The sequence below is a fragment of the Ideonella livida genome (assembly GCF_010499455.1).
GTDB classification, from domain to species: Bacteria; Pseudomonadota; Gammaproteobacteria; order Burkholderiales; family Burkholderiaceae_C; genus Ideonella; species Ideonella livida.
In genome coordinates this window covers 112592-170039 of sequence record NZ_JAAGOH010000002.1, presented here as the reverse complement: position 1 = coordinate 170039, position 57448 = coordinate 112592, and the positions used below count along the sequence as shown (strand labels likewise).

Genomic DNA, 57448 nt, shown 5'->3' with positions numbered 1-57448 from the left:
GTGAATCTGGCTGTGGCAAAACCACGACAGGGAAAGCCCTGGTCCAGTTGCTGCGCCATGTCGCCACCGTGTCAGGGCAAGCCCTGATGGAGGGCCAAAATCTCAATGCGCTGCAAGGCGGAGATTTGCTCGGTTTGCGCCGGAAAATCCAGATTATTTTCCAGGATCCATTTGCCTCTCTGAATCCGAGGATGCGGGTCCGGCAGGTGCTCGAGGAAGGTTTGATCACCCTGCGGCCGGATTTTGATGCCGCCCAGCGGCGGCAGCGGATTGAATCCCTGGTGGATCAGGTGGGCCTGCGCAAGGATGCGCTGGACCGGTATCCGCACGAGTTTTCGGGCGGGCAGCGCCAGCGCATCGCGATCGCTCGGGCCCTGGCGGTGGAGCCCCAGCTCATCGTCTGCGACGAGCCCACCTCGGCGCTGGATGTGTCGGTGCAGGCCCAGATCCTCAATCTGCTCAAGGACTTGCAGCGCTCATTGGGGATGTCGTACCTGTTCATCACGCACAACATCGGCGTGGTGGAGTACATCGCCGACACCGTGGCGGTGATGCAGCGTGGGCGGATCGTGGAATATGGTCCGGTACAGCAGGTGCTGACCCATCCGCAGCAGGACTACACCCGGGAATTGATCGCTTCAGTACCCCGGCTGGTCACAGGGTAATACCCGCTTCAAATTGGTTCACGGTGCACGCTGACGGGGTTTTTGCCCGTCGGCGTGTACGCGTTTGCAGGTTTGAAAATGGTATTGCCCAGGGTTTTGCACCGTGTTTGGGCGGCTGCGGCGTCTTTGCAACACTTCCCCTTCTCGGGTGACTTGCGAGGGTTTGCGCACGGGACATTTCCGGCACGAATCCTTCACAATCTGCAAACAACTTGGCCATTCGGCCGCGGCTTCAAGAGGGCCCGGGCGGAGCCGGCTGGATGTTGAGGTCAACCCATGGTCATTCCGAGAGGAGTCTGAATGTTTCAAAGAACCAAGATCAGCGTGTGCGCATTGATGGCACTGGGTGCCATCGCCAGCGCACCGGCCGCCGCACAGGAGGTGCAGCGCGTTGAAGTGACCGGCTCCGCCATCAAGCGGATCGCCGCCGAGACCGCGCTGCCGGTGCAGATCATCACCCGTGAACAGATCGACCGCACCGGCGCCACCTCCACAGTGGATTTGGTGCAGCGCCTAGGCGCGGTGCAAGGTGGCACGGCCGAGAGCGACTCGGTGGGCGGCTCCACGCTGGGCTTCTCCGGCGTGTCCATCCACGGCGTGGGTGAGACCCGGACCTTGGTTCTGCTCAACGGCCACCGCCTGAGCCAGTTTGGCGGCCAGACCCTGACCGGCTTTGCCTCCGCTGTCGACCTCAACGCCATTCCCCTGGCCGCCATCGAGCGCGTCGAGGTGCTGACCGACGGTGCCTCCGCCCTCTACGGCTCCGACGCCATCGCCGGCGTGGTGAACTTCATCACCAAGCGCGATTCCACCGTGGGCGACATCTCCGTGGGCGTGTCCAACCCCAAGGGCGGCGCCAAGGAAAAGCGCTTCAGCATCTCCAAGGGCTTCGGCAGCCTGAGCCAAGACGGCTTCAACGTGCTGCTGGCCTACTCGCATGACGAGCGCACCGCGCTCAAGGCCACCCAGCGCGACTTCGCCAAGACGGGCAACCTGCTGTTCAGCAAGGACGGCAAGTCCTACCGCTTGCAGAACTACTCCGCCTCCAGCATCCCGGCCAACGTGGTCAACGACCGTGGCGAACTGGTCAACCCGTACCTGATGACCACCGGAAGCTGCCCGGACAGCAGCTTCCGGGTGACCAGCACCTATGAGGACGGCGGCGAGAGCTACACGGACGATTTCTGCGGCTTCGACTTTGTCAGCACGCTGGAGATCTATCCGGAGCGCAAGCGCGACGCCTTCATGGGTTCGGGCACCTTCGCCGTGGGTGAGCACACCATCATGGCGGACCTGCTGTTCTCCAAGACCAACCAGGTCTCGAAGATCGCGCCGGTCCCGGGTGGCATCTCCATCAAGGCCGGCACCGACCTGCACAACACCTACCTGCTGCCGCTGGGCATCACGGGTGACACCACCGCCTATTACCGTATCGCCGACCTGGGCAGCCGCACCAACGACGACACGGCCAAGTTCTACGACCTGAGCCTGTCGGCCCGTGGCCCGCTGATGGGGTGGGACTACGAGGCAGGGATCTCCACCTCCAAGAGCAAGGCCGAAGGCACCATCTCGGGCTACCCGGGTGCCCTGGCCGTCACCGCGCTGCGCAAGAGCGGCAAGCTCAACCCCTTCGTCCTGCCGGGCCAGCAGACCGCCGACGGCCTGGCGGCCCTGTCCGCGGCCAACTACCAGGGCTACTTTGACGGGGGCAGCGCAGAGCTGACCACGCTGAACGCCCGGGCCAGCCGCGAGCTGTTCCCGATGGGGGGCGGCAAGGCCGGCCTGGCGGTGGGCTTCAGCGCCTCCAAGGAGAAGTTCCAGAGCAAGCCCAGCCTGTTCGCGCAGGGCCTGTTGTCTGACCCGGTGGCCGGCACGCTGTGCGATCCGGTCAACGATCCGGGCGCCTGCGATCAGCGCTTCGGCGACGCGGCCGCGGCGGTGCCCTACAGCGCCAACCGCACCTCGCAAGGCCTGTTCACCGAGCTGGAGTTCCCCTTCTCCAAGAGCTTCTCGGTGACCACCGCCGCCCGTCTGGACAAGTACAGCGATTTCGGCAGCGCCGCCACCGGCAAGACCTCGTTCCGCTTCCAGCCCAGCCGTGAGGTGCTGCTGCGCGGCTCCATCGGCACCGGCTTCCACGCGCCCAGCGTGCCGCAGGTCAAGGCGTCGCCGCAAAGCTACGGCGTCACCGAGGACAAGTACGACTGCACGCCCGAGCTGGCGGCCATCGCAGCCTCCCTGGGCGCCGAGTGCCGTCCGGGCCTGCAGCAGTACGACGTGATCGCCGGCGGCAACGCCAAGCTCAAGGCCGAGAAGTCCCTGCAGGGCACCCTGGGTCTGCGCCTGGAGCCGGCGGCCAGCCTGTCGATGGGCGCCGACATCTGGTGGGTCCGCATCCGCGACGCCTTCGGCCAGCTGGATGAGAAGACCCTGTTCGGCTCGCCGGCCAAGTACTCCTCGGCCTGGTCCAAGCAGTACGACCTGTCCGCCAGCAAGACCTACCTGGCCCTCAACCAGGGCAACCTGAACCTGGGCAAGGAGTACTACACCGGCATCGACTTTGATGTGGAGGGCCGGTTTGACACCGGGCTGGGCAAGCTGCGTTCGCGCGTGCTGGCCACCTACATGCTCAAGGCCTCGACCCAGGACCCGGTGGACCTGACCTACACCGACACGGTGCACTACTACCGTGACGGCGAGGTCACCTTCCGCTGGCGCGGCAACTGGTCCAATGCCATCCGCATGGGCGACTGGGAGCACACCCTCACCATGAACTTCCGCTCGGGCTACCACGACGAGACCAACACGGTTGAAGTCCTGGACAGCACTGGCGCGGTGACCGGCACCGAGGACATCTCCTTGAAGATCAAGCCGTACTACAGCTTTGACTGGCAAACCCGCTGGGACGCCACCAAGGCCATCAGCCTGACGGCCGGCATCCTGAACGTGTTCGACAAGGCGCCGCCGCTGGTGCTGTCGGCTGGCGGTGGCCAGCCGGCCGGCTACGATGACCGCTACTACGATCCGCGTGGCCGTACCTGGTACGTGAACTTCGGCTACAAGTTCTGACCGACCGGCGCCTGCCGGCCTGACCCCTCAGGGGGCGGGATCCGGCGGCCCAGCCAGGGGAGCCCGCGGGCTCCCCTTTTTTTTCCTGCACAGGAGCGGGGTGCGTGGCCTGGCGCGCCCATGGAGGACGACACGATGGCCTTGGAGCTGAGCACGGAACGGAGCGCCACTTGGGCTGGCCTGCAGCGCCGGTATTGGGCGGGCGGCACACCGCAGGAGGTGGGGCGTCTGCGCCATGAACTCCAGGACTGGGTGCAAGCCCTGCCGGAACACGCCGAGGCCTGGCTGTACCTGGGCACGTTGCAGGAGCACCAAGGGCAAGCGCCTGCAGCGGCTTGGGCCTACCTGGAGGCCATCAGCCGGGCGCAGATGGCTGGCCAGTGGCGCGATAACGCCACCACCCCGGTGCCGCTGCGCGCCACTGTGGCCCATGCCGTGGGGCGGCTGCGGGGCAGTCGGCGTCTGGCCTTGCAGGGGGCCCTGCAGGCGATGTGCCATCGCCATGGCAAGGACGAGATGGCTCGCGTCAGCCTGGCCGTGGCGGGCTACCTCAAGGAACAGCCGGTGCCGACCCACTCGCCGCACCAGGTCCCCAAGTTTTTCCACTTTCCTGGCCTGCGGCCCGGGCCGTTCTTCAGTGCCGACGATGTGCCTTTTGCGCCGGCGCTGCGGCAGGCCTTTCCTGAGGTGCGCGCGGAAGCTGCACGCCTGTACGCCCAGGGGGCGTTCTCCGAGAGCTTCATCCCGGAGGCGGCCCGCCCCGGCATGGCCGGCTATGTGGCCGGTCCCGATGGTCCGGGCCGGTGGGACGCCTACTTCTTCTTTCGGCGTGGCCGGCGCTTTGACGCCCACCACGATGCCTGCCCGGCCACCAGCCGGCTCCTGGCCTCCATCGACCTGTGCCGTATCCCCTCGCAAACGCCGGAGATCTGCTTCTCGCTACTGGCTGCCGGCTCCACCATCCTGCCGCACCATGGCACCAGCAACATCCGTTTGGTGGTGCACCTGCCGCTGATCGTGCCCCCGGATTGCGCCCTGCATGTGTTTGGCGGAGGCGAGGCCGCGTGGGGCGAGGGGGAGGTGGGCTGCTTTGACGACACCTTCCTGCACGAGGCCTGGAACCGCAGCGGCCAGGACCGCATCATCCTGCTGATGGACAGCTGGCACCCCGACCTCACCCGCGCCGAACGCGAGGCGGTGTGCCTGTTCGTGGACCTGGTGGACCGCTGGTCCTGGCTCACCCGGGGCTGAGGCGGGAGGCGTCCGGCGCTCAGCCGGCGGCTTCCACCACCATCTGCAGACGGGCCTGGCCCTGGAATTCGTCCTGCGCCAGGCGATAGGCCAGCCGGGTGCGCGGCGGCAGGGGCTCGGTGCGGCCGAACCAAATGCCCTCGCGGGCCTGTCCGTGCAGGCCGACCTTGAGCTTGAGGTGCTTGCCGCCCACCAGGCGTTGCTGCAGCACGTCCACCTCGTCGCAAAACAGCGGGGCCTCGAAGCCCTGGCCCCACACCTGGGCCTCCAGCAGCCGCGCGGTCTCCAGGCTGAACTCCTCCGGCGCCAAGGGGCCGTCGGTCAGCACCCGGCGGGCCAAGGTGGCCGGCGCCAGCAGCGCCTGGGCGACGTCCAGCAGCGTGTCGCGAAAGCGCTCCACCCCATCTGCCGGCAGCGTACAGCCGGCGGCCATGGCATGACCGCCAAAGCGCAGCAGCAGGCCAGGCTGGCGCTTGGCCACCAGATCCAGCGCATCGCGCAGATGGAAGCCGGCGATGGAGCGTCCTGAACCCTTGAGCAGGCCGTCCTGTCCCTTGGCAAAGACGAAGGTGGGCCGGTGCAGGCGGTCCTTCAGGCGGCCCGCCACGATGCCGACCACGCCCTCGTGGAAGTCCTCGTCGTACAGCACCAGGGCGGCAGGGATGTCGCCGCGCGGCATCAAGTCGTCCAGCAGGTTCTCGGCGTGTTCGCGCATCCCGGCCTCCACCTCGCGGCGTTCCCGGTTGATGGCGTCGAGTTGCCGGGCCAGGTCCTGGGCCTGGCCCGGGTCGTCGGTCAGCAGGCAGGCGATGCCCAGGCCCATGTCGGCCAGGCGGCCGGCGGCGTTGATCCGCGGGCCCAGGGAGAAGCCGAAGTCCTGCGCGCTGGCACGGGCGGGGTCGCGGCCTGCAGCATGGAACAGCGCGCGCACGCCGGGCTGCATGCGGCCTTCGCGGATGCGGCGCAGGCCCTGGGCCACCAGGCGCCGGTTGTTCTCGTCCAGGCGCACCACGTCGGCCACCGTGCCCAGCGCCACCAGGTCCAGCAGGCTGTCCAGCCGCGGCTGGGCCACCTGGTCGTAGGCGCCGCGCTGGCGCCGCTCGGCCCGCAGGGCCAGCAGCACATAGAACATGACGCCGACGCCCGCCAGCGCCTTGCTCGGGAAGCCGCAGCCCGGCTGGTTGGGGTTGACGATGACGTCGGCCGGCGGCAGGTGGGCCTGCCCGTCAGCCTGCACGGCCGGCAGATGGTGGTCGGTGATGAGCACCTGCAGGCCGCAAGCTTGCGCGTGGGCCACGCCCGCATGGCTGGCGATGCCGTTGTCCACCGTCACCAGCAGGCGGGCCCCCTGGGCGCGCACCAGGTCGACGATGGTCGGGGTGAGGCCGTAGCCGTGCACCTGCCGATCCGGCACCACATGGTGCAGACGGGCAGGGTCGGCGCCCAGCAGGGCCAGGCCCCTCAGGGCCACAGCGCAGGCGGTGGCGCCATCGCAGTCGTAGTCGGCCACCACGCACACCGGGGTGCCCTGCTCGATGGCGTCGGCCAACAGTCGGGCCGCCGCGGTGGCGCCGGTCAGTGCGCCGGGCGGCAGCAGGTGCTGCAGGCCGTCGTCCAGCTCCTGCGCCTGGCGGATGCCGCGTGCGGCGAAGAGCCGGGCCAGCAGGGGCGGCAGGCCCGCCTGTTCCAGCTGCCAGGCGGCGCGTGGCCAGGCCTCGCGCGGGGTCAGCACTGGCTGGCCGTCGGGGGGGAGGGCGGCGGGTTCCGGCGGGCGGGTCGTGGGGGTGGTGTTCATGCGGCCAGGGCGTGTCCGGGCGTGGTGGGGAAGGGGCTCAGAGCTCGGCCAGCCAGGGCAGCAGCGGCGTGCGGGCACCCGCCCGCCAGGGCGCCAGCGGTCCGCGCTGCCACCAGGCACGCGGCCGCGGCCCCAGGGTGATGGAGCCGGCCTCGCCACACAGGCTCAGACGCAGGGCCGAAGCCTGGGGGGCGCCGTGGGCCGGGGCCTCCAGGGCCAGCTCAAGGGCTTGCGTCCAGGTGTCGGCAAGCGAGCGGTCCAGCGCGTCCCAGGCGTCCAGCCAGGCGGCGCCGTCCTCGGCCAGCGCGGGCGGGCGCAGCGTCTCCAGCAGGATGGGCAAGCTGGCGGGATCGCTGGGCAGGGGCAGCGCCGGGTCGCCGGTGCCACTGAGCCAGAAGGAGTTGAGGGCCGGCTGGCCGCGAGCCTCCCGTGCCTGGTTGACCGGATGGGCATGCAGCAGCATCTGCACCTCGGCCTGCAGGCGGCGCAGGGCACGCAGGGCCGGGCGGGCGCTGGCCGGGGCGTCGAGCCAGAGGTCCACATTGCGGCCGGCCACCCGGTCGGGGGAGGCGGTGGGCAGTGCGGCCAGCAGGGGGTGCCCCAGGTACCAGCGGTCCCGGGGGCCGTCCCCGGCGCGCCGCAGGCGCCAGCCCCCTTCATCCAGCAGCGGCAGCAGGGCATCGTGCAGGGCGCGGGATTCGTCTGGGGTGATGCTGAGGGCCTGTGGGTCGGTGTGCGAGACCTGCTCGGTGCCCAGGTGCCAGTGGGTGAGCTGCAGCAGGCCCCAGGCGGCGTCCGGGGCCTGGGCGGACAGGTCCAGACCGTCCTGCCAGGCCCACAGGCGCGCCAGGGGGATCAGGCCGTCGTCCGGCGGCCAGCCCAGGCTCCGCGCCAGCAGACGTTCATGGGGCGCGCTCAGTGAGAAAGGGTCGCCCGGATCCCGGGCGATGGGGGTCAGGGCACCCAGCAACCGTCGCAGGTGCGGCAGGGGCCGTGAATCGAGTAGCCGCAGTGCGGCCTGTGCGGCCTCGGAGCGGCCGCTGGCAAAGGTGAGCACGAGGTGCATGGGGCGCCGATTATCGGTCGGACGCCCCTGGGCAGGCGCCTCAGGCAGGCACCAGGGAGAGGTGCACCATGGTCTGGTTGAGCAGCTGGTAGCCGATTTCGCCAAAGGTCATGGGACCTACCATGGCGCCGGTTCTGCGGCCCTGCAGGTTGCCGTAGGCGTAGTTCAGGATGCAGTTACAGCAGAACACCAGTTCGCCGGGGACCTGGCTGTGCAGGGACGCCACTTCAAAGGCGCGGGCGTAGTCGCCCACCGGTTCGGCCACGCGGTAGGGCACGTCGGCGAAGACCGGGGCGTAGAACTCCACCTTGCGCTGGGCCGGGTCCAGGGCCTTGATGCTGACGTTGACCATGGCCCCGTGGTAGTCGGCCACCAGGGGCAGGCGGGTGTCCACCCGCTGGGCCACCAGCCAGTCATGCAGATTGCCCGGCTGCCCGCCGATCAGGCAATCGCCGCCGCTGAAGCCGCCCTGCGGAAAGCGCAGCTCAGGGCCGCTGCCGGGCACGAACAGGTTGATGATGTCGACATGGGCGGCCCACTGCGGGGGCAGGGGGATGTGCATGACCACGGCGGCGTCACGCAGCAGTTCGCCGGAGCTGCCGTCGATCACCTGGGGGGTGGCGCGGCCGATGTCGTCCAGGTGCACCCCGGCGATCCAGCCCACCAGGGGCTTCATGTACATGTCCGGGTAGTCGGGGGCCTCTTGGGCAAAGGCCTCATGCACCGCGCTGAAGGCCGGCAGCACCATGACCGAGAAGCCGTGGTCGGGTGAGTCCAGGCAGACGTTGCGCAGGCTGTGGCGGTCGTAGCAGCGCACGGTGGGGCGGCCGCCGCCTTCGGTGGCCAGCTCCGCGACGAAGAGCTGGTCGCGGCTGCACGTGCCGCCCTGGTGGGCCATGAAGTACGGGATGGTGCCGCCGATCCAGTTGCCGCGTGGCAGCCGCCGCAGCAGTGCCTCGTCGGCGGCGATGCAGCAGGCTTTGCCAGCCTGGATGAGCGCCGTGGTGTCGGCCAGGGTCAGGAGTTCGTGGGTGAGGGCTTGCATGGGGGGCCTCGCGGACATCAGTGGAGGGACCAGCGCGAGATCTGGCTGATCTCGTGCCGCAGCGTGGCCTGGTTCTTCTCGAAGAATCGGTGCAGCTCGACCAGTTTGAGCATGCGCAGTTCGTCGTCTTGCAAGGCGCGGGCTTGGCCGCGCAGCTTGGACAGCAGCAGGCGCAGGCTCAGGGCGCGCACGTCCAGGTCGCGCTCGCCCATGAGCAGGTCCTGCCACAGCGGGTCGCTGACATCAGGCAGCGTGGCCGGGGCCGCTGCGCCACCACCACCGCCGCCGGCGGCCCGCCAGTGGCTTTGCAGCTGGCGGATCTCGTGGCCCAGGATAGGCACGTTGCGCTCGAAGTAGCGGTGCAGGGCCTGCGCGGCCTGCCGGTGCAGGTCGTCGTCCTCATGCAGCCGGGCCTCCCGGCTGGCCTTGCTCAGCAGGAGCTTCAGGCTCAGGGCCTGCACGTCGAGGGTGAGCTCGCCTTTGAGCAGGCGCAGCCACAGCGGTGCATCGGCCGGCGGCAGCCCGGCCGGTCCGGTGGCCATGGGGGTGGCCCCCGCCGCCGGCGTGCTGGTGGGGGCGGCCTCCTGGGGGCTGGCGGGGCCGGTGGCCGCCGCCGGCGGGGCCGGGACGGTGCCGGCCGCGGGGGGCGTGGTGGCGGCCGCGGTGGCGGGCACCTGGGCGCTGCCCTGGTCCAGGCGGAACTTGTACTTCCAGAGTTCGGAGAAGGGCAGCTCCAGCATGCGGCAGAGCTGCGACATCGTGGCGCCCTCCAGCATCAGGTCCAGCACCAGGCGGGAGAGGTGCCGGGTGAAAGGCAGGTCGGCCGAGCCGGTCCACGGGGCCTCGGGCACCGACTGGCCCTCGCGCAGCAGCAGCACGATCTCGCAGCGGTAGCCCGCCATGCCGATGTGGTCCCAGCGCAGGCGGCGCTGCGGGGTGGGCCGACGGCCCATCCAGAAGCGGTGCTGGGCTTCCTCCTTCTCAATCTGGATGGAGACCAGTCCCGTCTTGGCCAGCAGCTTGACGTCGGTCACCTTCCAAGGCGGGCTGACGCCCAGGACCTGGGCCAGCCAGGGGTGTTGATCGTTGCTCATCGTCGTCTCGTCCTTTCCCTCTTCTGCGCGGCGCGCGGGGTCATGGCCTGCTGCATCGCAAGGGCCGGGCCAGGCGGCGGTGGCAGGCGGTACGGGGGGCTGTACCGGGGTCAGCCCGGCGTCAGCTGCCTTTTTCTAATGGTTATCCTGGGGGGCGCCCCCGGGGGCGATCCCGGCAGGGGGGCAGGGTCGCCGTCGGCCGTCCGTCGGGCCGTGATACAGGCTGACACAGGGGCGCCCGGGGTGTCCCGGCCCGCCTCAGGGTCAACCCGATGGGGTGGAGCGGGTAGCATCCGCGCCCATGTCTTCACGTTTCTCCCTGCCCTTTGAGTGGCAGGTGGGTTGGCGCTACACCCGCGCCGGCCGTGCCGGGCGCCGCAACGGCTTCATCTCTTTCATCTCCCTGGTGTCGGTCATCGGCATCGGCCTGGGGGTGGCAGCGCTCATCATCGTGCTGAGCGTGATGAACGGCTTCCAGAAGGAGGTGCGCGACCGCATGCTCTCGGCCATTGCCCATCTGGAGCTGCGTGACGCTGCCGCAGGCGCGCTGGAAGACTGGTCGGCCCTGGCCGCGCAGGTGCGCCGCCTGGCCCCGGGGGTGCAGGCCGCCGCGCCCTTTGTGGCCCAGCAGTCGTTGCTGGCCCGCGGCGAGGTCATGCGTGGGGTGATCGTCAAGGGCGTGGAGCCTGGCGCCGAGGTGGGTTTGACCGATCTGGCCCGCAGCCTGCAGGCCGACGGCAGCCTGGAACGCCTGCAGCCGGGCGAGTGGAAGATCATCCTGGGCAGCGAGCTGGCCCGGGCCCTGGGTGCCCGGGTGGGGGATCCGGTCACCGTCATCGCGCCGGGTGGCCAGGTCACGCCGGCCGGGGTGGTGCCCCGGCTCAAGCAGTTCACCGTCACCGGCGTGTTCAACGTCGGCCACTATGAGTACGACAGCAGCCTGGCGCTGATCCATCTCGACGATGCAGCGCGGCTGTTCCGCACCGGTGGGCCCACGGGCGTGCAGCTGCGCCTGGCCGACCTGCACCAGGCGCGCGCCCTGGGGGATCAGCTGGCTGGCCAGCTGCCGCCCCAGGTGCTGGTGCGCGACTGGACCCGCACCAATGCGGCTTGGTATGACGCGGTGCAGATCGAGAAGCGCATGATGTTCATCATCCTCACCCTCATCGTGGCGGTGGCCGCCTTCAACCTGGTGTCCACCCTGGTGATGACGGTGACCGACAAGCGCGCGGACATCGCCATCCTGCGCACCCTGGGCGCCAGCCCGCGCTCCATCATGGCCATCTTCGTGGTGCAGGGCGCGGCCAGCGGTCTGATCGGCACCCTGGCCGGGGTGCTGGGCGGCATGGCCATCGCCTTCCACATCGACGTCATCGTGCCGGCCATTGAGCAGGCGCTGGGTGTGGCCTTTCTGCCGGGCAGCATCTACCTGATCACCCGCATGCCCAGCGATCCGCAGGCGGCCGACATCGTGCCCATTGCCTGCATCTCGGTGGCCCTGGCCTTTGCTGCCACCCTTTATCCCAGCTGGCGTGCCAGCCGCGTGAACCCGGCCGAGGCCCTGCGCTATGAGTGACGCCCGCCATCCCGATCCCGCACGCGTCGCGGTGCTGCGCGCCACCGGCCTGCACAAGCGCTACCAGGAAGGTCCGCTGGACGTCACTGTCCTGCACGAGGTCAACCTCACCGTTCATGCTGGCGAGACCCTGGCCATCGTGGGGGCCTCCGGCTCCGGCAAGAGCACCTTGCTGCACTTGCTGGGGGGATTGGATGCGCCCACCCGCGGCACTGTGGAGCTGCAAGGCCGGCGCTTTGCCGACTTGAGTGCGGCCGAGCAGGGGGCCTGGCGCAACCGCCACCTCGGCTTCGTTTACCAGTTCCACCACCTGCTGCCGGAATTCACCGCCCTGGACAACGTCGCCATGCCGCTGCGCATCCGCCGCGAGCCCGAGGCGCAGGCCCGGGCCGCAGCCCAGGCCGCCCTGGCGGAGGTGGGCCTGGCCGCGCGTGTGCTCCACCGGCCCTCGGAGCTGTCCGGTGGTGAGCGACAGCGCGTGGCCCTGGCCCGGGCGCTGGTCAGCCAGCCCGCCTGTGTGCTGGCCGATGAGCCCACCGGCAACCTGGACCGCGACACCGCCGACCGGGTGTTCCAGCTCATGCTGGAGCGTGCCCGCGAACGCGGCGTGGCGTTCGTGCTGGTGACCCATGACGCCGACCTGGCCGCCCGCTGCCAGCGCCAGGTGCGCATGGTGGCCGGGCGGCTGGTGGACTGAAGGAGGCGCCCGGCGTCCCGGGTGGCCGTCGGCGGACGCGCATGTGGATCGACACCCATTGCCACTTGGATGCGCCCGAATTCGCGCCGGACGTGGACGACGTGGTGGCCCGGGCGCGTGCCGCCGGCGTGCACGCGATGGTGCTGCCAGCGGTGGCCGCCGCCCATTTCGGCACGGTGCGTGCGCTGGCCCACCGCCATGGCCTGGCCTATGCCCTGGGCTTGCATCCCTTGTTTGTGGACCAGGCCGAGGAGGAGGACCTGGACCGGCTGGACCAGGCCCTGGCGCAGGCCCGCGACGACCCGCGCCTGGTGGCCGTGGGCGAGATCGGGCTGGACCACTTCGTGCCGGGCCTGGACCGCGCCCGGCAGCAGCGCTTCTACGAGGCGCAGCTGCGGCTGGCGCGCCGCCATGGGTTGCCGGTGCTGCTGCATGTGCGCCGCTCGGCCGATGCCTTGCTGGCCGGCCTGGGCCGGCATCCGGTGTGCGGTGGCATCGCCCATGCCTGGAACGGCAGCGATGCCCAGGCCGGGCGGTTCGTGGCGCGTGGTCTGGCCCTGGGCTTTGGCGGGGCCATGACCTTTGAGCGTGCCCTCAACATCCGTCGTCAGGCTGCACAGCTGCCCGCAGAGTCCCTGGTGCTGGAGACCGATGCCCCCGACATTCCCCCGTGGTGGCTCTACCGTACCGCCGCCCAGCGGGCCGCGGCCGCCACCGACCAGGGGCCGTCCACTGCCGGGCCGGCCCTGGCCTCCAGCGGCCATGGCCGCAACGAGCCCGCGCAGCTGCCGCGCATTGCCGCCAGCCTGGCCGCGTTGCGCGGCTGGACGCTGGAGGAGACGGCGCGGCAGACCGGCGCCAATGCCTGCCGGGTGCTGCCGCGGCTGGGGGCGCTGGTGTGAGCCGCCTGCTTCGCACCCCGGCGGTACCAGGCGGGGCCGCCGCGGGGCCTGAGCCCGTGCCCGTGCGCCACGGCCTGCCGCCGCAGTGGGCACCGCATTGCCGGCTCCTGGTGCTGGGCAGCTTTCCGGGGCAAAGCTCCCTGGCGCAACAAGCCTATTACGGCCATCCCCGCAACCAGTTCTGGCCGCTGCTTTCCGCCTTGTGGGGGGAGGACCTGACCGGGCTGCCGCCCCTGCAGCGCCAGGACCGGGCGGTGGCCCGCGGCCTGGCGATTTGGGACGTCTATGCGCACTGCCGTCGGCCGGGCAGCCTGGACGCCGACATCCGGGAGGCCGTGCCCAACGACCTGGCCGGCCTGGTGGCGCGTCTGCCCGGCCTGCGGGGCATCGCCCACAATGGCGGGGAATCGGCGCGCCTGCGCCGCCTGACCGAAACCCTGGGCCCGCCGGTCTACCGGCTGCCTTCCACCAGCCCCGCCAACGCCAGCTGGTCCTTCGAGCGCAAACGCCTCGCCTGGGCCGAGGTGCTGCAGGCCTGCGGGCTGCTGGACCCGTCCTGATCCCTTGAACCGCGCCGTGAAACCTGCCCGCAAGAACCGTCCTCCCCGCGCCACCCGCCCCGATCCCCATAGCCTGCCCAGCGCCGAGCCGACGGTGGGTGCCACCATGTCCGAGGCGGCTGGCGTGCGCTACCTGCACCTGGATTCGGTCTGGGTGCAGGGGGCCATGCGCATTGCCGAGCCCTGGGCGCTGGAGCTGGAGTACATCCAGCGCATGATGGCCGGTCTGCTCTGGCGCGACAGCGAGGCCCTCACCGAGGGCCGGGCGGTGCAGCTGGGGCTGGGGGCTGCCGCGCTCACCAAGTTCTGCCACAAGGTGCTGCGCATGCCCACCACGGCGGTCGAGCTCAACCCCAGCGTCATCCAGGCCTGTCGCTTGTGGTTCCGGCTGCCCGATGACGATGCCCGCCTGGCGGTGCTGCAGCAGGACGCCGCCCGTTGGGTCGCCGATCCGGCCAACCGCCATGTGGCCCAGCTGCTGCACGTGGACCTCTATGACCATGAGGCCGCCGCGCCGGTGCTGGACGACGAGGACTTCTACGCCGCCTGCCGCGACGTGCTGGACGAGGACGGGGTGATGACCGTCAACCTCTTCGGCCGCAGCAGCAGCTTTGCCCGCTCCGCCGGCCGGGTGGCCCGGGTCTTTGGTCTGGAGCAGGTGCGCTGCCTGCGGCCCACCCGGGAAGGCAACACCGTGCTGGTGGCCGCACGCCACACGGCACTGCCCGAACGTGAGGTGCTGGCGCTGCGCGCCGCTAAGATCGAAGAACGCTTCGGTCTGCCAGCCCGCAAGTGGCTGCGCATGATCCGACCGCTGGACCCCGCCCTTGTGGCGACTTCCCCTGCCGGGCCATGACCCTCACCCACGCCGTTCCTCCTGCCGCCGCTTCTGTCACCCTCAGCGCGGCCACCACGCCGCCGGCGGCTGCTGCGCCCGCTTCCGCCACGGCCCCTGGCGGGCGGCCGCGCTACCAGGGCCGGCTGGAGATGCGGCGCCTGCTGAAGTGGCTGCGCGACGACGGCCTGCTCAGCGTGGAGGAGGCGGACCGCCTGGCCAAGCGCTTTGGCCATAGCGACTCGGCCCTGCATCCCCTGAGCCGCCTGGCGGGCGCCGGACTGCGCGACCAGCGCAGCCACGACCCGCTCAACATGGAGCGGCTGGTGCTGTGGCTGGCCGGCCGCTGTGGCCTGGGCAGCATGAAGATCGACCCGCTGCGCGTCGAGTCCAGCAAGGTCCAGGAGGTGATGTCGCAGGCCTACGCCGAGAACCGGCGCTCGCTGCCGGTTTATGTGGGGGTGCAGGAAATCACCATCGCCACCTGCGAGCCCTTCGACGTGGCCTGGGTGCCGGAGATCGAGGCCCACACCAAGCGCCACATCCGCCTGGTCCTGGCCTCACCCGACGAGATCCACCGCTTCACCGGCGACTTCTACGCCCTGGCGCACAACGTGCGCCACGCCCGCAAGACCAACGAGTCGGCCGCTGCCCACACCTTCGAGCAGCTGGTGGAGCTCAAGGGCCGCGACAACCTGGATGCCAACGACCAGGGCGTCATCCAGATCGTCGACTGGCTCTGGCAGTACGCCTTTGACCAGCGCGCCAGCGACATCCACCTGGAACCCCGGCGCGACATGGGCGTCATCCGCCTGCGCATCGACGGGGTGCTTCACCTGGTGCACCAGGTGCCCACCCCGGTGATGGCCGCCATGACCGCCCGCATCAAGCTGCTGGGCCGCATGGACGTGATCGAGAAGCGCCGCCCGCAGGATGGCCGCATCAAGACCCGCCGCGCCCAGGTGGCGCCGGGCGAGAACGCCGAGGTGGAGATGCGGCTGTCGACCCTGCCCACCGCTTTCGGCGAGAAGGTGGTGATGCGCATCTTCGACCCCGAGTCGGTGAACAAGCCCTTCGACGCACTGGGCTTCTCGGTGGAGGAGGCCGTGCGCTGGGGCGAGCTCATCGGCCGCAGCCACGGCATCGTCCTGGTGACCGGGCCTACCGGCTCGGGCAAGACGACCACGCTCTATTCCACACTCAAGAAGCTCGCCACCGAAGAGGTCAACGTCTGCACCGTCGAGGACCCCATCGAGATGGTGGAGCCCAGCTTCAACCAGACGCAGGTGCAGCCCGCGGTCGAGCTGGGTTTTGCCGAGGGTCTGCGCGCCCTGATGCGCCAGGACCCCGACATCATCATGGTCGGCGAGATCCGCGATCTGGAGACCGCGGAGATGGCCATCCAAGCCGCGCTCACCGGCCACCTGGTGTTCAGCACCCTGCACACCAATGACGCACCGTCTTCCATCACCCGGCTGATCGACCTGGGCGTGCCGCCCTACCTGATCACCGCCACCGTGGTGGGCGTGCTGGCTCAGCGCCTGACCCGTACCCTGTGCCCCACCTGCAAGACACTGGACGACAGTGACACGGTGCGCCAGGAGCTGGAGCGCCAGGCTCAGCCCTGGCGCCTGTCTCCCCACATGCGGCCGCACCGCGCCGTGGGTTGCCCCGATTGCCGTCAGACGGGTTTTCGCGGCCGTACCGCGCTCTACGAGCTCATGACCCTGAGCGAGGCGCTGCAGAACGACATCCATCCCACCTTCGACCTGGCCCGTCTGCGCCGCCATGCCGTCAAGGAAGGCATGCGGCCGCTGCGCATGGCCGGCCTGGCCAAGGTGGCCGAGGGCCAGACCACGCTGGAGGAGGTGCTGCGCGCCACCCCGCGCTGGGAGCGCAGTGCCCCGGCCACCGGCACGGCCTCAGGGCCGGCCGCCCCAGGCGGCATCACCTGAAGCCGGCGGTCCGCGGGCTGGATTCTGCTTACGTGTAATCCACAGCGAAGTCCCGGGGGGCGGTTCCTAGAATGCGCCGCAACCCTGGAATCGAGGAGACACACGTGAGAATCAAGAGTCAGCGGGACTTCTGGTCCGGCCTGATGTTCATCGCCATCGGCGTGGCATTCGCCTGGGGCGCGACCGAGTACAGCTTCGGTTCGTCCGCCCGGCCGGGTCCCGGCTACTTCCCTTTTGGCCTGGGCATCCTGATGGCCGTGCTCGGCGCCATCGTGACCTTCAAGGCCCTGACCGTCGAGACGGTGGATGGCGATCCCATCGGTGCCTTCGCCTGGCGTCCGCTGGTCATCATCATCGGTTCGGTCATCGCCTTCGGCTTCCTGCTGCCGCGCGCCGGCATGCTTGTGTCGCTGCCGCTGCTGGTGCTGGTCTCCAGCTTGGCCAGCGACGAGCACACCTGGAAGGGCTCGATCATCAACGCCGTCGTGCTGACCGCCATGTCCTATGGGGTGTTTGTCGTCGGCCTCAAGCTCACCATCCCCGTGCTGCCGGCCTTCATGACCGCGACCGGCGCCTGAGGAGACGAATTCCATGGAACTGCTGTCCAACCTGGGTCTGGGCTTCCAGACCGCCTTCACCCTCACCAACCTGCTGTACGCGCTGGGCGGTGCCATTCTGGGTACGCTGATCGGCGTGCTGCCCGGCCTGGGGCCGGTGGCCACCATCGCCATGCTGCTGCCCAGCATCTACTCGCTGGATGCCACCCCGGCCCTGATCATGCTGGCTGGCATCTACTACGGCGCGCAGTACGGTGGCTCCACCACCGCCATCCTGATCAACGTGCCGGGTGAGTCCAGCTCGGTGGTGACCGCCATCGACGGCTACTCGATGGCCCGCAAGGGTCGCGCTGGTGCGGCGCTGGCCGCCGCCGGCCTGGGCTCGTTCTTCGCGGGCTGCGTGGGCACGATCATCATCGCCGCCTTCGCGCCGCCCCTGACCGAGCTGGCCTTCAAGTTCGGCCCGGCCGAGTACTTCAGCCTGATGACCCTGGGCCTGATCGGCGCGGTGGTGCTGGCCTCGGGCTCGCTGGTCAAGGCCATCGCCATGATCCTGCTGGGTCTGCTGCTGGGTCAGATCAACACCGACGTGATCTCCGGCACGCCGCGCTACAGCTTCGACATTGCTGAGCTGACCGACGGCATCGGCTTCGTCACCATCGCCATGGGCGTGTTCGGCTTTGGCGAGATCATCTCCAACCTGGGCCGCCCGGCCGAGCACCGTGAGGTGTTCACCAAGGACGTCAAGGGCCTGTGGCCGACCAAGCAGGACGTGAAGGACGCCTTCCCGGCCGTGCTGCGCGGCACCGCACTGGGTTCCATCCTGGGTGTGCTGCCCGGTGGTGGCGCGCTGCTGGCCTCGTTTGCCGCCTACACGGTCGAGAAGAAGACCAAGGGTCGCGAAGGTGAAGTGCCGTTCGGCCAGGGCAATATCCGCGGCGTGGCCGGTCCGGAGTCGGCCAACAACGCCGGCGCGCAGACCAGCTTCATCCCCATGCTGACGCTGGGCATCCCGCCCAACGCGGTGATGGCGCTGATGGTGGGCGCGATGACCATCAAGGGCATCCAGCCGGGCCCGCAGGTGATGACCAGCAACCCGGAACTGTTCTGGGGCCTGATCGCCTCCATGTGGATTGGCAATGCGCTCCTGGTGATCCTGAACCTGCCGCTGATCGGCATCTGGATCAAGTTGCTGACCGTGCCCTACAAGCACCTGTTCCCGGCGATCCTGAGCTTCTGCTGCATTGGCCTGTACACGCTGAACAACAACAACTTCGACGTCTACATGGCCGCGGCCTTCGGCGTGGTGGGCTACTTGTTCTACAAGCTGGCCTGTGAACCCGCGCCGCTGCTGCTGGGTTTCATCCTGGGCCCGATGATGGAAGAGAACCTGCGCCGCGCCCTGCTGCTGTCCCGCGGTGACTGGACCACGTTCCTGACCCGTCCGCTGTCCATGGGTCTGCTCATTGCCGCCGCCCTGATGATCGTGGTGGTGATGCTGCCGTCCATCAGCAGCAAGCGCCAAGAGGCCTTCCAGGACGCCGATTGAACCTGCGTCCCCCGCTCCCCCGATCTGCCGCCACGGCTTGTGCGCGGCGGGCGGGGACCTACGCAAAGCCCCGCCCCGTGCGGGGCTTTTGCATGGCGGGTCCATTCTCGCGTCCACCCCGGTGACGGGGTCCCTCCGATGAACACCCCAGAGCCTCCCCCCCAGGCACCGGCCACGTCCGGGCCCCAGACCTCCGCCGGCGCCTCCGCCCTGGCGCCACTGACCGAGCCGGTCTTCCGCATGCTCTGGCTGGCCTGGCTGGCCGCCAACATCTGCATGTGGATGAATGACGTGGCCGCCGCCTGGCTGATGACCACGCTCACCACCAGCACCACCATGGTGGCCCTGGTGCAGGCAGCCTCCACGCTGCCGGTGTTTCTGCTGGGTTTGCCCAGTGGTGCGCTGGCGGACATCCTGGACCGGCGCCGCTACTTTGCCGCCACGCAGTTGTGGGTGGGGCTCAACGCCGTGGTGCTGGCGGCCGTCAGCCTGGCCGGGGTCATGACGGCGCCGCTCCTGCTGCTGCTGACCTTCACCAACGGGGTGGGGCTGGCCCTGCGCTGGCCGGTGTTCGCGGCGATCGTGCCCGACGTGGTCAGCAAGCCCAACTTGGGTCAGGCGCTGGCGCTCAATGGCGTGGCCATGAACCTCTCGCGCATCATCGGCCCCATCGTGGCCGGTGCGCTGCTTTCGGCAGCGGGAGAGAGCTGGGTGTTCGGCCTCAATGCCCTGCTGTCGGCGGTGGCCTTCGTGATGATCCTGCGCTGGCGCTCGCAGCAGCGGCGCCAAAGCGCGCTGCCCGGCGAGCGCTTCATTGGCGCCATGCGGGTGGGTCTGCAGCACGTCTGGCAGTCCCCGCCCATGCGACTGATCTGGCAGCGGGTGTTCCTGTTCTTCATGCAGACGGCGGCGCTCATGGCCCTGCTGCCGCTGATCGCCCGGCAGCTCGGCGGCGGGGCACACCTGTTCACCGGTTTCCTGGCCTGCCAGGGGGCCGGCGCGGTCTTTGCGGTGATGATGTTTCCTCGCTGGCGGGCGCGCTTCACCGGGCCGCAGTTTGTGTTGTGGGGCTCGCTGGCCCACGGCCTGGCCACGCTCACCGTGGCGCTCGCCCCGCATCCCGCAGTCGCCCTGGTGGCCATGGCGGTGGCCGGCATGGCCTGGATCTCCACCGCCAACACCTTGACCGTGGCCGCGCAGATGGCGTTGCCGGGCTGGGTGAGGGCGCGCGGCATGGCCATCTACCAGATGGGCCTGATGGGCGGCACCGCGGTGGGTGCCGCGGTGTGGGGGCAGGTGGCGGGCCACAGCAGCCTGCGGGTGGCGCTGGCCAGCTCGGTGGCCTTCGGCTTGCTGCTGCTGGCGGTCTACCGGCGCCGCCCCATCGGCGCCTCCACCCCGGAGGACCTGGCGCCTGCGCGTCCCCTGGTGCCCGAGACCCCGGTGGTGGGCGTGCAGCCGGAGGACGGCCCCGTCATGGTCACGGTGGAGTACCGCATCGACCCCAGCCGGCTGGAGGCGTTCACGGCCCTCATGCAGGAGTCGCGCCGTGCCCGCCTGCGCCAAGGGGCGCTGAGCTGGGGCCTGTTCCGCGATGCCACCGATCCCAGCCGGGTTCTGGAATACTTCGTCGATGAGAACTGGGTGGAGCACCAGCGGCGGCATGAACGCTTCACCGCGGCCGATGCCGGTCTGCGTGACCGGCGGCTGGCCTTCCACATCGGTGCCGAGCCGCCCGCGGTGCACCGCTATGTGGCCCAGGATGGCCACCACTGAGGTCGCCACCGCCTCCAGTGCCCCCGCCGGTTGCCGCCGCGGGGCCGATCCCTCTTGACCGTGCTTCGATGACCCGCACCTCCGCCCTGGCTACGCCAGGCGCCGGCCCGGCTTGGCCGGGCATCACCTTGGCTGCCCTGGGCGCCATCGGCTTCTCCGGCAAGGCCATCCTGGCCAAGCTCATGTACCGCCACGGGGTGGATGCCGTCACCGTGGTGGCCTGGCGCATGCTGATGGCGCTGCCCCTGTTCCTGCTGCTGGCCTGGTGGGCTGGACGTGGCCGCCCTCCGCTGACGCGGCGCGATGCGCTGGCGGTGGGCGGCCTGGGCTTCACCGGTTACTACGCGGCCAGCATGCTGGACTTCTACGGCCTGATGTACATCTCGGCCAGCCTGGAACGCCTCATCCTCTACCTCGGCCCGACCATCGTCATGGTGCTGTCGGTGCTGTGGTTCAAGCGCCATGTCAGCCCGCGCCAGTGGGCGGCCGCCGCGGTGAGCTACGCCGGGGTGATGCTGGTCTTCGGCCATGAGTGGCAGCTGGCCGGCGGACATGTGGCCTGGGGCGCCGCCCTGGTGTTCGGCAGCGCGGTCAGCTACTCCATCTACCTGCTGGGCAGCGGTGAGGTGGTGCAGCGGCTGGGCTCCATGCGCCTGACCGGCCTGGCCAGCACGGCGGCCTGCGTGTTCTGCCTGCTGCACTTTGTGGCGGTGCGCCCGCTGACCGCCCTGGCGGTACCCGAGCCGGTGCTCTGGCTTTCCGCGCTCAATGCGATCACCTGCACCGTGTTGCCGGTGCTGGCGGTGATGATGGCCATCGAGCGCATCGGCTCGGCGCTGACTGCACAGATCGGGATGATCGGGCCGCTCTCGACCATCCTGCTGGGGGTGTGGCTGCTGGGCGAGCCCTTCTTTGCGCTGCTGCTGGTGGGCACCGCCCTGGTGATGACCGGCGTGTGGCTGCTGGCGCGCTGGCGCTGAGCGGCGCGCCGTCACTTTCCACTTCTCAAGGAGTCTGCGTCATGGACATGGGCATCGCCGGCCGCTGGGCCCTGGTGTGCGCCGCCAGCAAGGGCCTGGGCCTGGGTTGCGCCCAGGCGCTGGCGCGCGAAGGCGTTCATCTCGTCATCACCGCGCGGGGCGAGCCGGCCCTGCAGGCCGCCGCCCAGGCGCTGCGGGGCCAGCATCCCGGCATCGAGGTGCGCACCGTCTGCGGAGACATCACCACCGAGGCCGGCCGTGCCGCCGCCCTGGCCGCCTGCCCGCAGGTGGACATCCTGGTCAACAACGCCGGGGGGCCGCCGCCGGGTGACTTCCGGCAGTGGGAGCGCGCGGCCTGGTTGGCCGCACTGGAGGCCAACATGCTCACACCCATCGAGCTGATCAAGGCCACGGTGGACGGCATGGCTGCGCGGGGTTTTGGCCGCGTGGTCAACATCACTTCCGGTGCGGTCAAGGCCCCCATCGACATCCTGGGCCTGTCCAACGGGGCGCGCAGCGGGCTCACCGGCTTCATCGCGGGGCTGGCGCGCCAGCCGCAGCTGGCCGGCCGCAACGTCACCCTCAACAACCTGTTGCCCGGCGCCTTTGACACCGAGCGCCTGGCCAAGACCTTTGAGGGGTCGGCCGCCAAGACGGGCCAGCCGCTGCCCGCCTTGCGCGCGCAGCGCATGGGGGCCATTCCGGCGGGCCGGTTCGGGCAGCCCGAAGAGTTCGGTGCTTTCTGCGCCTTCCTGTGCAGCGCGCAGGCCGGCTACATCACCGGGCAGAACCTGCTCATCGACGGCGGCGCCTATCCCGGCACCTTCTGAGCCCCGGGCGGGGGCGTCGCGGGGTCAGAGACGGCCCACGCAGCCCGGCGCCCCGCATTGGCAGGTCAGCCGGCCTTCGTGGTGGGTCTCGCCGTAGTTGACGGTGATTTCCTCGCCCACGGCGATGTCGCGCAGCGCATAAAACTCGATGCGGCCGTCGCGGATGCACAGCCGGCCATTGGGCTGGCAGCTGTGGTTGGTGAAGCGCATCGGGTCGGTGGACTGCGCCAGGTCGATGGCGGTCTTGTAGCTGACCTCCACGATCATGATGCGCTCCAGCGTCTCGGCCCGGCGCCGGGCCTCGGCCACGCTGATCGTCTCTCCCCGCACTTCACCGATCTTGCGCTTGGCGGGCACCGGCTCCAGGGCGAACACACCAAAGCCGTCGATGGGGCTGCGGCGCACAGCCACGTCGTACTTCTGGTACGGCGGACGGATGGCGAGCACCCCCATCAGCCGTGCTCCCGCATCCGGCGCCGGAGGGCCGCAGAAGGCGGGCACCGCCTCGGGTGCCGCGGCGGCAACAGGAGCAGGGGCCAGGCGCGGCATGTGACGCAGGGGCGCGCGACGGTCACAGGCCGGTGGCGTGGGGCAGGTGGGGGGCGGGCACCACGGCGTCGCCCTTCCAGCCCTTCTGGCGGTGCTCGGCGATCACGTTGGTGTAGATGCCGCCGCGTACATACCAACGGGCGGTGATGCGGGCATAGCGCGGTTGGGTCACCGCCACGATCTTGCTCAGGATGTCATTGGTCACCTTCTCATGGAAGGCGCCCTCGTGACGGAAGCTCCACATGTACATCTTGAGGCTCTTGAGTTCCACGCACAGCTCATTTGCCACCATGTCGATGGTGAAGTGGGCGAAGTCCGGCTGGCCGGTCAGCGGGCAGTGGCAGGTGAACTCGGGAATCTGGAACTGGATCACATAGTCCCGCTCCGGCGCCGGATTGGGGAAGACGTGCAGTTCCTTGCTGGGGGCGCTGGGCGGGTTGACCGGCACCGGGCGCTGAGTCGGGTGGGCCTCGGCCTGGGGGGCGGCGGCAGGCTTGGCGGCCCGGCGAGCCGGGGCCTTGGCCCGCTTGGCGCCCGGCTGGGGCGCTGCCTGGGGGGCGGTCTGGGCGGTGGGGGCCGCGGCCTCGGCGGCCGGGGTGGCGGTCTTCTTGCGGGTGGCCATGGCAGGTCCGGTCAAAAAAGTGGCGGATGGTATCATCCCGCCGCCTTCCGGCGCCGCTGGAGTGGCTGAAACATTAAACAAATCAATTACTTGCCTCGTCATTGAGGGTCCGGGCCGACGGCCTGCGCCGCCCTTGGGGTGCCATGCGGCTCAACCAGATCAAGCTTTCCGGCTTCAAGTCCTTCGCCGATCCCACCGCCTTCCAGCTGCCGGGGCAGCGGGTGGGCGTGGTCGGCCCCAACGGCTGCGGCAAGTCCAACATCATGGACGCCGTGCGTTGGGTGCTGGGCGAGAGCAAGGCCAGCGAGTTGCGTGGCGAGTCCATGCAGGACGTGATCTTCAACGGCTCGGGCAACCGCAAACCCGCCAGCCGGGCCAGCGTGGAGCTGGTGTTCAGCAATGAGGACGGCCGCGCGGGCGGCAGCTGGAACCAGTTTGCCGAGATCGCCGTCAAGCGCGTGCTCACCCGTGACGGCAACTCCAGCTACTACATCAACAACCAAGCGGTGCGCCGCCGCGATGTGCAGGACGTGTTCCTGGGCACCGGCCTGGGGCCGCGGGCCTACGCCATCATCGGCCAGGGCACCATCAGCCGCATCATCGAGAGCAAGCCCGAGGAACTGCGCCTGTTCCTGGAGGAGGCCGCCGGCGTCTCCAAGTACAAGGAGCGCCGCCGCGAGACCGAATTGCGCCTGCGTGACACCCGGGACAACCTCAGCCGGGTCGAGGACATCCTCACCGAGCTGAGTCACAACCTGGAGAAGCTGGAGCGCCAGGCCGAGGTGGCCACCCGCTACAAGAACCTGCAGGAGCAGGGCACCCTCAAGCTGCATCAGCTCTGGTACCTCAAGCACCGCGATGCGGCCGCCGAGAGCCAGCGCGTGCACCTGGCCACCCTCGAAGCCACCAACGCCCTGGAGGCCAAGGTCGCGGAGCTGCGCCATGTGGAGGCTGAGCTGGAGGTCATCCGCCAGGGCCACTACGAGGCCTCCGACCTGCTGCACACCCGGCAGGCCGACTTGTCGCAGGCGCAGATGGAGGTGAGCCGGCTGGAGGAGCGCATCCGCTTCGTGGTCGAGGGCCGACAGCGCGCCCAGGCCCGGCTGGTCGAGCTGCAGGCCCAGCAGGCCCAGTGGGCGGCCCGTGCCGAGCAGGCCGTGGCCGAGCAGGAAGACCTCGCCGGCCAGATGGCCGCGGCCGAGGAGCAGGCCGAGCTGCTGGCCGCCCAGGCCGAGGAGCACAGCGGCGAGGCCCCCCAGGTCGAGGAGAAGCTGCGTGCGGCGCAGCAGCGCGCCAACGCCCAGCGTGGCAAGGTGGCCGAAGTGCAGCAGCAGATCCAGCTGCTGGCCGCTGAGAGCCGGCACCTGGACGAGCAGCTCCGCGCCCTGCGGACCCGCCATGAGCGCTTGGGCACCGAGCGCCGCGGCCTGGCCGCGCCCGACACCGGCCGCCTGCAGCAGCTCAAGGACGACCTGGCCGAGGCCGAGGCCATCCAGGAGGAGACCCAGGGTGCGTTGCACCTGCTGGGCGAAGAGGCGCCGCTGCTTGAGGCCCAGCGCCGGCAAGCCCAGGAGGAGGCCAACGCCCAAGGTCGCCACCAGGCCGAGCTGGGCGCCCGGCTGGAGGCCCTGCGCGCCCTGCAGGAGAAGGTGCAGACGGGGGGAAAGCTCCAGCCCTGGCTGGCCAAGCACGGCCTGACCGGGCTCCACCAGCTCTGGCAGCAACTGCACATCCAGGACGGCTGGGAAGTGGCATTGGAGGCGGCGCTGCGCGAACGCCTGAACGCCCTGCCGGTGGGTCGGCTGGACATCCTGCGCGCCTTTGCCGCCGATGCCCCCCCGGCCAAACTGGCCTTCTACGCCACCGGGCAGGCCCCCTCGGCCGCGCCGGCGCCGGCGCCGGCCCTGGCCGGGCTGCCGCGCCTGAGTGCGCTGCTGCGGGTGCAGGACACGGCGCTGCAGGCGCTGCTGGCCGACTGGCTGGAAGGGGTGCATACCGCCGCCACGCTCGATGAGGCCCTGGCCCAACGGGCCCAGCTGCGTCATGGCGGGCTGATCATGACGCCCCAGGGGCATGCCGTTTCGCAGTTCTCGGTGGCTTTCTATGCCCCGGACTCCGAGCAGGCGGGTCTGCTGGCGCGCCAGCAGGAGATCGAGAACCTTGACCGCGCCCACCGCGCCCAGGCCCTGCTGGCCGAAGACGCGCGCAGCGCCCTGGTGCGGGTGGACGCGGCCTGCACCGAAGTCACCCACCGCCTCAATGCGGCCCGCCGCGGCGCGCAGGAGGCCCAGCAGCGCGCCCACCAGCTGCAGGTGCAGTGGCTGCAGGCGTCGCAGCAGGCCCAGGCCGCGCAGAACCGTCGCAGCCAGCTCGACGAGGAGTTGGCTGAGGTCCAGGCCCAGATGGATGAGCTGCAGGAGCGGCGCGCCACCGGCGAGGCCCGCTTTGAGGAACTGGACCTGTCCCTGGCCGACACCCAGGAACGCCATGCCGAGCTGGAGGATGCCGTCATCGGCGTCGAGCGCCAGCTGGCCCAGGCCCGTGAACAGCTGCGCACCCTGGAACGCCAGGCGCAGGAGGCCCAGTACCAAGCCCGCGCACTCATGGCCCGACGCGCCGAGCTGGGCCGGGCCATCGAGACCGCCCAGCAGCAGCTGCAGCAGAGCCAGCAGGCGGCTGTGCGCCTGCAGGAGGAGCTGCAAGGCTTTGACGATGCCGCCGCGCAGGCCGGCCTGCAGGACGCGCTGGATGAGCAGGGCCGGCGCGAGCAGGCCCTGGCGGCGGCGCGTGCCCAGTTTGACGAGCTCAGCCAGCGGCTGCGCGCCGCCGACGAGCAGCGTCAGGCGCTGGAGCGCGACCTGCAGCCCTTGCGCGACCAGATCACCCGGCTGCAGCTGGAGAGCCAGGCCGCCGAACTCGGCGGCGCGCAGTACCTGGAGCAGCTCACCGCCGCCGGGGTGGACATGGACGCGCTGGGTCTCGGCATCGAGGCCGGTCAGGTCAAGCTCTGGGGCCTGCAGGGCGAGATCGACCGCATCAACCGTGACATCGCCGCCCTGGGGGCGGTCAACCTGGCGGCGCTGGAGGAGCTGGCCTCGGCCCGCGAGCGCAAGACCTTCCTGGACGCCCAGCACGCCGACCTGACCGATGCCATCCAGACCCTGGAGAACGCCATCGCCAAGATCGACCTGGAGACCCGTGACCTGCTCATGGGTACCTTCAACCAGGTCAACGACGGATTCGGCCGCATGTTCCCCAGCCTGTTTGGCGGGGGCACTGCCCGGCTCATCATGACCGGGGACGAGGTGCTGGAGGCAGGCGTGCAGGTCATGGCCCAGCCGCCGGGCAAGAAGAACTCCACCATCCACCTGCTGTCGGGTGGCGAGAAGGCGCTCACCGCGATTGCGTTGGTGTTTGCCATCTTCATGCTTAACCCGGCGCCGTTCTGTCTGCTCGATGAGGTGGACGCGCCCCTGGACGATGCCAACACCGAGCGCTACGCCCGGCTGGTGGCCGAGATGTCCACCAAGGGCACGCAGTTCCTGTTCATCTCGCACAACAAGATTGCCATGGAGATGGCCGAACAGCTGATCGGCGTCACCATGCAGGAGCAGGGCGTCTCCCGCATTGTGGCGGTGGACATGGAAGCCGCGGTGGGCATGATGGAAGCCGCATGACAGGCAGGCATGGCAGCATGCCGGGCTGAAGGACAAGGCACGCAATGACGCTGACGACGGGCTTGATCGGATTGGCCGCCCTGGTGGTGCTGGGCCTGGCGGGGCAATGGTGGTGGGCCACGCGGCGCGCCGAGCGTGCGGCCCGCTTGACCGCGGCCGGCGCCGACGCGGCCGACACCCAGCCCATGGACCGGCTGGAGCCCACGCTGCTGGACTCCCGCCTGGGGGACATGGCCACCCCCGACACCCTGTGCCCGCCTCTGGGTGAGGCGGCCCGGGCGGCCGTCGTGCGGCGCTCGGTGCGCATCGACCCGCTGGTGGACGCCGTGGTGACCCTCACCCCTGAGCAGCCCGTCAGCGGCGACCTGCTGCGCCAGATCACCACCCAGTTCCGCCGGGCCGGGACCAAGCCGGTGCACCTGGAGGCCCATGCCCCGGAGGCGGCGGAGTGGGAGTTGCCGCAGGCCGGGCGCCGCTACGACGAGGTGCAGATTGCAGTGCAGCTCGTCAACCGCCACGGCCCGCTCAACGAGATCGAGTACTCCGAATTCATCCAGGCGGTGCAGGGCCTGGTGGAGCAGTTCAACGCCCGGCTGGACGCCCCGGACATGCTCGACGAGGTGGCCCGCGGCCGGGAACTGGACAGTTTCTGCTCGCAGCACGACATCCAGCTCACCGCCCTGCTGCGCTCCAACTCGGTGTCCTGGGCGGTTTCCTTCGTGCTGCAGAGCGCGGCGCGCCACGGTTTTGTCGCCACGCCCATGCCGGGCCGCCTGGTGCTGCCTGGTGCGCAGGCCACCGACCCGCCGATCCTCACCCTGTCCTACGACGCGCAAGTGGCCCTGGCCGAGGAACCGGGGCAGACCGCGCTGCGTGAGCTGGTGCTGAGCCTGGACGTGCCCCAGACGCCGGAAGGCGCTGAGCCTTTCGCCACCTGGCAGCTCATCGCCCGCCGCCTGGCCGACGACCTGGACGCCGTGCTGGTGGATGACCTGGGCCATCCGATCACCCTGCATGCCTTCAGTGCCATCGGGGCGGAGCTGGAGCGCCACTACCGCACCCTGGCCGAGCATGAGCTGGCGGCCGGCTCCGCCGCCGCGCGGCGCATCTTCTCCTGAGCGCCCGACCGTTTCCCGCGCGGCACTCCACCGAGTCTTGCCCTGGGTCAAACTCGCGAACGACCAGGGTCGCCGCTGACTTTGATAATGACTGTGCGTGAGGCATTGCACAGTTCCGGGCGATGTCCGCGCTGCTATCCAGGAGCCCGGACAGGAGCTAGACATCATGGTGGTGGGAATGGCCTTGCGCCGCGTACCCGGGCGCTTCCTGGGGGCGGGCCTGCTGGCCCTGGCGGCGTTTGGCGGCACGGCCGCCCAGGCCGAGACGGCCCCACTGGACGCGCGGCTCAAGGCGGTCGAGGCCGATCCGGCCCAGCTGCAACTCGCCGTCAACCGCGGCCGCAAGCTGGCCAACTTTTGCGCCAATTGCCACGGCGCCAACGGCAACTCGCCCACACCGGACACACCGACCCTGGCCGGCCAGGGCAGCCAGTACCTGCTGGAGCAGATGAACAAATTCGCCACCGGCCAGCGGCGTGACCCGTTCATGGTGGGCTTGATCAAGGCCATGTCCGACACCGAGAAGGTGGACGCGGTGCTGTTCTACAACCAGCAGCAGGTGCTGGCCCAGCAGGTGGATGACGCCGCCGCCATCCAGCGCGGCAAGACCCTGTTCACCAAGGTCTGCTTCCGCTGCCATGGCAACGAGGGCATGGGCCAGGGCAGCATCCCGCGTGTGGCCGGCCAGAAGCGCGGCTACCTGGTCAAGTCGATCACCCGCTACCGCGACGGCACCGGTGAGCGCATCGACCCGCTGATGGCCTCCAACACCAAGTTCCTGTCCAACGAGGACATCACCGGCCTGGCGGCCTACTTGGCCAGCCTGCGCTGAGCCGCCCGCAGCGCCCGCGCCAGCGGGCGCCACTGGCGCAGCGCCTGGCGGTAGTGGGCAGGGCCTGGCGGTGGGGACTGGACATAGCGCCGCTCGTCCAGCGCCAGCAACCACAACAAGGCTGCCCGCAGTTCAGCCGGGGGCTCCTGTGCCGTGGTGGCCCAGCGCTCCCGCAGCAGTTGCGCCCATTGCCGTGCGCTCTGGCTGGGCAGGGCGGGCACCTGCAGGGCGGCCAGATCCGCACAGACCGTGCTCTGCAGCCGGGCCCAGGGCGCTTGGTGCTGGCGCTGGTGCCAGGCCCAGGCGGCGCCAGCCAGCGCGGCCGCGCTGGCCAGCAGCCCCAGTCCGCGCACCAGGTCGGTCCAGTCGTTCAGGCCCAGCCCCAGGTCCTGTGCCAGGTTGCGTTGCTGCTGCGCACCAAAGCCCAGGATCCACTGGTTCCAGCGGTTGTCCATGCCTTCCAGCCAGCGGCGCATCTGGGCCTGCAGGCCGGGGCTGACGGCATCCAGCGCGCCGGAGACCAGTCCTGCGGGTGGCCGCAGCGCACTGCCGCGGCTGACCCGCTCGGGTGCCACCGCCGAAGTCGGGTCCACCCGCACCCAGCGCCGCTCCCGCTGCGACCAGTACTCCAGCCAGGCATGGGCCTGGCTCTGGCGCACGATCCAGTAACCATCCACCGGCTGCGGGTCCATGCCCTGGTAGCCGGTCACCAGCCGGGCGGGCACGCCCAGGCTGCGCAGAATCACCACGGTGGCGGCGGCATAGTGCTCGCAAAAGCCTGCCCGCTGGTCCAGCCAGAACTCGTCCACCGCGTCGCTCACCGCCGGTGGCGGCGCCAGCGTGTAGCTGTAGGACTGGCTGCGGATGTGCCGCAACAGCGCCACCACCAGCTCGCCGGCCTCCAGCGGGCGGCGTCCACCGCGGGCGGCCTGCAGCTCATCGGCAAAGTCTTCCGCCCAGGCCTGGGTGCGCGGATGCACGCCCGGCGGTAGGTGCAAGGCATCCTCGATGCCCATGCCCCCCAGCCCAGGCCGGGGCCGCACCGCGCTCCAGGCCACCCCATCGAGCTTCAGGCGCTCGCCCAGGGGGGCGATCAGGCGCCACTGCCCCAGGCCGTCGGGCCGCACCGGCCAGTTCCCCAACGGTGGGAAGCCCTCGGGCGTGTCCAGCGTCTGCTCCGGCAGGGGCAGCCAGGCGATGCGGGTCGGCTCCAGCGTCACCTCGTAGCGCCAGCGCGTGGCATTGGGCATGGCCTGGGGGTGGACGATCGGGGCATCGTTGGCACGTCGCCCCATCCACAGCGGAGCCTGCCACTGCCGGCCGTCGTAGTGCACCAGCACCGGGCCACGGAAGTAGCGCTCCTGCGGCGGCGGCACACCATCGGGGAATCGCAGCCGCATGGCGATGCTGTCGTCGGTGGCCAGCTCCGCCACCTCGCCCAGGCTCAGGCGGTCTGACAGGCCGGTGCGTCCGGAGTCACCCGGCATGCCCCACAAGGGGCCGATGCGCGGAAACAGGAAGAACAGCGCCAGCATCACGGGCAGGCCCAGGCCCACCGCGCGCAGCGCCAGGCCCCCCGCCGCCCGCAGCGGCGGCCGTCCGGAGGGCATGTGCGCCAGCGTCAGGGCCGTCAGCCAGCCCCACACCCCGCCCAGCATGCCCAGTGCGGTCAGCAGGTTCTGGGAGTACAGGAACTGGGTGAGGATGAGGAAGAAGCCCAGGAAGAAGACCACCAGGGCGTCGCGCCGGGCGCGCAGTTCCAGGGTCTTGAGGGACATCAGCACCACCAGCAGCATCACCCCGGCCTGTTTGCCCAGCAGGGTGCGCTCGGTCCACCAGGTCAGGCCGGCGGTCAGCACCAGCACCGCCAGCACCGTCCAGCGTCCGGGCAGGGGGGCCAGGCGCCAGGCCAGCCAGCCGCGCCAGGCCAGTACCGTGGCGCACAACACCCCCACCCAGGCCGGCAGGCGCAGCAGCAGCGGGGCCACCGTCCAGGCGATGACGCCCAGCATGAACCAGGTGTCGCGCGTTTCCCGCGAGGCGGCGGCGGCACCGACCGGGGCGAGGACCGGGGCGGGGGCCGGGGCGGTGGGGGCGGCCAGCCTGCCCCGCAGCGCATTCAAGGCGTTCATCAGCGCGGCTCCCAGTCGCACAGCAGGTCCAGTGCCTCGGCTTGGCGCAGGGCCCCCAGTCCGGGGGGCAGGCGCAGGCCAGGCAGGCGCAGGCCCCAGGGTTGTTGGCGCTGTTCGCACAGCAGGATCCAGCCCACCACGCGGGACAGGCGGCGCTCGCCATCGCCGGCCTGGCGGGTCTGGGTCCAGTCCAGCCACAGGTGGTGGGGCAGCTGCGGGCTCGCATCGCGGCTGACCAGCTCGCCGCCGCGGGCCCACTTCTTCCACACCACGCGCCGCGGGGGATCGCCGGGGCGCCAGGCCCGCAGCTCATCGAGTTCTCCGTGCAGGCCGGCACCGACGGCGGCCCCTTGGCGCCCCGAAGGCCCTTCAGGCGCCGGCAGGGGCGGGCAGGGGTGCTCGGGGCGTGGGTGCACCCGCAGCTCACCGGCCGGGCGCCACACGGTCCAGGCCCGGAACAGGCCGAAGGGGTAGCGCGTTTCCAGGCGCAGGGCCGGCAAAGGGTGGCGGCCGCGCACCGGCGCCTGCACGCCCAGGACCACGGTGGTCTGGCCGCCGGGGTCGGCGCAGCTCCAGGTGGGGTGCGCCTGCAGGTCCAGGTCAGCGGGACCCAGGTTCAGGCCGGGGCGGGCGTTGCCCGGGTTGTCCAGCACCACCTCCAACTGCGCCAGCTCTCCGGCAAAGACCGGCCGCACCGGCTTGAGGTGCAACTGCAGCCCGCGCAGGTTGCCGTGGGTCAGGTGGATGGAGGCCAGCCCCGCGCCCGCCAGCAGAAACGTCAGGGCGTAGCCCAGGTTGAGCTGGTAGTTGATAGACGCCACCAGCAACAACATCAGGGTGGCGGCAAAGGCCAGGCCGGCCCGGGTGGGCACGATGTAAATGTTGCGCTGCTGCAGCCGCCAGGTTTCGGTGCGCGGGTGGCGCGCTGTCCACCAGGCCTGCCAGCGCTGGCGCAGTCCCTCGGGGGTCTTCACGTCGTCGGGATCTCAGGTGTCAGGGCAGCGGGGTGGCATCGATCATGGCCCGCACCTGTTCCAGCCGACCACGGCCGGCACCGGGCACCGGGCGCAGGCGGTGTGCCACGGCCTGCGGCAGGATGGCCTGCAGGTCGTCGGGCCGCACATGGTCGCGGCCCTCCAGCAAGGCGGCGGCGCGCGCCAGCCGCAGCACGGCGATGCCGGCCCGCGGCGAGAGGCCTTCCACGAACCAGCGGCCGCTGCGGGTGGCCGCGATCAGCGCCTGCAGGTAGTCCAGCAGCGGTTCGGCCACCCGTACCCGCTGCACCGCCTCCATCGCCTGCACCAACTCGGCCGGGGTCATCACCGCCGGCAACTGGGCCAGCGCCTGGCGGCGGTCCTGTCCGGTCAGCAGCGCCCGCTCGGCAGCCTGATCCGGATAGCCCAGGGACAGGCACATCAGGAAGCGGTCGAGCTGGCTCTCCGGCAGCGGGTAGGTGCCCAGCTGTTCATCCGGGTTTTGAGTGGCGATGACAAAGAACGGGCGCGGCAGCGGGCGGGTTTGCCCATCCACCGAGACCTGGTGCTCCTCCATCGCCTCCAGCAGGGCGCTCTGGGTCTTGGGCCCGGCGCGGTTGATCTCGTCGGCCAGCAGCACCTGGGTGAAGACCGGCCCGGGCTGGAACTGGAAGGTCTCGCGCTGGCGGTCAAAGATGGACACGCCCAGCAGGTCGCCCGGCAGCAGGTCGGAGGTGAACTGCACCCGGCTGAAGGCCAGCCCCAGGGACCGCGCCAGGGCCTGCGCCAAGGTGGTCTTGCCCACACCCGGCACGTCCTCGATCAGCAGGTGTCCCCCTGCCAGCAGGCAGGCCAGGCAGTCCTGGACCTGACGCGGTTTCCCAACAATGATCGTGTTAATCTGACTCTTGAGTTGAGTCAATCGAGCTTGCAGCGATGCTTCCATCATCAGGCCACGATAGCTCAACTTGTGCGGAGACAACGCGCTGGCGCGACAAGACCAATGACCACAGCCTTCTTCACCCATCCTGACTGCCGCCGCCATGACATGGGGCCCGGTCACCCGGAATGCCCGCAGCGGCTGGACGCCATCGAGGACCACCTGCTGGCCACCGGCCTGGACATTGCCCTGACCCGGTTTGAGCCGCCACTGGCCCGCCACGCCGACCTGATGCTGGCCCACTCCGAGGGCTACCTGCTGGAGCTTGACGAGTTCATGAAGCAGGCGGTGGAGACCGGCGAGCACAAGGCCCTGGACCCCGACACCCTGGTCTGCCCGCACACTTGGCAGGCGGCGCTGCGCTCGGCCGGTGCCGCGGTGGCCGCCACCGATCTGGTGCTGGACGGCGGGGCCGAGAACGCCTTTTGCGCCATCCGCCCGCCTGGCCACCACGCCACACGGTCGCAGACCATGGGGTTCTGCTTTTTCAACAACATCGCCATCGCCGCCCGCCACGCGCTGGACGTGCGCGGCCTGGAGCGGGTGGCCATCGTTGATTTCGATGTTCACCACGGCAACGGCACCGAGGACATCGTGGCCGGCGACGAGCGCATCCTGATGGTGAGCTTCTTCCAAGACCAGCTCTACCCCTTCAGCGGCGGTGTGCCGCTGGGCGCCAACATGGTCAACCTGCCCATCCCGGCCTACACCCGGGGCGGCGAGATCCGGGAGCTGATCGAGGCCAACTGGATGCCCGCGCTGGAAGCCTTCAAGCCCCAGATGCTCTTCATCTCGGCCGGTTTTGATGCCCACCGTGAGGACGAGCTGGGCCAGCTTGGCTTGGTGGAGGCGGACTACGAGTGGATCACCCGCCGCCTCAAGGACGTGGCCGACCGCCACTGCGGCGGCCGCATCGTCTCCTGCCTGGAAGGGGGCTACTCGCTCAGCTCCCTGGCGCGCAGCGTGGCGGCTCACCTGCGCGCGCTGGCCGACGTCTGAGCGCCGGCGCGGCGGGGCGGCCCCTGGGCCGCCCACCCGGCACTCAGGGCGCCAGCCGTTCGCGCAGCCAAGCACCATCCTGCAGGCGGTAACTCAGCCGGTCATGCAGACGGGACTTGCGTCCCTGCCAGAACTCCCACTGCTCAGGCACCAGGCGGTAGCCGCCCCAATGTGGCGGGCGATCCGGGTTCAGGCCATGCTGCGCGGCCGCTTTGGCCGCATTGGCCACCAGCACGGCGCGCGACGAGATCACCTGGCTTTGCGGCGATGCCCAGGCCCCCAGCCGAGAATCCAGCGGACGGGAGCGGTAGTAGGCGTCGGACTCCTCGGCGCTCACCTTCTCCACGCGGCCTTCCACCCGCACCACCCGCTCCAGCTCCACCCAGTGGAACTGCAAGGCGGCAAAGGCGTTGTCCGCCAGTTCCCGGCCCTTGCGGCTGTCGTAGTTGGTGTACCAGACCAGACCACGCTCGTCGTAACCCTTGACCAGCACGATGCGCGTGGACGGCCGGCCCTGCGGCCCCACGGTGGCCAGTGTCATGGCATTGGGCTCCGGCACCTGGGCGGCCAGGGCTTCGGTCATCCACTGGTCAAACTGCTGCAGCGGGGCGCTTTGGGACTGGCTCTCGTCCAGCTCGGCGCGCTCATAACTCTTGCGCAGGTGGGCGATGTCTTCGGACAGTTTGCTCATGGCGCCAGTGTAGGCCGTGGGCCTTGGCGGCCCATCGCCAATACGGGGTTGCGCCAGGGTGTAACCCGGGGTATCCGCCACCTGGGGCAAGGCCTTAAGTGAAGCTCCGACTGTCCGCGCAGAGGCGGAGGGCTCACGCTTGAGGCATCCCTTTCCTTCGTCGAACCCCATCACCGCCATGCCCTTGCCAGCCGTTCAGACTTCGCGGCCCGCCGTTCTTGTGGTGGGCGCTGGCCGGAACAGCCGCGGCCAGGGTGCCGCAGGCGTGGTGGCCGAGATGCGGGAAGGCGAGCCGGTACTGGTGCACACCATTCGACGCGCCCTGGCCTCTGGTCTTCCGGTGGTCGTGGTTACCACCGGAGCGTTTGCCGTTGCGGTGGGCAAGCTGGTGGCCACCCGCGACGTGGTGGTATTGGGGCCGGCCGGCAGCCCGGCCCAGGCGGACTTGGGTGAAGCTGTTGCTGCTGGCGTGAGTGCTCGCACAGGCGCCGCTGGCTGGTTGGTGCTGCCAGGCGACATGCCTCGGGTGCAGCCCGATACCTTGCGCCGCGTGGCTGCCGAGCTGGCTCGCCACCCGGTGGCCTATGCCCAGTTCCGGGGCCGTCGGGGCCATCCCATCGGTTTCGGTGCCGAACTTTTTTCTGATCTGGTCCGTTTGAGGGGGGACGATGGCGCGCGGCGCCTGGTTGCCCGCTACCCCGCTCAAGCTGTGGACGTAGATGACCCAGGCGTTCTGCCGAACCCAGAGAGCGAGGAAAACCTGCCGGGCTGGCGCCGTGCCAGGGCGGACCGAGTGCTTGCACCCCCACGTGGCGCTTCTGAAGTGCCTGCTGCCAAGTAGAGGAGAGGAGGGGGTGCGGGCTGGGTGGGGTCTCGTCAGGCCGGCTCAGGCCAGTTGTGGGTCAGTCGGGCCAACCGTTCCAGCTCCCGGTCGCGGATGCCCTCGTCACGCAGGCACTGGACCGTAGCGCGCACATAGGCCAGGGTGCTCCCCCGCTCGCCTCGGGCCTGGGCCAGCACCTGCCGCAGGGCCACATCGTCCATGTGGGGCGCTAGGTAAGGGCTGTCCGGCGGCAGGGTGAAACCCAGCGCGCGTACCTGGCCCTGCGGCGTCTGGCAGGCCAACCAGCGCGGCTCGTACACCGCCATGGGCATCTCACGCGCCCACAGCCGGGGCAGCTCCGTTTGGGCCCGGGCGGCGTCCAACCGGTACGCCCGGCCCAGACAGCACCCCCCGCGCAGCAGTGCGCACACCAGCCCGGGTCGCGACGGCGTGCCCCGGTACAACACCGAGCGCATCCGCAGCGCCCGGTGCCAGCCCGCCACCCTTGCCGGCCGCGCCTCGTCGGCCTTAAACGCAGGGGACCAGATCAGCGAGGCATAGCCAAACACCCACAAGGGTGCCTGCTCACCCCACTCACGGCGGATGCGGGCCAGGCTGGTGTCGGGGTCGGTGCAGGGCCGCAGGCGGGGCGGGGCCATGGCGGGGCAAGGGGCGGGCGGCGGGGCAGCGCAAGGCATGGCGGGTGAATTGTGGCTTTGGAGCGGCCAGGTGTCACACGCCGATGTCACCGGTCGGACACATAGGCGGGACTCACATGCCGGCCTCACACACCGGTGCCACACGCTGCTAGCTACCCCGTTTGGCATGCGACGAGACCCCAAGCTTTCTGCATTGCGAGCCTATCAACGCCCTGTTAGCGTGCGCCCCTGCGCAATGTCTACATCAGGGAGTTTTCATGTCCACCCATTCCACCCGAGGGCCATCCAAAGTTTCCTCGTCCCGTGGCCTGTTCACCGTTCTGGCGGCCGCCGTTTGGGCCTCCTGCGTGGCAACTGCCCAAGCGGCCGGCGTTGCCCCCAATTCCGGCAGGCTGACGGATACCGGCATCACCGCCCAGCAGTGCTACGCCGCCGGCAGCAACACTCTGGTGAGTTGCCGCAGCAAAGCGGCCAAACAACTCAACCGCCACCAAGACGGCATGATCGGGCGTGACGTGGACGACCGGGCCGGCCTGCGGGGGCGCCTGGGCTTTTACTACAGCAAGATTGGTACAGATGGCCGCGCTCTGCCGGTGGAAGCCACCGAATGGTCGTGCGTCAAAGACAAGATCACTGGACTGATGTGGGACGTTCAACGCGGCAAGTTCGGTACTTACACCAACTGGGGTGACAGACGAGCAGGTGATGCTAGCGTGATTGTGGCGTCCGTCAATGCGGCCGGCCTGTGCGGTCACAAGGATTGGCGCCTGCCTACGGCCCTTGAACTGCAAAGCTTGGTGGACTATGGCGTTGAGGCTTTTGAGTCCGACCAAAATGTCACCATTGATGCTGCCTTCTTTCCCGGCACTTGGCATGGACCTTCCTACTCCTCCAACGTCTACTGGACATCGTCTCCAGTGGTGGATTTCCCCGACGGGGCTTGGAGCGTCGATTTCAAGACTGGCTATGTCACTGGCGACTACTCCCGCAGCGACAGCTTTCATGTGCGATTGGTCCGGGTGTCAGAAGGAAATTGAGCCTGCATCGGATTGGTTCGAAGGTTATCTGTTGGCCTCTGAATTCCCTTCCCTTCCTCCAGTTGACCATGATGTACCGAGCAGCACCTTGAAAACTGGGTGTGACACCACTGAGACGGTGACATTGCCTTAAGCGCTGCTTGAGCTGAGGCCCAGTTACTTGGACGCGCTCTGCGAATTGTCCAGATCCTCAAATTACCACCCACTCAGGGAGACTGAGCATGATCAATTCCTTCGCCCCGTTGGGGTCACAAGCCAATTCCGCCCCGGCTCGGCAAGCTGCTGACCTACGCCAGGGCAAGCAGTGGGCAGCTTCCTTGGCAGCCATGCTGTTGCCTCTGGTGATGGGTGCTGTGCCCGCAACCTCCCAAGCCCAAGTCCGTTACACCGTTTCACCGGACGGCACCGAGATAGCCGACAGCCTCACTCGCTTGGCGTGGCGCCGTTGCGCTGAAGGCCAGCAGTGGGATGGCGGTACCTGCACCGGTACGGCCGCCAAATTTAATCACGAGCAGGCCTTGGCCCACGCCGGCACGCAAACAGGTTGGCGTTTGCCGAATGTGAAAGAACTGGCCAGCTTGGTCGATCACAATCGCAGTGTCCCTGCCATTAATACGGCGATTTTCCCCGCGACACCTTCGTTGTGGTTTTGGTCTTCGTCGCCGAGGGTGGGCTATCCCGACGCCGTATGGGGCGTCAATTTCAGCGACGGCATAGTTTTCGAAGTTGGGCGTGACTACAGTTCTGGCCATGTTCGCTTGGTGCGGGCGGAGTCAGGCCGTTGAGGACTTGGCGGCGTCAACATTGAAGTGCAACACCGTGCCCCGGACCATTTGGCTGCTCGAGTCGCCTGAGCCTTGATGATTTCCGTGTACACCTCGGTGGGCGTTCGGGAGTCGAGGAACTATCGGGCGCAGTCGTTGAACATGGCTTCGATGTAGGCCAGCTTCGGCGGCGTCAGATCGACAGGTTGGCGCCCTTGTGAAACCCCCGGACGGTCCACTTCAGGAGTTGCGCGCTTTGGCGGCGGCACGGGCTGCACGCTCTCAGGCCCCTGAGGCGGCGTTCGGTGCCCTTGAAACAGGCCGCGACGCAGGCTGTCATCGTGGGCAGGCGCAACTGCCTGCCCTTGGCCACGGAAGTCAGCCGGGCCATCCTCAAGGATTGGGAGCGCTTGTCGCATTCAGGCCGCTCATGCACCCGTTTCGGGACACATCTCCTTTCGGGCGGGCTGGCATCCACGCTGAGCTGTTTGGCGAATGAGCACGCTGGGTCAGTGCCCGGCGGCGGACCTGGCTTGCACCAGCGCTCAGGTCTTGGGCGCTGGCCGTGTCAAGTTGCGGTCTGACAGCGGCGCCATCGGTGCAACATGATGCGGGCATGGAACGCGAGCCGCTCATCCACCTGTTGCGTCAGCATCGGCCGGTGTTGGTCGAGCGTTTTGGCGTTCAGCGCTTGGCGCTGTTTGGCAGCTTGGCCCGTGGCACGTCCCGCCCGGGCTGTGACGTGGATGTGCTGGTGGACTTTGGCGGCCCGGCCTCGCCCGAAGCTAGTTTCGGTGCGCAGGTTCATTTGGAAGACCTGCTAGGCCAGGCTGTGGACCTGGTGACTGAGCGTGCCTTGCGCCCGCGACTCAGAGCCTGTGTCGAGCACGATGCCATTGCCATCGGGTGAGCGGGCTTTGCGGACATGTCCGGGAGTCAGGGCCGCGCTTGGCGACCGTCTGCTCCCCCACCGCGCTCAAAACAAAAAATATCGCTGCGCCATGGGCAGCACGGTGGCGGGTTCGCAGGTGAGCAGCACGCCGTCGGCGCGCACGGCGTAGGTCTGGGCGTCGATCTCCATCACCGGGGCGTAGTGGTTGTGCACCATGGCGGCCTTGTTGACGGTGCGGCAGCCCTTCACGGCGGCCACGCGCTTGCGCAGGCCGTAGCGTTCGGCCATGCCCCCGGCCAAAGCGGCTTGGCTGACAAAGCTGAGTGAGCCCCGGGCCAGGGCGCCGCCAAAGCTGCCGAACTGGGGGCGGTAGTGCACCGGCTGCGGGGTGGGGATGCTGGCGTTGGGGTCGCCCATGGCGGCCATGGCAATGAAGCCGCCTTTCATCACCAGGCTGGGCTTGACGCCGAAGAAGGCGGGCTTCCAGAACACCAGGTCGGCCCATTTGCCCACCTCGATGCTGCCCACCTCGTGGCTGATGCCGTGGGCCAGCGCCGGGTTGAGGGTGAGCTTGGCGATGTAGCGCTTGAGGCGGGCGTTGTCGCTGCGCGCCGGGTCGTCGGGCAACTTGCCGCGCTGGGCCTTCATTTTGTGGGCGGTCTGCCAGCAGCGGATGATCACCTCGCCCACCCGGCCCATGGCCTGGCTGTCGGAGCTGAACATGCTGATCGCGCCCAGGTCGTGCAGGATGTCCTCGGCGGCGATGGTTTCGCGGCGGATGCGGCTCTCGGCAAAGGCCAGGTCTTCGGCAATGCTGGCGTCCAGGTGGTGGCACACCATCAGCATGTCCAGGTGCTCGTCCAGCGTGTTGACGGTGTACGGGCGCGTGGGGTTGGTGGAGGAGGGCAGCACTTCTGGCAAGCCCACCACCTTCATGATGTCCGGCGCGTGACCGCCGCCGGCGCCTTCGGTGTGGAAGCTGTGGATGGTGCGGCCCTTGAAGGCGGCGATGGTGTCTTCCACGAAGCCGCTCTCGTTGAGCGTGTCGGTGTGGATGGCGACCTGGGTGTCGGTCTCCTCGGCCACGCTCAGGCAGCAGTCGATGGCGGCCGGGGTGGTGCCCCAGTCCTCGTGCAGCTTCAGGCCGATGGCGCCGGCGTCAATTTGCTGGCGCAGCGCGTCAGGCCGGCTGGCGTTGCCCTTGCCCAGAAAGCCGATGTTCATGGCAAAGGCGTCGGCCGCTTGCAGCATGCGGGCGATGTTTTCGGGCCCCGGGGTGCAGGTGGTGGCAAAGGTGCCGGTGGCCGGGCCGGTGCCGCCGCCGATCATGGTGGTCACGCCCGAGCTGAGCGCTTCCTCGATCTGCTGCGGGCAGATGAAGTGGATGTGGGTGTCGATGGCGCCAGCGGTGACGATCATCCCTTCGGCGGCCACGATCTCGGTGCCCGGGCCGATGACGATGTCCACACCCGGCTGCACGTCGGGGTTGCCGGCCTTGCCGATGGCCACGATGCGTGAGCCCTTCAGGCCGATGTCGGCCTTGACGATGCCCCAGTGGTCCAGGATGGTGGCGTTGGTGATGACGCAGTCGCAGGCTTCATGGGCGCCTGGGCCGTTGGGCACCTGGCTCTGGCCCATGCCGTCGCGGATGGTCTTGCCGCCGCCGAATTTCACTTCTTCGCCGTAGCCGCCGGCACGCAGCGTGTAGTCGGCCTCCACCTCCAGGATCAGGTCGGTGTCGGCCAGGCGCAGGCGGTCGCCCACGGTGGGGCCGAACATTTCGGCGTAGGCGCGTTTGTCGATCTTGGCCATGTCAGAGCGCTCCTTGCACCAGACCGCGGAAGCCGTACACGGTGCGCGTGCCGGCCAGGTCCACCAGCTCCACGGTGCGCTGCTGCCCCGGCTCAAAGCGCACGGCGGTGCCGCTGGCGATGTTCAGCCGCATGCCGCGGGCGGCGGCGCGGTCAAAGCGCAGGCCGGCGTTGGTCTCGGCAAAGTGGTAGTGCGAGCCCACTTGAATGGGCCGGTCGCTGGCGTTCTCCACCACCAGGGTGGTGGTGCGGCGGCCGGGGTTGAGGTCGAGGTCGCCCTCGTCGGTGAACAGTTCGCCAGGGATCATGAGGGGCTCCGTCGGCCTCAGGCCCACAGCAGGGACAGGCCCCAGGCGGCCGAGCCCAGGCCGGCCAGGGTGCTGAGGCCACGGTGGCCGCGGCGCATCAGGGTGCCCAGGCCCAGGCCGGCGGCCTGCAGCGCCACGGTGGTGAGCACCATGCCGGCCAGCGCAGCGGCGCCGCTGAGCTCGGCACCGTGGGCGGCCCCGTGGAACAGGGCAAAGGTCCCCACCAGCGCCAAGCCCGCAGTGCCGGGCACCACGCGGCGGGCGGCCACCAGCAGGCCCATCACCAGCACCGAGACGGCAATCATCGGCTCCACGGCCGGCAGGCTCAGGCCGGCAGCGGCCAGGCAGGCCCCCAGCAGCAGCATGGCGACAAAGCCGAGGGGCGCCGTCCACTGCGCCGACCGGGCGGTCAGGGCACTCCACACGCCGACCGCCACCATGGCCACCAAGTGGTCCACGCCGGTCAAGGGGTGCAGCAGGCCTTCAGCCAGGCCGTGGTGCTGGCCCGCGTCTGCACCGACATGCGCCCAGCTCAGGCTGGGAAGCGCCAAAGCGGCGCAGATCAGGCCAGAACGGATCTTGGAATTCATGGGATTCGCCTCGTTTTGGTGCGTGTTAGGGGGTCATGCAATGGGTTGGTGCACAGTCACCAGCTTGGTGCCATCCGGGAAGGTGGCCTCCACCTGGATCTCCGGGATCAACTCGGCCACACCGTCCATCACCTGGTGACGGCTGAGGACCGTTTTGCCCTCGCTCATCAGGGCGGCCACGGTCTTGCCGTCGCGGGCGCCTTCCATGATGGCGGCGGTGACCAGGGCCACCGCCTCGGGGTAATTGAGCTTCAGTCCACGGGCCAGGCGGCGCTCAGCCAACAGGGCAGCGGTGAAGATCAGCAGTTTGTCTTTCTCGCGGGGGGTCAGTTCCATCCGGTTCTCCTGGGGCGGCGGGCGCAAGCTGGCCGCCGGGCCTGCAGCAGCAAGGGCGATGCCAAGCCGTGGCTTCCACGCCCCTGGGATCAACCCCGAGGGCGACGGACTCGGTTACAACACGGTTTCCAAGGCAAGATGGAACAGAAGCCGCTACAGGCCTGCTGTTCCGGTAAGCGAGCCCCCAGTGAATCCCCAAGAAAAGACCCGCCCCACGACACGCAACCCGGACTGGTGGCGCGGTGCCGTCATCTACCAGATCTACCCCCGCAGCTTTGCCGACACCAATGGCGACGGGGTGGGCGACCTGCCCGGCATCACCGCCCACCTGGACCATGTGGCCCGGTTGGGGGTCGATGCCATCTGGATCTCGCCCTTCTTCAAGAGTCCCATGAAGGACTTCGGCTACGACGTGGCCGATTACCGGGAGATCGATCCGCTCTTTGGCACGCTGGCCGACTTCGACGTCTTGCTGGCACGGGCCCATGCCCTGGGCCTGAAGGTCATCATCGACCAGGTGCTCTCGCACACCTCGGACCAGCACGCCTGGTTCCAGGAAAGCCGGGGCAGCCGTGACAACCCGCGCGCCGACTGGTATGTGTGGGCCGATCCGCGGCCCGACGGCAGCCCACCCAACAACTGGCTGAGCGTGTTTGGCGGCAGCGCCTGGCAGTGGGACAGCCGGCGCCGCCAGTATTACCTGCACAGCTTTCTGGCCAGCCAGCCGGACCTGAACTTCCACAACCCGCGGGTGCAGGCGGCGCTGATCGCCGAGGTGCGTTTCTGGTGCGAGCGCGGGGTGGATGGCTTCCGTTTTGATGCTTGCAACCACCAGTTCCACGATGCCCAGCTGCGTGACAACCCCGCGGCCAGCAGTGGCGAGCAGGGCAGTGTGAGCACGGTGCGGCCGGACAACCCTTACGCCATGCAACGCCATTTGCATGACAAGAGCCAGCCCGAAAACCTGATCTTCCTGGAGAAGCTGCGGCGCATGCTGGACCTGTACGGCGCAGCCAGCGTGGGTGAAGTGGGCGATGAGAACGCGCCGCCGCTGATGGCCGCCTACACCGAGCACGGCCGCCGCCTGCACATGGCCTACAGCTTCTCGCTGCTCACCCGGGACGGCAGCGCCCGCCACATCCGCCATCAGGTCGAGGCGCTGGAGCGTGCGCTGTCGCAGACCCAGGGCTGGGGCTGCTGGGCGCTGAGCAACCATGACGTGCCCCGCGTGGCCACCCGCTGGTCGCCGCAGGGCGCTCCTGTGGAGCCGCTGACCCGCACCCTGCTGGCCCTGCTGCTGAGCCTGCGCGGCAGCGTGAGCCTGTACCAGGGTGAAGAGCTGGGCCTGCCCGAGGCTGACATTCCCTACGAGCGCTTGCAGGATCCCTACGGCCTGGCCTTCTGGCCGGAGTTCAAGGGGCGTGACGGCTGCCGCACGCCCATGCCCTGGGTGCCCGATGCCGACCACGCCGGTTTCTGCGCGCCCGGCGCCACACCCTGGCTGCCGCTGGGTGACGGCCATGCCGAGCGGGCGGTGGCCCAGCAGGATGGCGAGGCCTGGAGCACGCTGGCCTTCACCCGCCGCGTGCTGGCCTGGCGCCGGCAGGAGGCCCGCCTGCGCGTGGGCGACCTGCAGTTCCATGACGCGCCGGAGCCGGTGCTGCTGCTGGAGCGCCGCATGCCCCAGGACAGCCGTTCGCTCCTGCTGGCCTTCAACCTGGGGCCGGAGCCGGTCAACCTGCGCTTGCCCGCCTCCTTGCCCGACCTGGTGCCGGTGGCGGATGCGCCCCTGCCTTCGCCCGTGGAGCTGAGCGAGGGCGAGGAGCCCCGTGCCCGCCCGGGCGAGCGCTGGTGGCACCTGCCCCCCTTCGGCATGGCCCTGGCCGAGACCGAAGACACCCTGATGCTCGACTTCGACTGAACAAGGCGGTTTCCGGATGGCCCCTGCTCCCCGTCAAGCCCAGGCGCCTGCCGCCTGGCTGCCCGCTGCCCCTGCGGAAGATGACCTGGCCGCGCTGCTGCAGGCCCGTCACGGCAATCCCTTCGGCGTGCTGGGACCCCACCGCGTGGCCGGGGGCTGGGCGGTCCGGGTGATGCTGCCGGGGGCCTGGGCGGTGCAGGCCGTGGCCGCCACACCAGGGGCCACTGGCGATGCGGCCGAGGTGCTGGCCCCCCTGCAGACGGTGCCGGGCACTGCCCTGTGGTGCGGCATGCTGCCCGGCCGGGCCGAGGACGGGCCTCCGGCCTACCGTCTGCACATCGACTGGGGCGAACAGGCCCAGCCGCGCTGGCAGACCCTGCACGACGCCTACGCCTACGGCCCGCAACTGCGCGAGGCGGACCTGTGGCTGCTGGCCGAAGGCTCGCACCTGCGCCCCTACGAGGCGCTGGGCGCCCACCCGCTGGTGGTGGGGCCGCAGGGGCAGGGCGTGGGCGGCGTGCGTTTTGCCGTCTGGGCGCCGTCGGCCCGGCGGGTCTCGGTGGTGGGTGATTTCAACGGCTGGGACGGCCGGCGCCACGCCATGCGCCACCACCCGGCCAGCGGGGTGTGGGAGATCTTCGTGCCCGACATTGGCGAGGGCGCGCGCTACAAATTCGAGCTGCTGGGCGCCGACGGCCGCCTGCGCCTGAAGGCCGATCCCTACGCCAACCAGGGCGAGCTGAGGCCGGCCACCGCCTCGGTGGTGCGCCGCCTGCCGGCCGGGCGAGCCAGCCGTGAAGACCGCCGCCGCGCCAACGCGCTGGACGCCCCCATCAGCTGCTACGAGGTGCACCTGGGTGCCTGGCGCCGCCGCGTCGATGGCGGCTGGCTCAGCTGGGCCGAGCTGGCCGAGCAGCTCATCCCGTATGCCGCCGGCCTGGGCTTCACCCACCTGGAGCTGCTGCCGGTGCAGGAGCACCCGTTTGACGGCTCCTGGGGCTACCAGCCCACCGGCCTGTACGCGCCCACCGTGCGTTACGGCGAGCCCGAGGGCTTTGCCGCCTTTGTGGACGCCGCCCATGCCGCCGGCCTGGGCGTGATCCTGGACTGGGTGCCGGCGCACTTCCCCAGTGACGAGCACGGCCTGGCGCAGTTTGACGGCACCGCGCTCTACGAGCACCAGGACCCGCGCGAGGGCTACCACCCCGACTGGAACACGCTGATCTACAACTTCGGTCGCACCGAGGTGCGCAACTTCCTGATCGGCAACGCGCTGTACTGGATCGAGCGCTACGGCATGGACGGCCTGCGGGTGGACGCGGTGGCCAGCATGCTCTACCGCGACTACAGCCGCGGCCCGGGCCAGTGGGTGCCCAACCGCCACGGCGGGCGTGAGAACCTGGAGGCCATCGACTTCCTGCGCCGGCTCAACCACACCATTGGCGTGGAGCGGCCTGAGGCCGTCATGATCGCCGAGGAGAGCACCTCCTTTCCTGGTGTCAGCCGCCCGCCTTCGCCCGATCTGCAGGGCGGTGGCCTGGGTTTCCACTACAAATGGAACATGGGCTGGATGAACGACACCCTGCGCTACATGGCGCGTGAGGCCGTGCACCGGCCCTGGCACCAGGACGAGCTGCGCTTCTCGCTGATGTACGCCTTCAACGAGAACTTCGTGCTCCCGCTTTCGCACGACGAGGTGGTGCACGGCAAGGGCTCGATGCTCCGCAAGATGCCCGGCGACGACTGGCAGCGCTTTGCCAACCTGCGCGCCTACTACGGCTACCTGTGGGGCCACCCGGGCAAGAAGCTGCTGTTCATGGGTTGCGAGTTCGGCCAGTGGAACGAATGGAGCGAGCAGCGCGGCCTGGATTGGCACTTGCTGGAGCAGGCCCCGCATGCCGGCGTGCAACGCCTGGTGCGGGACCTGAACAACGTGCTGCGCCACTTCCCGGCGCTGCACCAGCAGGATGTGTCGCCCGAGGGCTTCCGCTGGATCCGCCATGACGATGCCGCGCACTCGGTGCTGGCCTTCGAGCGCCGCGCCGCCGATGGCAGCCGGGTGGTGGTCATCAGCCACTTCACCCCGGTGGTGCGCCACGGCTACCGCCTGGGCCTGCCCCAGGCCGGCCGCTGGCGCGAGGTCATCAACACCGACCTGGCCATCTACGGCGGCTCCGGCGTGGGCTCCGGCGAGCTGCACACCGCGGACATCCCGTGCGACGGCTGGCCGCAGTCCGTCAGCCTGACGCTGCCGCCCCTGGCCACGCTGATGCTGGTGTGCGATGCGCCGGCCGTGCCGCTGGCCGAAGCCAGCGGGGCGGCGCGTGAGGAGGTGGTTCAAGACAACTTGGAGGTGGCCGCTAGCCCGTTTACCCCGCCCAGCCCTTCGGTCAAGGATGGCGATGCCTGATTTCCCGGCCCCCACCGCCCGGTGTGGCGCGCTCCCACCGGCCGATCCGCTGGCGCTGGGCGCCACGCTGCGCCCGGACGGCGTGGGCGTGGCCGTGTGGGCGCCCGAGGCCCGGGTGGTGTGGCTGTGCACCTTTGACGACGCCGGCCGCACCGAGCAGGCGCGCCACCGGCTGCAGCCCGACGGACAGGGCGTGTGGCACGGCCTGCTGCCCACGGCGCTGGGCGGCCGCCCCGGGCTGGTCTACGGCTACCGGGCCGAGGGCCCCTGGGCGCCGGCCCAGGGGCTGCGCTTCAACCCGCAGCGCCTGCTGCTGGACCCTTACGCCACCGAAGTGGTGGGCGCCTACCGCGCGGCGGATCACGGCGCCGGGTTGGACATCCACCTGGGCCACGACCCGGCCGACCCCTCCCGCCCGCACCCGCAGGACAACGCCCCCGCCGCCCCCAAGGCCCGCGTCACCGTGCCCGCCCCCGTGGCCCGGCCGCCGCGTTGCCCGGTGCCCCCGGCACAGCGCGTGGTGGCCGAGGTGCATGTGCAGGCCGCCACCGCGCGCCACCCCGGGGTGCCGGCAGCGCTGCGCGGCACCTATGCGGGCTTGGCGCATCCCGTGATGATCGAGCACTGGCGCCGCCTGGGCGTCACCACGCTGGAGCTGCTGCCGCTGATGCAGCGCGCCGACGAAGCCCGTTTGCAGGGCTTGGGCCTGCGCAACCACTGGGGCTACAACACCCTGGCCTTCTTTGCCGCCGAGCCGCGCTATGCCAGCGGGCAGGGCGGTCTGAGCCCCGCCGAGGAGCTGCGCCAGGCCTTGGCCACGCTGCGCGAGGCCGGCTTTGAGCTGTGGCTGGACGTGGTCTTCAACCACACGGCCGAGACCGACGCCTGGGGCCCCACCCTCAGCTGGCGCGGCTTGGGCAACCGGCAGTGGTACCGCCTGCCGCCCGATGACCTGGCGGGCTACCAGAACTGGGCCGGCTGCGGCAATGTGCTGCACCTGGGCCAGCCCATGGTGCTGCGCTTTGTGATGGACGCGCTGCGCCATTGGGTCACGCACTACGGCATCGACGGCTTCCGCTTTGACCTGGCCAGCGTGCTGGCGCGCGGCAGCGATGGCCGCTTTGATGCCGGCGGCGCCTTCTTCGCCGCCCTGCAGGCCGACCCGTTGCTGCGCCGCTGCGCCTGGGTGGCCGAGCCCTGGGACCTGGGACCTGACGGCTACCAGCCGGGGGCCTACCCGCCCGGCTGGCTGGAGTGGAATGACCGCAGCCGCGACACCCTGCGCGCCGCCTGGCTGCGCCCGGGCGACGCCCGCGGCCAGCGCAGCGAGCTGGCCACCCGCCTGGCAGGCTCCAGCGACCGGTTTGCCCAGGCGCTGGGCCTGCCGCGCACGCCGCTGGCCAGCGTCAACTTCCTGACCGCGCACGACGGCTTCACCCTGCGCGACCTGGTCAGCTTCAACGAGCGCCACAACCACGCCAACGGCGAGCACAACCGCGACGGCCACCACGACAACCTGAGCTGGAACGCCGGCGCCGAAGGCCCCACCACCGACGCGGGCGTGCTGGCGCTGCGTGCCCGCCTGCAGCGTGGCCTGCTGGCCACCCTGCTGCTGTGCCGGGGCACGCCCATGCTGCTGGGCGGTGACGAGCTGGGACACAGCCAGCGCGGCAACAACAACGCTTACTGCCAGGACAACGCCCTCACCTGGTGGGACTGGGACGGCGCCGACCCCGATCTGCTGGCCTTTGCCACCCGCCTGCTGGCGCTGCGCCGGGACGAGCCGGCCCTGCACGACGCCTGCTGGCTCACCGGTCAGCCCGACCCGGCCCAGCCGGATGGCGCGCCCGACGTGGCCTGGGCCGCGGCCGATGGCCACCCGCTGGCCGCTGCCGACTGGCACCACCCCACCGCGCGCCACCTGCGTGTGCACCTGCTGCCGCCGGCCGGGCAGGGCGAGGCCCTGCTGCTGCTCAACCCCGATGCCCTGGACCTGAGCGCCGCCTTGCCGGCGCCCCGGCGCGGCAGCCACTGGTGGTGCCGGCTGGACAGCGCCCAGCCCCGTGGCCAGGGCCCGTGCGACCCGCGGCAGGCGGGCGACCTGCCGCTGCCCGGCCGCAGCGTGCAGGTGTGGACCAGCCAGCCGCCGCCTGGCGCGCCGTTGCCCCTCCCGCCTCGTCACCTTTCCCCAGAACCGCTTCCTTGATCCGCGACACCCAAACCAACGACCCTGGAGACCTGCGATGAACCTCAACCACAGCGCACAGACCCGTCATCTCGCCCGTCGCACCCTGGCCCTGGTGCTGGCCGGTGGCCGCGGCTCGCGGCTGATGTCCCTGACCGACCGCCGCGCCAAGCCGGCGGTGCACTTCGGCGGCAAGTTCCGCATCATCGACTTCGCGCTGTCCAACTGCATCAACTCGGGCATGCGCCGCATCGGTGTCATCACCCAGTACAAGAGCCACTCGCTGCTGCGCCACCTGCAGCGCGGCTGGAGCTTCATGCGCAACGAGATGGGCGAGTTCGTCGACCTGCTGCCCGCCCAGCAGCGCGTGGACGAGGACACCTGGTACCGCGGCACGGCGGACGCCATCTGGCAGAACATGGACATCATCCGCAACTCCACCCCGCCGGAGTACGTGGTGATCCTGGCCGGCGACCACATCTACAAGATGGACTACTCGGTCATGCTGGCCGACCATGTGGAAAGCGGGCGCGGCGTCACCGTGGGCTGCATCGAGGTGCCGCGTGAGGACGCCAAGGGCTTCGGCGTCATGGCCATCAACGGCGAGCGCCACATCACCAGCTTTGTCGAGAAGCCGGCCGACCCACCGGCCATGCCCGGCAACCCGGAGGTGTCGCTGGCCAGCATGGGCATCTACATCTTCACGGCCGAGTACCTGTTCCGCCTGCTCAACGAAGACGCGGCCGACCCCAGCTCCAGCCACGACTTTGGCAAGGACCTGATCCCCAAGGCCGTGCGCGAGCAGCAGGCCTTTGCCCATCCGTTCTCCATCTCCGCCATCGCCAACCCGCCGTATTCCCGCGCCTACTGGCGCGACGTGGGCACGGTGGACGCCTACTGGGCCGCCAACCTCGACCTGGCCAGCACCACGCCCGAGCTGAACATGTACGACCGGGACTGGCCCATCTGGACCTACCAAGAGCAGTTGCCGCCGGCCAAGTTCGTCCATGACGAGGGTGAGCGCGTGGGGCAGGCCATCAACAGCCTGGTCTCCGGCGGCTGCATCGTCTCAGGTGGCACGGTGCGTGACTCGGTGCTCTTCTCCAACGTGCTGGTGCGCTCCTACAGCCAGGTCGAGCGCGCGGTGGTGCTGCCCGATGTGCACATCGGCCGCCACTGCCGCCTGAAGAACGTGGTGATCGACCGGCGCTGCAAGCTGCCCGAAGGCCTGGTGGTGGGGGAGGACGCCGAGCTGGACGCCAAGCGCTTCTACCGCAGCCCGGGCGGCGTGGTGCTGGTCACCCGCGACATGCTCAGCCGGCTTTGATGCCCCCTCAATCCCCGTTGCCAGGAGTTCCCACGATGCGCGTGCTGCAGGTCTGCGCCGAGATCTTTCCCCTGCTCAAGACCGGCGGTCTGGCCGATGTGGCCGGTGCCCTGCCGCCCGCGCTGGCCGCCGCCGGCGTGGACTGCCGCGTGCTGCTGCCCGGCTTCTCGGCCATCCTGGCCGGCCTGACCGACCCGGTGGCCGTGGGCGAGCTGCCCCCGCGCGCCGGCGTACCCGGCGCACGCCTGCTCTATGGCCACCTGCCCGCCGTGGGCGTCAACGCCTATGTGGTGGACGCCCCCGCGCTCTACCAGCGGGAGGGTGGCCCCTACGCCGATGCACGCCAGCAGCCCTTCGGGGACAACCACCTGCGCTTTGCCCGCCTGGGCTGGGCCGTGGCCGACCTGGCCCTGGGGGCCGACAGCTGGTGGCGGCCCGAGCTGGTGCATGCCCATGACTGGCATGCCGGGCTGGCCCCCGCCTGCCTCAAGGCCACCCAGGCCCCGGCGGCCAGTGTCTTCACCATCCACAACCTGGCCTACCAGGGGGCCTTTGCGCCCCACCATTTCGGTGACCTGGCCCTGCCGCAGCATTTCTTCGACGTGCACGGCGTGGAGGCCCACGGCGCGCTCAACTTCATGAAGGCCGGCCTGTACTACGCCGACCGCATCACCACCGTCAGCCCCAGCTACGCCGGTGAGATCCAGGGGCCGGAACAGGGCATGGGCCTGGACGGTCTGCTGCGCACACGCGGTGCCGTGCTGCACGGCATCCTCAACGGGGTGGATCCGGCGGTATGGAACCCGAGTGCCGACCCCCTGATCGCCCACCCCTACGACGCCCGCAAGCTCATCGGCAAGACCCGCAACAAGGCCGCGCTGCAGCAAACCCTGGGCCTGGAGCAGAAGCCCGACGCCCCTCTGTTCGTGGTCATCAGCCGGCTCACCGAGCAGAAGGGCCTGCACCTGGTCTTGCACGCGGTGCCCCGGCTGGTGGAGCGCGGCGCGCAGTTTGCGCTGCTGGGCTCGGGCGATGCGGGCATGGAAGCTGCCTTCCGTGACCTGGCCAGCTGCTGGCCGGCCGCAGTGGCGGTGCGTCTGGGCTATGACGAAGCCTTTGCGCACCAGTTGGTGGCCGGCGGCGACGTCATCATGGTGCCCTCACGTTTTGAACCCTGCGGCCTGACCCAGCTCTACGGCCTGAAGTACGGCACGCTGCCGCTGGTGCGGCGCGTGGGCGGCCTGGCCGACACCGTCACCGACACCAGCCTGGAGAATTTGGACGATGGCAGCGCCACCGGCTTCGTTTTCCAGGACTTCCATGAGGACGCCATGGACGTGGCCATCCGCCGCGCCCTGGCCCTGTACCGCCGCAAAACCGACTGGAAGACCGTGCAGCGCCACGCCATGGCCCGCCGCCACGATTGGGACGTGGCCGCCCAGGCCTATGCCGGCGTGTACCGCGCCGCGCTGGGACGCTGAGCGGCGCCCCGGCGCTGTCCACCACCGCACACACGGCCACCTCTCGCCACACCGGGGCGTCAGACCCCGGGTCCCTCCCTGAGACATCCACCCACATCCCCACGCCAGACACTGCGAGCCCCACGATGGACCTCACCCAGTTCGAACACGAGTACGACCACCTGGCCAACGACGTGGCCGCGTTCAAGCGCAGCATCGCCAACAAGCTGATCTACCAGGTTGGCAAGGACCCCATCTCCGCCCGGCCCGACGACTGGCTGCACGCCGCCGCCTATGCCGTGCGCGACCACCTGGTCGGCCGCTGGATGAAGACCACCCGCGCCCAGTACGCGCAGGACGTCAAGCGCGTGTACTACCTCTCCATGGAGTTCCTGATCGGCCGCGCCTTCAGCAACGCCGTGCTGGCGCTGGAGCTCATGCCCACGCTGCGCCAGGCCCTCAAGGAGCTGGACGTGGACGCCGACGCCCTGTTCGACCTGGAGCCTGACGCGGCCCTGGGCAACGGCGGCCTGGGCCGGCTGGCGGCCTGCTTCCTCGATTCCATGGCCACGCTGGCCGTGCCGGGCTTTGGCTACGGCATCCGCTACGACTACGGCATGTTCCGCCAGCAGATCAAGGACGGCCGCCAGGTGGAGGCACCCGACTACTGGCTCAAGAACGGCAACCCCTGGGAGTTTCCGCGCCCCGAGGTGACCTACCGCGTGCGCTTTGGCGGCCGGGTGGAGGAGAGCGGGCTGGGCGCCACCTCGGTGGTGCGCTGGGTGGATACCGATGACGTGCTGGCCATGGCCTACGACACCATCATCCCCGGCTATGGCACCGAGGCCACCAACACCCTGCGCCTGTGGAGCGCCAAGGCCACCGAGGAGATGAACCTGCGGGCCTTCAACCAGGGCAATTACTTCGGCGCCGTGGAGAGCAAGAACCACAGTGAGAACGTCTCACGCGTGCTGTATCCGGACGACTCCACCGAGAGCGGCCGCGAGCTGCGCCTGCGCCAAGAGTATTTCTTCGTCAGCGCCAGCGTGCAGGACATGATCCACCGCTACCTGCGCAACCACACCAGCTTCGACCAACTGGCCGACAAGGTCAGCATCCACCTGAACGACACCCATCCGGTGCTGGCCATCCCCGAGCTGATGCGCGTGCTGATCGACGAGCACCGCCTGCCCTGGGACACCGCCTGGGCCCATTGCCAGAAGATCTTCAGCTACACCAACCACACGCTGATGCACGAGGCGCTGGAGACCTGGCCGCTGGAGATGTTCGGCCGCGTGCTGCCGCGCCACCTGCGCATCATCTTTGACATCAACGCCCGTTTCCTGGGCGACCTGCAGAAGACCCACGGCAACGACGTGGACCTGCTGCGCCGCGTCTCCCTCATTGACGAAAGCGGCGGCCGCCGCGTGCGTATGGCCTACCTGGCGGTGGTGACCAGCCACAGCATCAATGGCGTGTCGGCCCTGCACTCCGACCTGATGACCCAAAGCATCTTCTCGGACTTCGCCACCCTCTGGCCCGAGCGCTTCAACAACAAGACCAACGGCATCACCCCGCGCCGCTGGCTGGCGCAGGCCAACCCGGCGCTGTCCAGCCTGCTGGACAGCCGCCTGGGCCGCGGCTGGCGCCGTCATCTGGACCAGTTGGAAGGCCTGAAAGGCTCGCTGGAACTGCCGGGCTTCCTGGGGGCCTTCCGCCGCGCCAAGCGCGCCAACAAGGAACGCCTGGCCGCCGTGGTGCAAAAGCAGCTGGGCATCACCCTGAACTGCGACGCCCTGTTCGACGTGCAGGTCAAGCGCATCCACGAGTACAAGCGCCAGCTGCTGAACGTGCTGCACGTCATCACCCGCTACCAGCGCATCTTGGCCAACCCCGACGCCATGTGGGTGCCGCGCGTGGTGGTGTTTGCCGGCAAGGCCGCCTCGGCCTACCACCAAGCCAAGCTGATCATCCGGCTCATCAACGATGTGGCCAAAACCATCAACAACGACCCGCGTGTGGGCGACAAGCTCAAGGTGGTGTTCATCCCCAACTACAGCGTCAGCCTGGCCGAGGTCATCATCCCCGCCGCCGACCTGAGCGAGCAGATCAGCACCGCGGGCACCGAGGCCTCGGGCACCGGCAACATGAAGTTCGCCTTGAACGGCGCGCTCACCATCGGCACCCTCGACGGCGCCAATGTGGAGATGCGTGAGCACGTGGGCCCGGACAACATCTTCATCTTCGGCCACACCACGCCCGAGGTGGCGGCCCTGCGCGCCAAGGGCTACAGCCCGCGCGACTGGGTGGAGAAGGACGGCGAACTGGCCAATGTGCTCACCGCCATCCGCGATGGCGCCTTCAGCCCCGAGGAGCCGGGCCGCTACCAAGGCATCATCGACGCCCTGGTGAACTGGGGCGACCACTACCTGCTGCTGGCCGACTACCGCAGCTATGTGGACACCCAGGACCAGGTGGACGCCCTCTACCGCAGCGCCGACGACTGGACCCGCAAGGCCGTCCTCAACGTGGCGGGCATGGGCTTCTTCTCGTCTGATCGCACCATCGCCGAGTACGCCCACGGCATCTGGCGCAGCCCTCCGGTGTTGCTGCCGGGTCATCTGCCGCCTCAGCACTGAGCCGTCCGCCGGGTGAGGGGGGCGGCCAGGGGGTTCCTCGCCGTAGAATCCGCCCCCTTTTTTCACCCGAACAGACTGCGAGAGAACGCCGTGGACCTGAAGTTGCCCATCAAGATCATGGACGAGCTGGACGAGGATGTGATTGAGTCCTCCGGCATCCTGGACCTGGCCAGCGGCGAGATCTTCGACGTCAAGCTGTCTGAAGACAACGATCCGCCCTACAAGGGCTTCCCGGCCGAGGATCCGGGCTATGAGTTCACCTGCGGCTTGCTGACCAACGGCAAGAAGGACGTGGAGTTCCGCGTCGAGGTGGATGTGGTGGGCCGCAAGTATTCGGTCACCCCGACCGAGCTGCTGGAGCTGAAGGGCCGTGCCGCCCGTCTGTTCGCGGCCGCCCCGCCGGCACCGCCGGCGCCGCCGGCCAAGCGTGGCCGCAAGCCCCGCGCCTGATCCGCGTTCTTCGACGCAGGTCAGTGCGCCGCGCGGCGCAGGTCCTGTGAGGGCAAGCGCCCGAACTGGCGCCGGTAGTCCCGCGCAAACAGGCCCAGGTGCCAAAAGCCCCATTGCGTGGCGGCTTCGGCCACGGAGCGGGTGGCTTCACTGCGCAGGGCGCGGTGGGCACCGGCCAGGCGCTGGCTGCGCAGCCAGCAGGCGGGCGCCAGCCCCAGCACCTTTTGAAACGCGGCCTGCAAGGTGCGCCGGCTCACGCCCAGCGCCTGGCACAGGTCGGCCACGGTGTGGGGCGTTTCCGGGTCGGCGCGCACATGGGCCTGGGCGCGTTGCACCAGGGTCCATTGAGGCAGGGCGTCCACGGCGGGCGCCGGGCCGGCGTCCAGCGTCAGCAGTTCCAGCAGGTTGGAGCGCAGGGTGGCGCGCAGCGCCTGCCGCGTGGCCTCGCTGTCCAGGCAGTGCGCGTCCTGACGCAGCAGGGTGAGGGCACCCGCCAACCATTCACGCCAGGCCGCCAAGGTGTCCAGCGGTGCGCTGCGCAGCCCGGGCTGGGCCGCCAACGTGGCCAGGCAGGCCTGCTCCTCGGGCTGCAGCCCGGCCCCCAGCCAATCCAGCGAGACCTCCACGCCCGTCATGCGCAGGCCGCTGGGCGTGGCAAATTCAAAGCCGCCCGCGCCTGAGAAGGTGCACCAGCGGGCGCCGGCTTGCGGGCCCATCCAGTCGGTGGCGCCGCAGAAGGTGACGGCCTGGCCCGCTGTGCCCAGCTCCAGGGGGATGCCCAGGGCCAGCAGGCCCGGGGGCAGGGCGCCACGCTGCAGCAGGCGCTGGCCGGTGTGCTCCACAAACAGGTGCAGCACGGTGTGCTGCGGCCAGCCTGCCGGATCGTCCAGCCGCAGCTCTTCCACCTCGCCTTCAAAGGGGCCGGCAGAGACCTGGGCATAGTCCTGCTGCCAGCCCTGCAGCAGCGCGGCCTGCTCGTCCACGTCCTGGGCCTGACGGCGGCGCAGGGCGTGCCAGCCGGGGGTGGGGGCCGGGGCGGGCAGTGCGGCGGCGTGGGCGGCCAGGGCCATGGCGTTGCTCCTTGGGACATCGGGACTGGGGCCGGCTGTTCGCAAACCATGTGCCAACGCGGCCGCCCAAGGGTGGTGCGGCGCTGTGGGGCGAGTCCAGGCTTGGCTGATGCGGATCATTGAGCCGCTTGCCGAAATGCGATAGCCAGCGCCGGCCGCCCCGCCGCACCATGCCGCCTCATGTCGCCCCGGCTGGGGTGTGTGTGTGGACGAGGAGGTGCTTTCTGATGTCTGGAACAAGTCTGAAGCCCACGCTCAATGCGTGGCATCTGTGGGGCCTGGCGGTGGGCCTGGTGATCTCGGGCGAGTACTTTGGCTGGAGCTTTGGCTGGGCCAGCGCGGGCACGCTGGGCTTTCTGATCACCTCGCTGATGGTGGCGGCCATGTACACCACCTTCATCTTCAGCTTCACCGAGCTGACCACGGCCATTCCCCACGCAGGCGGCCCGTTTGCCTATGCCGAGCGGGCCCTGGGCCCCACGGGGGGGTTCATCGCCGGCTTTGCCACGCTGGTGGAGTTTGTGTTTGCGCCGCCGGCCATTGCGCTGGCCATTGGCGCCTACCTGAATGTGCAGTTTCCGGGCGTGGACCCCAAGCTGATGGCGGTGGGCGCCTACCTGGTCTTCATGACGCTCAACATCGTGGGCGTGAAGACGGCGGCCACCTTTGAGCTGTTCGTCACCGTGCTGGCCATCTTTGAGCTGCTGGTGTTCATGGGCGTGGTGGCGCCGGGTTTCTCCTGGGAGAACTTCACCGCCAAGGGCTGGGCGGGCAGCGATGAGTTCTCCGGCGTGGCGGTGGCGGGCATGTTTGCGGCCATTCCGTTTGCCATCTGGTTCTTCCTGGCCATCGAGGGCGTGGCCATGGCGGCTGAAGAGGCCCACGACCCGCACCGCACCATTCCGCGCGCCTACATCGGTGGCATCCTCACCCTGCTGGTGCTGGCCATCGGCGTAATGGTGTTTGCCGGTGGCGCGGGCGACTGGACCACGCTGTCCAACATCAACGACCCGCTGCCGCAGGCCATGAAGATGATCGTCGGCGAGAACAGCGGCTGGCTGCACATGCTGGTGTGGATCGGCCTGTTCGGGCTGGTGGCGAGCTTCCACGGCATCATCCTGGGCTACTCGCGGCAGATCTTTGCGTTGGCCCGTGCCGGCTACCTGCCCAAGGCCCTGTCCCGGGTGCATCCCACTTTCCATACCCCGTGGCTGGGCGTGATCGCCGGTGGCGTGGTGGGCATCCTGGCCATCTTCAGCGACGAGCTGATCAAGCTGGGCGGCCAGACCCTGACCGCCAACATCGTCACCATGTCGGTGCTGGGGGCCATCGTCATGTACATCATGTCCATGGTCAGCCTGTTTGTGCTGCGCAAGAAGGAGCCGGCGCTGCTGCGTCCCTTCCCGGCCCTGGGCTATCCGGTGGTGCCGGCCATCGCGCTGGTGCTGGCGGTGGTGTGCCTGGTCACCATGGTGTGGTTCAACCCGCTGGTCAGCGGCCTGTTCCTGGGCCTGATGGGGGTGGCCTATGGCTATTTCCGCCTGACGGCCGGCCGGCGTGCTGCGTTGGCGGCTCCTGCCGCTGTGGCCGCCGCAGCCGCCGAGGTGGTGCCTGAGCCCAGCGCGGGCTGAACTTGGGGCAGCATCGGGCCATGCAGTTTCATCACACCCTGGGCGGCCAGGTCTGGCGCTTTGACGACCTGAAGACCCTCATGGCCCGCGCCACGCCGCTGCGCTCGGGCGATGTGCTGGCCGGCGTGGCCGCCCGCACGGCGGCCGAGCGCATGGCCGCGCGCATGGCCCTGGCAGAGCTGCCGCTGGCCACCTTCCTGAACGAGGCCCTCATCCCCTATGAGGAGGATGAGGTCACCCGCCTGATCATCGACACGCATGACCGGGCGGCGTTTGCGCCGGTGGCCCACCTGACCGTGGGCGACTTCCGCGACTGGCTGCTGTCTGACGCGGCCGATGAGGCTGCGCTGGCCGCGCTGCGCCCGGGCCTGACGCCCGAGATGGTGGCGGCGGTCAGCA

At 69.6% G+C, this 57448-nt stretch carries 47 protein-coding genes (2 of these 47 cut by a window edge); 31 read left to right on the top strand and 16 right to left on the bottom strand.

The window, feature by feature from the left end:
- The 3 genes from G3A44_RS02725 to G3A44_RS02715 form a co-directional block, all read left to right on the top strand.
- Positions 1–665, top strand: the 3' end of a protein-coding gene (locus G3A44_RS02725; protein ID WP_163456090.1) for an ABC transporter ATP-binding protein. Its footprint begins 1183 nt before the window's first position; 665 of the gene's 1848 nt are visible here — the last part of the coding sequence; its start codon lies off the left edge, out of view; the stop codon is at positions 663–665.
- 300 nt (positions 666–965) lie between these two features.
- Entirely contained in the window at positions 966–3734 is a 2769-nt protein-coding gene (locus G3A44_RS02720) for a TonB-dependent receptor domain-containing protein (RefSeq protein ID WP_163455952.1), read from the top strand.
- Between the two features lie 120 nt (positions 3735–3854).
- Positions 3855–4985, top strand: coding sequence for an aspartyl/asparaginyl beta-hydroxylase domain-containing protein (locus tag G3A44_RS02715; RefSeq protein WP_163455951.1), 1131 nt, complete (start codon positions 3855–3857; stop codon positions 4983–4985).
- Between the two features lie 19 nt (positions 4986–5004).
- Here the strand turns inward: G3A44_RS02715 and recJ are convergent, their stop codons facing one another.
- From recJ to G3A44_RS02695, 4 genes are read right to left on the bottom strand one after another with little or no spacing between them, the layout of a single operon-like run.
- A complete protein-coding gene (gene recJ, locus G3A44_RS02710) occupies positions 5005–6780 on the bottom strand; it encodes a single-stranded-DNA-specific exonuclease RecJ (RefSeq protein WP_163455950.1) in 1776 nt (591 codons plus the stop codon).
- A 37-nt stretch (positions 6781–6817) separates the two neighbouring features.
- Positions 6818–7846, bottom strand: a complete 1029-nt coding sequence (locus tag G3A44_RS02705) for a hypothetical protein (RefSeq protein ID WP_163455949.1) — start codon at positions 7844–7846, stop codon at positions 6818–6820.
- Between the two features lie 40 nt (positions 7847–7886).
- On the bottom strand, positions 7887–8891 hold the full coding sequence (locus G3A44_RS02700; protein WP_239061663.1) for a DUF6976 family protein: 1005 nt from the start codon (positions 8889–8891) through the stop codon (positions 7887–7889).
- Positions 8892–8908: 17 nt separating this feature from the next.
- Positions 8909–9985 carry a hypothetical protein gene (locus G3A44_RS02695; protein WP_163455947.1) on the bottom strand — a complete coding sequence of 359 codons (1077 nt, stop codon included), beginning with the start codon at positions 9983–9985 and terminating at the stop codon, positions 8909–8911.
- 301 nt (positions 9986–10286) lie between these two features.
- On the opposite strand from G3A44_RS02695, the gene G3A44_RS02690 reads away from it, so the two are divergent.
- From G3A44_RS02690 to G3A44_RS02640, 11 genes are all read left to right on the top strand, one after another.
- A complete protein-coding gene (locus G3A44_RS02690; RefSeq protein WP_163455946.1) occupies positions 10287–11561 on the top strand; it encodes a lipoprotein-releasing ABC transporter permease subunit in 1275 nt (424 codons plus the stop codon).
- Positions 11554–12258 (top strand): lipoprotein-releasing ABC transporter ATP-binding protein LolD, encoded by a 705-nt coding sequence (gene lolD, locus G3A44_RS02685; RefSeq protein ID WP_163455945.1) that lies wholly within the window; start codon positions 11554–11556, stop codon positions 12256–12258. Before G3A44_RS02690 ends, lolD begins: the two co-directional genes overlap by 8 nt.
- Before the next feature lie 41 nt (positions 12259–12299).
- Positions 12300–13160 (top strand): TatD family hydrolase, encoded by an 861-nt coding sequence (locus G3A44_RS02680; protein ID WP_163455944.1) that lies wholly within the window; start codon positions 12300–12302, stop codon positions 13158–13160.
- A 5-nt stretch (positions 13161–13165) separates the two neighbouring features.
- Positions 13166–13720 (top strand): DNA-deoxyinosine glycosylase, encoded by a 555-nt coding sequence (locus G3A44_RS02675; RefSeq protein ID WP_375138618.1) that lies wholly within the window; start codon positions 13166–13168, stop codon positions 13718–13720.
- Positions 13721–13826: 106 nt separating this feature from the next.
- Positions 13827–14576 (top strand): spermine/spermidine synthase domain-containing protein, encoded by a 750-nt coding sequence (locus G3A44_RS02670; RefSeq protein WP_163456088.1) that lies wholly within the window; start codon positions 13827–13829, stop codon positions 14574–14576.
- The gene (locus G3A44_RS02665) at positions 14573–16510 is read left to right on the top strand and encodes a GspE/PulE family protein (RefSeq protein WP_163455943.1); all 1938 of its coding nucleotides are present in this window, start codon (positions 14573–14575) and stop codon (positions 16508–16510) included. Before G3A44_RS02670 ends, G3A44_RS02665 begins: the two co-directional genes overlap by 4 nt.
- Positions 16511–16614: 104 nt before the next feature.
- On the top strand, positions 16615–17088 hold the full coding sequence (locus tag G3A44_RS02660; RefSeq protein WP_163455942.1) for a tripartite tricarboxylate transporter TctB family protein: 474 nt from the start codon (positions 16615–16617) through the stop codon (positions 17086–17088).
- 13 nt (positions 17089–17101) lie between these two features.
- On the top strand, positions 17102–18616 hold the full coding sequence (locus G3A44_RS02655) for a tripartite tricarboxylate transporter permease (protein WP_163455941.1): 1515 nt from the start codon (positions 17102–17104) through the stop codon (positions 18614–18616).
- Between the two features lie 138 nt (positions 18617–18754).
- Positions 18755–20392, top strand: a complete 1638-nt coding sequence (locus tag G3A44_RS02650; RefSeq protein ID WP_163455940.1) for an MFS transporter — start codon at positions 18755–18757, stop codon at positions 20390–20392.
- A 68-nt stretch (positions 20393–20460) separates the two neighbouring features.
- Positions 20461–21372: a DMT family transporter gene (locus tag G3A44_RS02645; protein WP_163455939.1), complete on the top strand. Its 912-nt coding sequence runs from the start codon at positions 20461–20463 to the stop codon at positions 21370–21372.
- 41 nt (positions 21373–21413) lie between these two features.
- The gene (locus tag G3A44_RS02640; protein ID WP_163455938.1) at positions 21414–22202 is read left to right on the top strand and encodes an SDR family oxidoreductase; all 789 of its coding nucleotides are present in this window, start codon (positions 21414–21416) and stop codon (positions 22200–22202) included.
- Positions 22203–22226: 24 nt separating this feature from the next.
- On the opposite strand, the gene G3A44_RS02635 is transcribed toward G3A44_RS02640, so the two are convergent.
- Both G3A44_RS02635 and queF read right to left on the bottom strand, forming a co-directional pair.
- Positions 22227–22751: an SET domain-containing protein gene (locus G3A44_RS02635; protein ID WP_239061662.1), complete on the bottom strand. Its 525-nt coding sequence runs from the start codon at positions 22749–22751 to the stop codon at positions 22227–22229.
- Positions 22752–22773: 22 nt separating this feature from the next.
- Positions 22774–23199, bottom strand: a complete 426-nt coding sequence (queF, locus tag G3A44_RS02630) for a preQ(1) synthase (protein WP_163456086.1) — start codon at positions 23197–23199, stop codon at positions 22774–22776.
- Positions 23200–23516: 317 nt separating this feature from the next.
- Between queF and smc the strand changes: the two genes are divergently transcribed.
- The 3 genes from smc (at position 23517) to G3A44_RS02615 (ending at position 29000) form a co-directional block, all read left to right on the top strand.
- Positions 23517–27050: a chromosome segregation protein SMC gene (smc, locus tag G3A44_RS02625; protein ID WP_163455937.1), complete on the top strand. Its 3534-nt coding sequence runs from the start codon at positions 23517–23519 to the stop codon at positions 27048–27050.
- A 44-nt stretch (positions 27051–27094) separates the two neighbouring features.
- The gene (locus G3A44_RS02620) at positions 27095–28168 is read left to right on the top strand and encodes a cell division protein ZipA C-terminal FtsZ-binding domain-containing protein (protein ID WP_163455936.1); all 1074 of its coding nucleotides are present in this window, start codon (positions 27095–27097) and stop codon (positions 28166–28168) included.
- 178 nt (positions 28169–28346) lie between these two features.
- A complete protein-coding gene (locus G3A44_RS02615) occupies positions 28347–29000 on the top strand; it encodes a c-type cytochrome (protein WP_163455935.1) in 654 nt (217 codons plus the stop codon).
- On the opposite strand, the gene G3A44_RS02610 is transcribed toward G3A44_RS02615, so the two are convergent.
- From G3A44_RS02610 to G3A44_RS02600, 3 genes are read right to left on the bottom strand one after another with little or no spacing between them, the layout of a single operon-like run.
- Entirely contained in the window at positions 28979–31132 is a 2154-nt protein-coding gene (locus G3A44_RS02610) for a transglutaminase TgpA family protein (RefSeq protein WP_163455934.1), read from the bottom strand. The genes G3A44_RS02615 and G3A44_RS02610 overlap by 22 nt on opposite strands.
- A complete protein-coding gene (locus G3A44_RS02605) occupies positions 31132–32106 on the bottom strand; it encodes a DUF58 domain-containing protein (protein ID WP_163455933.1) in 975 nt (324 codons plus the stop codon). The genes G3A44_RS02610 and G3A44_RS02605 overlap by 1 nt, the downstream gene beginning before the upstream one ends.
- Positions 32107–32125: 19 nt before the next feature.
- Positions 32126–33052, bottom strand: coding sequence for an AAA family ATPase (locus tag G3A44_RS02600; protein WP_163456085.1), 927 nt, complete (start codon positions 33050–33052; stop codon positions 32126–32128).
- Between the two features lie 57 nt (positions 33053–33109).
- Here G3A44_RS02600 and G3A44_RS02595 point away from each other — a divergent pair, with 57 nt between their 5' ends.
- Positions 33110–34045, top strand: a complete 936-nt coding sequence (locus tag G3A44_RS02595; protein ID WP_163455932.1) for a histone deacetylase family protein — start codon at positions 33110–33112, stop codon at positions 34043–34045.
- A gap of 43 nt (positions 34046–34088) precedes the next feature.
- Here G3A44_RS02595 and pdxH read toward each other — a convergent pair whose 3' ends face one another.
- A complete protein-coding gene (gene pdxH, locus G3A44_RS02590) occupies positions 34089–34736 on the bottom strand; it encodes a pyridoxamine 5'-phosphate oxidase (RefSeq protein WP_163455931.1) in 648 nt (215 codons plus the stop codon).
- Between the two features lie 139 nt (positions 34737–34875).
- On the opposite strand from pdxH, the gene G3A44_RS02585 reads away from it, so the two are divergent.
- Complete coding sequence (locus tag G3A44_RS02585; RefSeq protein WP_163455930.1) at positions 34876–35577, top strand: nucleotidyltransferase family protein; 702 nt, start codon at positions 34876–34878, stop codon at positions 35575–35577.
- Between the two features lie 35 nt (positions 35578–35612).
- Here the strand turns inward: G3A44_RS02585 and G3A44_RS02580 are convergent, their stop codons facing one another.
- Positions 35613–36218, bottom strand: a complete 606-nt coding sequence (locus tag G3A44_RS02580) for a gamma-glutamylcyclotransferase (protein WP_163455929.1) — start codon at positions 36216–36218, stop codon at positions 35613–35615.
- A 257-nt stretch (positions 36219–36475) separates the two neighbouring features.
- Here G3A44_RS02580 and G3A44_RS02575 point away from each other — a divergent pair, with 257 nt between their 5' ends.
- The 3 genes from G3A44_RS02575 (at position 36476) to G3A44_RS02565 (ending at position 38929) form a co-directional block, all read left to right on the top strand.
- Positions 36476–37255 carry an Lcl C-terminal domain-containing protein gene (locus G3A44_RS02575; RefSeq protein ID WP_163455928.1) on the top strand — a complete coding sequence of 260 codons (780 nt, stop codon included), beginning with the start codon at positions 36476–36478 and terminating at the stop codon, positions 37253–37255.
- A 221-nt stretch (positions 37256–37476) separates the two neighbouring features.
- Entirely contained in the window at positions 37477–38040 is a 564-nt protein-coding gene (locus G3A44_RS02570; RefSeq protein ID WP_163455927.1) for an Lcl C-terminal domain-containing protein, read from the top strand.
- Between the two features lie 595 nt (positions 38041–38635).
- A complete protein-coding gene (locus G3A44_RS02565; protein WP_163455926.1) occupies positions 38636–38929 on the top strand; it encodes a nucleotidyltransferase family protein in 294 nt (97 codons plus the stop codon).
- 66 nt (positions 38930–38995) lie between these two features.
- On the opposite strand, the gene ureC is transcribed toward G3A44_RS02565, so the two are convergent.
- Genes ureC through G3A44_RS02545 form a run of 4 tightly spaced genes read right to left on the bottom strand, consistent with a single transcriptional unit; the run spans position 38996 to position 41956 of the window.
- Entirely contained in the window at positions 38996–40723 is a 1728-nt protein-coding gene (gene ureC / locus G3A44_RS02560; RefSeq protein WP_163455925.1) for an urease subunit alpha, read from the bottom strand.
- 1 nt (position 40724) lies between these two features.
- Entirely contained in the window at positions 40725–41030 is a 306-nt protein-coding gene (locus G3A44_RS02555; RefSeq protein ID WP_163455924.1) for an urease subunit beta, read from the bottom strand.
- Positions 41031–41047: 17 nt separating this feature from the next.
- On the bottom strand, positions 41048–41620 hold the full coding sequence (locus G3A44_RS02550) for a HupE/UreJ family protein (protein WP_163455923.1): 573 nt from the start codon (positions 41618–41620) through the stop codon (positions 41048–41050).
- A 33-nt stretch (positions 41621–41653) separates the two neighbouring features.
- On the bottom strand, positions 41654–41956 hold the full coding sequence (locus tag G3A44_RS02545; protein WP_163455922.1) for an urease subunit gamma: 303 nt from the start codon (positions 41954–41956) through the stop codon (positions 41654–41656).
- A gap of 187 nt (positions 41957–42143) precedes the next feature.
- Here G3A44_RS02545 and G3A44_RS02540 point away from each other — a divergent pair, with 187 nt between their 5' ends.
- From G3A44_RS02540 to G3A44_RS02510, 7 genes are all read left to right on the top strand, one after another.
- Entirely contained in the window at positions 42144–43877 is a 1734-nt protein-coding gene (locus G3A44_RS02540) for an alpha-amylase family glycosyl hydrolase (RefSeq protein ID WP_310734311.1), read from the top strand.
- A 16-nt stretch (positions 43878–43893) separates the two neighbouring features.
- A complete protein-coding gene (gene glgB / locus G3A44_RS02535; RefSeq protein ID WP_163455920.1) occupies positions 43894–46287 on the top strand; it encodes a 1,4-alpha-glucan branching protein GlgB in 2394 nt (797 codons plus the stop codon).
- Positions 46280–48493, top strand: a complete 2214-nt coding sequence (glgX, locus tag G3A44_RS02530; RefSeq protein WP_239061661.1) for a glycogen debranching protein GlgX — start codon at positions 46280–46282, stop codon at positions 48491–48493. Before glgB ends, glgX begins: the two co-directional genes overlap by 8 nt.
- A 37-nt stretch (positions 48494–48530) precedes the next feature.
- Positions 48531–49799 carry a glucose-1-phosphate adenylyltransferase gene (gene glgC, locus G3A44_RS02525; RefSeq protein ID WP_163455918.1) on the top strand — a complete coding sequence of 423 codons (1269 nt, stop codon included), beginning with the start codon at positions 48531–48533 and terminating at the stop codon, positions 49797–49799.
- A 35-nt stretch (positions 49800–49834) separates the two neighbouring features.
- A complete protein-coding gene (gene glgA / locus G3A44_RS02520) occupies positions 49835–51280 on the top strand; it encodes a glycogen synthase GlgA (protein ID WP_163455917.1) in 1446 nt (481 codons plus the stop codon).
- 125 nt (positions 51281–51405) lie between these two features.
- A complete protein-coding gene (locus G3A44_RS02515; RefSeq protein WP_163455916.1) occupies positions 51406–53898 on the top strand; it encodes a glycogen/starch/alpha-glucan phosphorylase in 2493 nt (830 codons plus the stop codon).
- 90 nt (positions 53899–53988) lie between these two features.
- Positions 53989–54348, top strand: a complete 360-nt coding sequence (locus tag G3A44_RS02510; RefSeq protein ID WP_163455915.1) for a hypothetical protein — start codon at positions 53989–53991, stop codon at positions 54346–54348.
- Between the two features lie 20 nt (positions 54349–54368).
- Here G3A44_RS02510 and G3A44_RS02505 read toward each other — a convergent pair whose 3' ends face one another.
- A complete protein-coding gene (locus tag G3A44_RS02505) occupies positions 54369–55418 on the bottom strand; it encodes a helix-turn-helix domain-containing protein (RefSeq protein ID WP_163455914.1) in 1050 nt (349 codons plus the stop codon).
- A 227-nt stretch (positions 55419–55645) separates the two neighbouring features.
- On the opposite strand from G3A44_RS02505, the gene eat reads away from it, so the two are divergent.
- Positions 55646–57049 carry an ethanolamine permease gene (gene eat / locus G3A44_RS02500; protein ID WP_163455913.1) on the top strand — a complete coding sequence of 468 codons (1404 nt, stop codon included), beginning with the start codon at positions 55646–55648 and terminating at the stop codon, positions 57047–57049.
- A gap of 20 nt (positions 57050–57069) precedes the next feature.
- On the top strand, positions 57070–57448 hold the 5' end (the start) of the coding sequence (locus G3A44_RS02495; RefSeq protein WP_163455912.1) for an ethanolamine ammonia-lyase subunit EutB. 998 nt of this gene lie beyond the right edge of the window; only the first 379 of its 1377 coding nucleotides appear in the window; the start codon lies at positions 57070–57072; its stop codon lies off the right edge, out of view.

What these genes read in the sequence shown, in the direction of transcription:
- G3A44_RS02505 (WP_163455914.1), bottom strand. Translation starts at nt 55,418, where the DNA reads ATGGCCCTGGCCGCCCACGCCGCCGCACTGCCCGCCCCGGCCCCCACC.
- G3A44_RS02545 (WP_163455922.1), bottom strand. Translation starts at nt 41,956, where the DNA reads ATGGAACTGACCCCCCGCGAGAAAGACAAACTGCTGATCTTCACCGCT.
- G3A44_RS02615 (WP_163455935.1), top strand. Translation starts at nt 28,347, where the DNA reads ATGGCCTTGCGCCGCGTACCCGGGCGCTTCCTGGGGGCGGGCCTGCTG.
- G3A44_RS02670 (WP_163456088.1), top strand. Translation starts at nt 13,827, where the DNA reads ATGTCCGAGGCGGCTGGCGTGCGCTACCTGCACCTGGATTCGGTCTGG.
- G3A44_RS02565 (WP_163455926.1), top strand. Translation starts at nt 38,636, where the DNA reads ATGGAACGCGAGCCGCTCATCCACCTGTTGCGTCAGCATCGGCCGGTG.
- G3A44_RS02550 (WP_163455923.1), bottom strand. Translation starts at nt 41,620, where the DNA reads ATGAATTCCAAGATCCGTTCTGGCCTGATCTGCGCCGCTTTGGCGCTT.
- G3A44_RS02555 (WP_163455924.1), bottom strand. Translation starts at nt 41,030, where the DNA reads ATGATCCCTGGCGAACTGTTCACCGACGAGGGCGACCTCGACCTCAAC.
- G3A44_RS02635 (WP_239061662.1), bottom strand. Translation starts at nt 22,751, where the DNA reads ATGCCGCGCCTGGCCCCTGCTCCTGTTGCCGCCGCGGCACCCGAGGCG.
- smc (WP_163455937.1), top strand. Translation starts at nt 23,517, where the DNA reads ATGCGGCTCAACCAGATCAAGCTTTCCGGCTTCAAGTCCTTCGCCGAT.
- G3A44_RS02720 (WP_163455952.1), top strand. Translation starts at nt 966, where the DNA reads ATGTTTCAAAGAACCAAGATCAGCGTGTGCGCATTGATGGCACTGGGT.
- G3A44_RS02575 (WP_163455928.1), top strand. Translation starts at nt 36,476, where the DNA reads ATGTCCACCCATTCCACCCGAGGGCCATCCAAAGTTTCCTCGTCCCGT.
- pdxH (WP_163455931.1), bottom strand. Translation starts at nt 34,736, where the DNA reads ATGAGCAAACTGTCCGAAGACATCGCCCACCTGCGCAAGAGTTATGAG.
- eat (WP_163455913.1), top strand. Translation starts at nt 55,646, where the DNA reads ATGTCTGGAACAAGTCTGAAGCCCACGCTCAATGCGTGGCATCTGTGG.
- G3A44_RS02620 (WP_163455936.1), top strand. Translation starts at nt 27,095, where the DNA reads ATGACGCTGACGACGGGCTTGATCGGATTGGCCGCCCTGGTGGTGCTG.
- G3A44_RS02515 (WP_163455916.1), top strand. Translation starts at nt 51,406, where the DNA reads ATGGACCTCACCCAGTTCGAACACGAGTACGACCACCTGGCCAACGAC.
- G3A44_RS02640 (WP_163455938.1), top strand. Translation starts at nt 21,414, where the DNA reads ATGGACATGGGCATCGCCGGCCGCTGGGCCCTGGTGTGCGCCGCCAGC.
- G3A44_RS02705 (WP_163455949.1), bottom strand. Translation starts at nt 7,846, where the DNA reads ATGCACCTCGTGCTCACCTTTGCCAGCGGCCGCTCCGAGGCCGCACAG.
- G3A44_RS02680 (WP_163455944.1), top strand. Translation starts at nt 12,300, where the DNA reads ATGTGGATCGACACCCATTGCCACTTGGATGCGCCCGAATTCGCGCCG.
- G3A44_RS02690 (WP_163455946.1), top strand. Translation starts at nt 10,287, where the DNA reads ATGTCTTCACGTTTCTCCCTGCCCTTTGAGTGGCAGGTGGGTTGGCGC.
- glgX (WP_239061661.1), top strand. Translation starts at nt 46,280, where the DNA reads ATGCCTGATTTCCCGGCCCCCACCGCCCGGTGTGGCGCGCTCCCACCG.
- G3A44_RS02665 (WP_163455943.1), top strand. Translation starts at nt 14,573, where the DNA reads ATGACCCTCACCCACGCCGTTCCTCCTGCCGCCGCTTCTGTCACCCTC.
- G3A44_RS02580 (WP_163455929.1), bottom strand. Translation starts at nt 36,218, where the DNA reads ATGGCCCCGCCCCGCCTGCGGCCCTGCACCGACCCCGACACCAGCCTG.
- G3A44_RS02695 (WP_163455947.1), bottom strand. Translation starts at nt 9,985, where the DNA reads ATGAGCAACGATCAACACCCCTGGCTGGCCCAGGTCCTGGGCGTCAGC.
- recJ (WP_163455950.1), bottom strand. Translation starts at nt 6,780, where the DNA reads ATGAACACCACCCCCACGACCCGCCCGCCGGAACCCGCCGCCCTCCCC.
- G3A44_RS02655 (WP_163455941.1), top strand. Translation starts at nt 17,102, where the DNA reads ATGGAACTGCTGTCCAACCTGGGTCTGGGCTTCCAGACCGCCTTCACC.
- ureC (WP_163455925.1), bottom strand. Translation starts at nt 40,723, where the DNA reads ATGGCCAAGATCGACAAACGCGCCTACGCCGAAATGTTCGGCCCCACC.
- glgA (WP_163455917.1), top strand. Translation starts at nt 49,835, where the DNA reads ATGCGCGTGCTGCAGGTCTGCGCCGAGATCTTTCCCCTGCTCAAGACC.
- glgC (WP_163455918.1), top strand. Translation starts at nt 48,531, where the DNA reads ATGAACCTCAACCACAGCGCACAGACCCGTCATCTCGCCCGTCGCACC.
- glgB (WP_163455920.1), top strand. Translation starts at nt 43,894, where the DNA reads ATGGCCCCTGCTCCCCGTCAAGCCCAGGCGCCTGCCGCCTGGCTGCCC.
- G3A44_RS02595 (WP_163455932.1), top strand. Translation starts at nt 33,110, where the DNA reads ATGACCACAGCCTTCTTCACCCATCCTGACTGCCGCCGCCATGACATG.
- G3A44_RS02715 (WP_163455951.1), top strand. Translation starts at nt 3,855, where the DNA reads ATGGAGGACGACACGATGGCCTTGGAGCTGAGCACGGAACGGAGCGCC.
- G3A44_RS02600 (WP_163456085.1), bottom strand. Translation starts at nt 33,052, where the DNA reads ATGGAAGCATCGCTGCAAGCTCGATTGACTCAACTCAAGAGTCAGATT.
- G3A44_RS02570 (WP_163455927.1), top strand. Translation starts at nt 37,477, where the DNA reads ATGATCAATTCCTTCGCCCCGTTGGGGTCACAAGCCAATTCCGCCCCG.
- G3A44_RS02610 (WP_163455934.1), bottom strand. Translation starts at nt 31,132, where the DNA reads ATGAACGCCTTGAATGCGCTGCGGGGCAGGCTGGCCGCCCCCACCGCC.
- G3A44_RS02645 (WP_163455939.1), top strand. Translation starts at nt 20,461, where the DNA reads ATGACCCGCACCTCCGCCCTGGCTACGCCAGGCGCCGGCCCGGCTTGG.
- G3A44_RS02650 (WP_163455940.1), top strand. Translation starts at nt 18,755, where the DNA reads ATGAACACCCCAGAGCCTCCCCCCCAGGCACCGGCCACGTCCGGGCCC.
- G3A44_RS02700 (WP_239061663.1), bottom strand. Translation starts at nt 8,891, where the DNA reads ATGCAAGCCCTCACCCACGAACTCCTGACCCTGGCCGACACCACGGCG.
- lolD (WP_163455945.1), top strand. Translation starts at nt 11,554, where the DNA reads ATGAGTGACGCCCGCCATCCCGATCCCGCACGCGTCGCGGTGCTGCGC.